Annotated in this window: 48 protein-coding genes (1 of these 48 only partly in view); 32 read left to right on the plus strand and 16 right to left on the minus strand. The window is 62.6% G+C overall.

Annotated elements, in window-relative coordinates:
* Together ACT7DK_RS19625 and ACT7DK_RS19630 are read right to left on the minus strand one after the other, a co-directional pair.
* A protein-coding gene (locus ACT7DK_RS19625) for a TrkH family potassium uptake protein (RefSeq protein ID WP_445402136.1) crosses the window boundary here: on the minus strand, positions 1–1,142 show its 5' portion. 316 nt of this gene lie to the left of the window's left edge; only the first 1,142 of its 1,458 coding nucleotides appear in the window; it begins with the start codon at positions 1,140–1,142; its stop codon lies beyond the left edge, outside the window.
* Positions 1,143–1,165: 23 nt separating this feature from the next.
* Positions 1,166–1,789, minus strand: a complete 624-nt coding sequence (locus ACT7DK_RS19630; RefSeq protein ID WP_445402417.1) for a YigZ family protein — start codon at positions 1,787–1,789, stop codon at positions 1,166–1,168.
* A 281-nt stretch (positions 1,790–2,070) separates the two neighbouring features.
* On the opposite strand from ACT7DK_RS19630, the gene fadB reads away from it, so the two are divergent.
* The 4 genes from fadB to ACT7DK_RS19650 all read left to right on the plus strand — a co-directional run bounded on the left by fadB (position 2,071) and on the right by ACT7DK_RS19650 (position 6,781).
* Complete coding sequence (fadB, locus tag ACT7DK_RS19635) at positions 2,071–4,215, plus strand: fatty acid oxidation complex subunit alpha FadB (RefSeq protein ID WP_445402138.1); 2,145 nt, start codon at positions 2,071–2,073, stop codon at positions 4,213–4,215.
* A 22-nt stretch (positions 4,216–4,237) separates the two neighbouring features.
* The gene (gene fadA, locus ACT7DK_RS19640) at positions 4,238–5,401 is read left to right on the plus strand and encodes an acetyl-CoA C-acyltransferase FadA (RefSeq protein ID WP_445402140.1); all 1,164 of its coding nucleotides are present in this window, start codon (positions 4,238–4,240) and stop codon (positions 5,399–5,401) included.
* A gap of 130 nt (positions 5,402–5,531) precedes the next feature.
* Positions 5,532–5,777, plus strand: a complete 246-nt coding sequence (gene tusA / locus ACT7DK_RS19645; protein ID WP_445402142.1) for a sulfurtransferase TusA — start codon at positions 5,532–5,534, stop codon at positions 5,775–5,777.
* 77 nt (positions 5,778–5,854) lie between these two features.
* On the plus strand, positions 5,855–6,781 hold the full coding sequence (locus ACT7DK_RS19650; protein WP_445402144.1) for an AEC family transporter: 927 nt from the start codon (positions 5,855–5,857) through the stop codon (positions 6,779–6,781).
* Between the two features lie 80 nt (positions 6,782–6,861).
* On the opposite strand, the gene ACT7DK_RS19655 is transcribed toward ACT7DK_RS19650, so the two are convergent.
* Positions 6,862–7,512, minus strand: a complete 651-nt coding sequence (locus tag ACT7DK_RS19655) for an OmpA family lipoprotein (RefSeq protein ID WP_445402146.1) — start codon at positions 7,510–7,512, stop codon at positions 6,862–6,864.
* A gap of 86 nt (positions 7,513–7,598) precedes the next feature.
* Positions 7,599–8,168, minus strand: a complete 570-nt coding sequence (locus ACT7DK_RS19660; RefSeq protein WP_445402148.1) for a DNA-3-methyladenine glycosylase I — start codon at positions 8,166–8,168, stop codon at positions 7,599–7,601.
* Positions 8,169–8,269: 101 nt separating this feature from the next.
* On the opposite strand from ACT7DK_RS19660, the gene glyQ reads away from it, so the two are divergent.
* The 4 genes from glyQ (at position 8,270) to ACT7DK_RS19680 (ending at position 13,153) form a co-directional block, all read left to right on the plus strand.
* Positions 8,270–9,181, plus strand: coding sequence for a glycine--tRNA ligase subunit alpha (glyQ, locus tag ACT7DK_RS19665; RefSeq protein ID WP_445402150.1), 912 nt, complete (start codon positions 8,270–8,272; stop codon positions 9,179–9,181).
* Between the two features lie 4 nt (positions 9,182–9,185).
* Positions 9,186–11,255: a glycine--tRNA ligase subunit beta gene (gene glyS, locus ACT7DK_RS19670; RefSeq protein WP_445402152.1), complete on the plus strand. Its 2,070-nt coding sequence runs from the start codon at positions 9,186–9,188 to the stop codon at positions 11,253–11,255.
* Positions 11,256–11,443: 188 nt separating this feature from the next.
* Complete coding sequence (locus ACT7DK_RS19675; protein WP_445402154.1) at positions 11,444–11,785, plus strand: antibiotic biosynthesis monooxygenase; 342 nt, start codon at positions 11,444–11,446, stop codon at positions 11,783–11,785.
* A gap of 114 nt (positions 11,786–11,899) precedes the next feature.
* Positions 11,900–13,153: a valine--pyruvate transaminase gene (locus ACT7DK_RS19680; RefSeq protein WP_445402156.1), complete on the plus strand. Its 1,254-nt coding sequence runs from the start codon at positions 11,900–11,902 to the stop codon at positions 13,151–13,153.
* A gap of 49 nt (positions 13,154–13,202) precedes the next feature.
* Here ACT7DK_RS19680 and ACT7DK_RS19685 read toward each other — a convergent pair whose 3' ends face one another.
* The 3 genes from ACT7DK_RS19685 to ilvD all read right to left on the minus strand — a co-directional run bounded on the left by ACT7DK_RS19685 (position 13,203) and on the right by ilvD (position 15,951).
* Positions 13,203–13,646, minus strand: coding sequence for an Hsp20 family protein (locus ACT7DK_RS19685; RefSeq protein WP_445402158.1), 444 nt, complete (start codon positions 13,644–13,646; stop codon positions 13,203–13,205).
* 45 nt (positions 13,647–13,691) lie between these two features.
* Positions 13,692–14,117 (minus strand): Hsp20 family protein, encoded by a 426-nt coding sequence (locus tag ACT7DK_RS19690; RefSeq protein WP_094038887.1) that lies wholly within the window; start codon positions 14,115–14,117, stop codon positions 13,692–13,694.
* 148 nt (positions 14,118–14,265) lie between these two features.
* Positions 14,266–15,951 (minus strand): dihydroxy-acid dehydratase, encoded by a 1,686-nt coding sequence (ilvD, locus tag ACT7DK_RS19695; protein WP_445402160.1) that lies wholly within the window; start codon positions 15,949–15,951, stop codon positions 14,266–14,268.
* A gap of 152 nt (positions 15,952–16,103) precedes the next feature.
* Here ilvD and leuA point away from each other — a divergent pair, with 152 nt between their 5' ends.
* A complete protein-coding gene (leuA, locus tag ACT7DK_RS19700; RefSeq protein WP_445402162.1) occupies positions 16,104–17,780 on the plus strand; it encodes a 2-isopropylmalate synthase in 1,677 nt (558 codons plus the stop codon).
* Here leuA and ACT7DK_RS19705 read toward each other — a convergent pair.
* From ACT7DK_RS19705 to dnaA, 5 genes are all read right to left on the minus strand, one after another.
* Positions 17,765–18,520, minus strand: coding sequence for an AraC family transcriptional regulator (locus ACT7DK_RS19705; RefSeq protein WP_445402164.1), 756 nt, complete (start codon positions 18,518–18,520; stop codon positions 17,765–17,767). The two genes, leuA and ACT7DK_RS19705, sit on opposite strands and share 16 nt — an antisense overlap.
* Before the next feature lie 98 nt (positions 18,521–18,618).
* On the minus strand, positions 18,619–21,036 hold the full coding sequence (gene gyrB / locus ACT7DK_RS19710; RefSeq protein WP_445402166.1) for a DNA topoisomerase (ATP-hydrolyzing) subunit B: 2,418 nt from the start codon (positions 21,034–21,036) through the stop codon (positions 18,619–18,621).
* A 4-nt stretch (positions 21,037–21,040) separates the two neighbouring features.
* Positions 21,041–22,132, minus strand: coding sequence for a DNA replication/repair protein RecF (gene recF, locus ACT7DK_RS19715; protein WP_445402168.1), 1,092 nt, complete (start codon positions 22,130–22,132; stop codon positions 21,041–21,043).
* 1 nt (position 22,133) lies between these two features.
* Positions 22,134–23,237, minus strand: a complete 1,104-nt coding sequence (gene dnaN / locus ACT7DK_RS19720) for a DNA polymerase III subunit beta (protein WP_445402170.1) — start codon at positions 23,235–23,237, stop codon at positions 22,134–22,136.
* A gap of 13 nt (positions 23,238–23,250) precedes the next feature.
* On the minus strand, positions 23,251–24,615 hold the full coding sequence (gene dnaA / locus ACT7DK_RS19725; protein WP_445402172.1) for a chromosomal replication initiator protein DnaA: 1,365 nt from the start codon (positions 24,613–24,615) through the stop codon (positions 23,251–23,253).
* Between the two features lie 410 nt (positions 24,616–25,025).
* Here dnaA and ACT7DK_RS19730 point away from each other — a divergent pair, with 410 nt between their 5' ends.
* From ACT7DK_RS19730 to ACT7DK_RS19815, 18 genes are all read left to right on the plus strand, one after another.
* Positions 25,026–25,784: an amino acid ABC transporter substrate-binding protein gene (locus ACT7DK_RS19730; RefSeq protein ID WP_445402174.1), complete on the plus strand. Its 759-nt coding sequence runs from the start codon at positions 25,026–25,028 to the stop codon at positions 25,782–25,784.
* 2 nt (positions 25,785–25,786) lie between these two features.
* Positions 25,787–26,452, plus strand: a complete 666-nt coding sequence (locus ACT7DK_RS19735; RefSeq protein WP_445402176.1) for an amino acid ABC transporter permease — start codon at positions 25,787–25,789, stop codon at positions 26,450–26,452.
* A gap of 9 nt (positions 26,453–26,461) precedes the next feature.
* Positions 26,462–27,202, plus strand: coding sequence for an amino acid ABC transporter ATP-binding protein (locus tag ACT7DK_RS19740; RefSeq protein ID WP_445402178.1), 741 nt, complete (start codon positions 26,462–26,464; stop codon positions 27,200–27,202).
* A 252-nt stretch (positions 27,203–27,454) separates the two neighbouring features.
* A complete protein-coding gene (gene rpmH, locus ACT7DK_RS19745; protein WP_082633349.1) occupies positions 27,455–27,589 on the plus strand; it encodes a 50S ribosomal protein L34 in 135 nt (44 codons plus the stop codon).
* A complete protein-coding gene (gene rnpA / locus ACT7DK_RS19750; protein ID WP_094038860.1) occupies positions 27,589–27,951 on the plus strand; it encodes a ribonuclease P protein component in 363 nt (120 codons plus the stop codon). Before rpmH ends, rnpA begins: the two co-directional genes overlap by 1 nt.
* A complete protein-coding gene (gene yidD, locus ACT7DK_RS19755; RefSeq protein ID WP_445402181.1) occupies positions 27,912–28,160 on the plus strand; it encodes a membrane protein insertion efficiency factor YidD in 249 nt (82 codons plus the stop codon). The genes rnpA and yidD overlap by 40 nt, the downstream gene beginning before the upstream one ends.
* 3 nt (positions 28,161–28,163) lie before the next feature.
* On the plus strand, positions 28,164–29,825 hold the full coding sequence (gene yidC, locus ACT7DK_RS19760) for a membrane protein insertase YidC (protein WP_445402183.1): 1,662 nt from the start codon (positions 28,164–28,166) through the stop codon (positions 29,823–29,825).
* A gap of 114 nt (positions 29,826–29,939) precedes the next feature.
* Positions 29,940–31,301, plus strand: a complete 1,362-nt coding sequence (mnmE, locus tag ACT7DK_RS19765) for a tRNA uridine-5-carboxymethylaminomethyl(34) synthesis GTPase MnmE (RefSeq protein ID WP_445402185.1) — start codon at positions 29,940–29,942, stop codon at positions 31,299–31,301.
* A gap of 176 nt (positions 31,302–31,477) precedes the next feature.
* Positions 31,478–32,005, plus strand: a complete 528-nt coding sequence (locus ACT7DK_RS19770; RefSeq protein ID WP_445402187.1) for a helix-turn-helix domain-containing protein — start codon at positions 31,478–31,480, stop codon at positions 32,003–32,005.
* On the plus strand, positions 32,002–33,246 hold the full coding sequence (locus tag ACT7DK_RS19775; RefSeq protein WP_445402189.1) for a type II toxin-antitoxin system HipA family toxin: 1,245 nt from the start codon (positions 32,002–32,004) through the stop codon (positions 33,244–33,246). The genes ACT7DK_RS19770 and ACT7DK_RS19775 overlap by 4 nt, the downstream gene beginning before the upstream one ends.
* A 241-nt stretch (positions 33,247–33,487) precedes the next feature.
* Positions 33,488–34,408, plus strand: coding sequence for a restriction endonuclease (locus tag ACT7DK_RS19780; RefSeq protein WP_445402191.1), 921 nt, complete (start codon positions 33,488–33,490; stop codon positions 34,406–34,408).
* 233 nt (positions 34,409–34,641) lie between these two features.
* Positions 34,642–37,143: an N-6 DNA methylase gene (locus ACT7DK_RS19785; protein WP_445402193.1), complete on the plus strand. Its 2,502-nt coding sequence runs from the start codon at positions 34,642–34,644 to the stop codon at positions 37,141–37,143.
* Positions 37,136–38,464, plus strand: coding sequence for a restriction endonuclease subunit S (locus ACT7DK_RS19790; protein ID WP_445402195.1), 1,329 nt, complete (start codon positions 37,136–37,138; stop codon positions 38,462–38,464). The genes ACT7DK_RS19785 and ACT7DK_RS19790 overlap by 8 nt, the downstream gene beginning before the upstream one ends.
* Positions 38,465–38,538: 74 nt before the next feature.
* Positions 38,539–41,610 (plus strand): AAA domain-containing protein, encoded by a 3,072-nt coding sequence (locus ACT7DK_RS19795; RefSeq protein ID WP_445402197.1) that lies wholly within the window; start codon positions 38,539–38,541, stop codon positions 41,608–41,610.
* Positions 41,610–44,912 carry a type I restriction endonuclease subunit R gene (locus tag ACT7DK_RS19800; protein ID WP_445402199.1) on the plus strand — a complete coding sequence of 1,101 codons (3,303 nt, stop codon included), beginning with the start codon at positions 41,610–41,612 and terminating at the stop codon, positions 44,910–44,912. Before ACT7DK_RS19795 ends, ACT7DK_RS19800 begins: the two co-directional genes overlap by 1 nt.
* A complete protein-coding gene (locus ACT7DK_RS19805) occupies positions 44,909–45,601 on the plus strand; it encodes a M48 family metallopeptidase (RefSeq protein ID WP_445402201.1) in 693 nt (230 codons plus the stop codon). The genes ACT7DK_RS19800 and ACT7DK_RS19805 overlap by 4 nt, the downstream gene beginning before the upstream one ends.
* A gap of 304 nt (positions 45,602–45,905) precedes the next feature.
* Entirely contained in the window at positions 45,906–46,160 is a 255-nt protein-coding gene (locus ACT7DK_RS19810) for a helix-turn-helix domain-containing protein (protein ID WP_445402203.1), read from the plus strand.
* A gap of 195 nt (positions 46,161–46,355) precedes the next feature.
* Positions 46,356–47,297 (plus strand): PDC sensor domain-containing protein, encoded by a 942-nt coding sequence (locus ACT7DK_RS19815; protein WP_445402205.1) that lies wholly within the window; start codon positions 46,356–46,358, stop codon positions 47,295–47,297.
* A 31-nt stretch (positions 47,298–47,328) separates the two neighbouring features.
* On the opposite strand, the gene ACT7DK_RS19820 is transcribed toward ACT7DK_RS19815, so the two are convergent.
* Entirely contained in the window at positions 47,329–48,267 is a 939-nt protein-coding gene (locus ACT7DK_RS19820) for a DMT family transporter (protein ID WP_445402207.1), read from the minus strand.
* Positions 48,268–48,405: 138 nt separating this feature from the next.
* Here ACT7DK_RS19820 and ACT7DK_RS19825 point away from each other — a divergent pair, with 138 nt between their 5' ends.
* Positions 48,406–48,870, plus strand: a complete 465-nt coding sequence (locus ACT7DK_RS19825; RefSeq protein ID WP_445402209.1) for an Lrp/AsnC family transcriptional regulator — start codon at positions 48,406–48,408, stop codon at positions 48,868–48,870.
* A gap of 207 nt (positions 48,871–49,077) precedes the next feature.
* Here ACT7DK_RS19825 and sstT read toward each other — a convergent pair whose 3' ends face one another.
* Positions 49,078–50,298 (minus strand): serine/threonine transporter SstT, encoded by a 1,221-nt coding sequence (gene sstT, locus ACT7DK_RS19830; protein ID WP_445402211.1) that lies wholly within the window; start codon positions 50,296–50,298, stop codon positions 49,078–49,080.
* Between the two features lie 411 nt (positions 50,299–50,709).
* Between sstT and ACT7DK_RS19835 the strand changes: the two genes are divergently transcribed.
* Both ACT7DK_RS19835 and ACT7DK_RS19840 read left to right on the plus strand, forming a co-directional pair.
* Complete coding sequence (locus ACT7DK_RS19835) at positions 50,710–51,432, plus strand: polyphosphate kinase 2 family protein (protein WP_445402213.1); 723 nt, start codon at positions 50,710–50,712, stop codon at positions 51,430–51,432.
* A gap of 139 nt (positions 51,433–51,571) precedes the next feature.
* A complete protein-coding gene (locus ACT7DK_RS19840) occupies positions 51,572–53,200 on the plus strand; it encodes a methyl-accepting chemotaxis protein (protein ID WP_445402215.1) in 1,629 nt (542 codons plus the stop codon).
* Positions 53,201–53,234: 34 nt separating this feature from the next.
* Here ACT7DK_RS19840 and ACT7DK_RS19845 read toward each other — a convergent pair whose 3' ends face one another.
* A complete protein-coding gene (locus tag ACT7DK_RS19845) occupies positions 53,235–54,281 on the minus strand; it encodes an alkene reductase (RefSeq protein WP_445402217.1) in 1,047 nt (348 codons plus the stop codon).
* A 141-nt stretch (positions 54,282–54,422) separates the two neighbouring features.
* Between ACT7DK_RS19845 and ACT7DK_RS19850 the strand changes: the two genes are divergently transcribed.
* Entirely contained in the window at positions 54,423–54,998 is a 576-nt protein-coding gene (locus ACT7DK_RS19850) for a TetR/AcrR family transcriptional regulator (protein WP_445402219.1), read from the plus strand.
* Here ACT7DK_RS19850 and ACT7DK_RS19855 read toward each other — a convergent pair.
* Positions 54,995–55,891, minus strand: coding sequence for a LysR family transcriptional regulator (locus ACT7DK_RS19855; RefSeq protein WP_445402221.1), 897 nt, complete (start codon positions 55,889–55,891; stop codon positions 54,995–54,997). The genes ACT7DK_RS19850 and ACT7DK_RS19855 overlap by 4 nt on opposite strands.
* Positions 55,892–56,038: 147 nt before the next feature.
* Here ACT7DK_RS19855 and ACT7DK_RS19860 point away from each other — a divergent pair, with 147 nt between their 5' ends.
* Entirely contained in the window at positions 56,039–57,079 is a 1,041-nt protein-coding gene (locus tag ACT7DK_RS19860) for a YeiH family protein (protein ID WP_445402223.1), read from the plus strand.
* Positions 57,080–57,217: the final 138 nt, after the last annotated feature.

A 57,217-nucleotide genomic window follows, 5' to 3' on the forward strand; every position in this document is an offset into this window, starting at 1 on the left:
ACGGCGCGGGGATGAATGAGGCGCTTGAGCTCCCGCATCCCTTGCAAATTCAAAAGCATAATCCGGACCACTTTTATACCACCACCGGTACTACCGGCACAGCCCCCGATACAGGAAGCGAACATCAACAATACCGGCAGGAACAGTGGCCATTCGGAAAAGCCGGTGGTGCTGAAACCGGCGGTGGTGGAAATGGACACCGCCTGGAACAGGGACTGGTCCAACGCCTGCCAGGGATCGGCATAGACCCGGTGAGCCATCAGCACCGACATGCAGATCAGGGTGAGCACCAGCTGCACTCCGATAAAGGCCTTGACCTCCGGATCCAGGCGATAAACCGACAGCCGTAATCCCCGGTTGGCAAAGGCGGCAAAATGCAGGGTGAAGTTGACCCCGGCAATCATCAGGAACACCACTATGATCAGGTTGATCGTGGGGCTGTTGAAGTGGCCGATGCTGGCGTCATAGGTGGAGAAACCGCCTATGGCCACGGTGGAAAATGAATGGCAGATGGCATCGAACAGGTTCATGCCCGCCAGCCATAACAACAGGGCACAGACAATGGTCAGCACCAGATAGATATACCAAAGGGCCTTGGCGGTTTCGGCGATGCGTGGCGCTACCTTGTTATCCTTGACCGGCCCCGGGATCTCAGCCCGAAACAGCTGCATGCCACCGATGCCGAGGATGGGCAGTATGGCCACCGCCAGCACTATGATGCCCATGCCCCCCAACCATTGCAGCATCTGCCGGTAGAACAATATGGCCTTGGGCAGCTCGTCCAGTCCGCTGATCACGGTGGCCCCTGTGGTCGTCAGGCCTGAAAAGGACTCGAAAAAGGCCTCCGCCACCGACATGTCCAGTTCGGTGCTGAGCATAAAGGGGATGGCCCCCACGCTACCCAGCACCGTCCAGAACAGCACCACGATCAGAAACCCTTCCTTGGCGCGCAATTCCTTGTTGTGGGTTCGGTTGGGAAACCAGAGTGCCAGCCCCAGGATCAGACAGATGACGAAGGCACTGAAGAAATCGAGCCCCGCCCCGTCACGGTAGATATAGGCGACCAGGGCCGGCGCCAGCATGGTGACACTGAACAGGGCCACCAGTATGCCTACGATACGGATAATTGTGCGTATATGCATGATGCTTCCGATACACAGATAACTTAGCCAGGCGCCTGTTCACTCGGTCTGGCGACGACCCTGCCCTGGCTGCGATCCCGCAGTTGGCGGCAGAATTCGGGCAGGGCACGCGCCTCGACCGACAATATCCCCTCCACCCCGGCGCCATACTCGACTTCCAGCCAGTGCCCCTGGAATTCGCCCAGCAGGAATTCCAGCAGCGCCATGTCGCCGTAGTCGGCGCTGACGGCCACCTGTCCCATGATGCGCCGCTCCCGGGTGTCCAATTGCGCCAGAGCCGATGCCACTGTGCCGCCGTAGGCCCGCACCAGGCCGCCGGTGCCCAGTTTGATGCCACCGAAGTAGCGACTGACCACGGCGGTGATCTCGCCGATGCCGGCCCCCTGCAACTGGGCCAGTATCGGCTTGCCGGCGGTGCCCGAAGGTTCGCCGTCGTCGCTGAAGCCAAGCACCCGGGAGTCCGTCGGTGCCCCGGCCACGAAAGCCCAGCAGTGGTGCCCGGCCGCCGGCTCCCGGGCACGCACCGCCTCGATGAAGGCTTTCGCCGCCGAAGGGTCCGGCGTATGGGCCAGGTAGGCGATGAAACGGCTTTTCTTGATGTCCTGCTCCCACACCAGTGGGCCGGCAGGCACCGGATAAGGAGACATATTCACGGCACGGATCCCGGTCATGGCACAGCCCGCCTGCTATTGTTTATTCGCCCCTGCCGGCCTGCCTGCGAAAAAAGAGCGCAACATTGTTGCCGAATCGGGCGGGGAAGTCATCTTTTGCTCATTCCGATACCCCGGTTAGTGCCGGTAACAAGAGCCACATAAAATTAAAACAATTGTTTAAAATAGGTGTTGAAATCCGCTTTTTTTCTGTTCATAGTGAACCCATCCCTGCCCGGGAGAGCCGGAGCAGCACAAGGGAACAAGGAGATATGAGGATGATCTACCAAGGCGAAGCCCTCTCTGTACAACTGTTGCAAGACGGTATTGCTGAACTGCGATTCGATGGCGCAGGTGCCATCAACAAGCTCGACCGTGCCACCTTGCTGTCGCTGGAGCAGGCGGTGACGGCACTGGAGCAGGCCGGCAGCATCCGCGGTCTGATGCTGACCAGCAACAAAGACGCTTTCATCGTCGGTGCCGACATCACCGAGTTTCTGGGACTGTTCGAGTTGCCGGAAGCCGAACTCGGCGACTGGCTGGCCAAGGCCAACCGGATTTTCAACCGCATCGAAGACCTGCCCTTCCCCACCCTCAGCGTGGTCAGGGGCTATGCCCTGGGCGGCGGCTGCGAGTGCATCCTGGCCACCGACTACCGTATCGGTGACGCCAGCGCCCGCATCGGCCTGCCGGAAACCAAGCTCGGCATCATGCCCGGCTTCGGCGGCACCGTGCGCCTGCCGCGCCTTATCGGTGCGGACAACGCCATGGAATGGATCACCACGGGGCAGGAGAACAAGGCCGAGGCCTGCCTGGCCGTGGGCGTGCTGGACGCCGTGGTCGACAGTGACCGGCTGCAGGCCGCCGCCATTCGCCTGCTGCAGGACGCTGCCGCCGGCAAGCAGGACTGGCAGGGCAGGCGCGCCCGTAAATGCGCGCCCCTGACCCTGGACAAGCTGGAAGCCATGATGAGCTTCAGCACCGCCAAGGGCATGGTGGCCGCCAAGGCCGGCCCCCACTACCCGGCGCCGATCACCGCGGTGAAAACCATAGAGGCCGCCGCCGCCCTGGACCGCGACGCCGCGCTCCGGGTAGAGCAGGACAACTTCGTCAAGCTGGCCAAGACCCCGGTGGCCCGCGCCCTGGTGGGCATTTTCCTGAACGATCAGTTTATCAAGGGCAAGGCCAAGAAGGCGGCCAAATCGGCCCCGGCCACCCGCAAGGCCGCCGTACTCGGCGCCGGCATCATGGGCGGCGGCATCGCCTACCAGTCGGCGGTGAAAGGCGTACCGGTGGTGATGAAGGACATCAACGACCAGGCCCTGGCGCTTGGCATGAATGAGGCCGGCAAGCTGCTCAACAAGCAGCTGGAGCGGGGCAAGATCGATGGCTTCAAGCTGGCCCAGGTGCTGTCCAGCATCACCCCCACCCTGAGCTACGACGGCCTGCAGGGCGTGGACATGGTGGTGGAAGCCGTGGTCGAAAACCCCAAGATCAAGTGCCAGGTGCTGGCCGAGGTGGAAACCAGAGTGAGTGAGGACGCCGTCATCGCCTCCAACACCTCCACCATTCCCATCTCGACCCTGGCCAGCAGCCTCAAGCGCCCGGAACGGTTCTGCGGCATGCACTTCTTCAACCCGGTGCACCGCATGCCCCTGGTGGAGATTATCCGCGGCGAGCAGACCAGCGACGACACCATCAACAAGGTGGTGGCCTACGCCGCCGCCATGGGCAAATCGCCGGTGGTGGTGAACGACTGCCCCGGCTTCTTCGTCAACCGGGTGCTGTTCCCCTACTTCTTCGGCTTTGGCAAGCTAGTCGCCGACGGCGCCGACTTTGTGCAGGTCGACAAGGTGATGGAGAAGGTGTTCGGCTGGCCCATGGGCCCCGCCTACCTGCTCGATGTGGTCGGTATCGACACCGGCCACCATGCCGCCGCCGTCATGGCCGAAGGCTTCCCGGCGCGCATGAGCAAGGCCGGCAAGGACGCCATCGACGTCATGTACGAGCAACAACGCTTCGGCCAGAAGAACGGCAAGGGCTTCTATGCCTACAGCCAGGACAAGAAAGGCAAGCCGAAGAAGGAAGCCGACCCGCAGAGCTACCAGTTGCTGCAGGAAGTGGTGACCGGCAAGGCGGAGCTTGCCCAGGACGACATCATCGCCCGCATGATGATCCCCATGATCAACGAAGTGGTGCTCTGTCTGGAAGAAGGCATTATCGGCTCCCCCGCCGAGGCGGATCTGGCGCTGGTGTACGGCCTCGGCTTCCCGCCGTTCCGGGGCGGCGTGTTCCGCTATCTGGACACCCTGGGCCTGGCCAATTACGTGGCCCTGGCCGACAAGTTCGCCCACCTGGGCCCCCTCTATCAAGTGAGCCCCGGACTGCGCCAGATGGCCGCCGACGGCAAGACCTTTTACTAATTTGGCGGAAGGAGACGACAACATGAAAGACGTGGTCATTGTCGATTGTATTCGCACCCCCATGGGGCGCTCCAAAGGCGGCGCATTCCGCAACGTCAGGGCCGAGGATCTGTCCGCCCACCTGATGCAGGGGCTGCTGGCCCGCAACCCCGCCCTGGCCGCCACCGATATCGAGGACATCTACTGGGGCTGCGTGCAGCAGACCCTGGAGCAGGGTTTCAACGTGGCCCGCAACGCCGCCCTGCTGGCCGGCCTGCCCAAGGAAGTGGGCGCCGTCACCGTCAACCGGCTGTGCGGCAGCTCGATGCAGGCGCTGCATGACGCCGCCCGCGCCATCATGGTGGGCGACGGCGACGTCTTCATCATCGGCGGGGTAGAGCACATGGGGCATGTGCCCATGAACCACGGCGTGGACTTCCATCCCGGCCTGGCATTGAACGTGGCCAAGGCCGCCGGCATGATGGGCCTGACCGCCGAGCTGCTGGGGCGGCTGCACGGCATCGGCCGGGAGCAGCAGGACGCCTTCGCGGTGCGCTCCCACCAGCGGGCCCACCAGGCCACGGTGGAAGGCCGCTTCGCCAACGAGATACTGGCCACCAACGGCCATGCCGCCGACGGTAGCCTGACCTTGTTCGAGACCGACGAGGTGATCCGCCCGGAAACCAGCCTGGAGTCCCTGGCCCAGCTGCGCCCGGCCTTCGATCCGGTCAACGGCACCGTCACCGCCGGCACCTCTTCCGCCCTCTCCGACGGCGCCGCCGCCATGCTGGTGATGTCCGCCGACAAGGCCGCCGCCCTGGGGCTGACGCCCCGCGCCCGCATCCGGGCCATGGCGGTGGCCGGCTGCGATCCCTCCATCATGGGCTACGGCCCGGTGCCGGCGGTGCACAAGGCGCTCAAGCGGGCTGGCCTCTCGGTGCAGGACATCGATCTGTTCGAGCTGAACGAAGCCTTCGCCGCCCAGTCGCTGCCGGTGCTCAAGGATTTGGGGCTGCAGGAGGTGATGGACGACAAGGTCAACCTCAATGGTGGCGCCATCGCCCTGGGTCACCCCCTGGGTTGCTCCGGCGCCCGCATCTCCACCACCTTGATCAACCTGATGGAGAGCAAGGACGCCACCCTGGGCGTGGCCACCATGTGCATCGGCCTGGGCCAGGGTATCGCCACCGTGTTTGAACGAGTCTAGGGGAACAATAACAACTGCTATGGTCGATTTTGGGCAGGGGCTTCCCCTGCCCTTTTTTGATCGCGGTCACGGTTGACCATTTATTCAGCAAGGGTAATATAGGCGGGGTTAACGACCAGGTAGTAGAACCATGAACTTTTCCTTTTCCGATGCCCAGCACAGTCTGGATGCCACCGGTCTGCGTTGCCCCGAACCGGTGATGATGGTACGCAAGCAGGTGCGCAACATGACCAGCGGCGAGACCCTGCTGGTCACCGCCGATGATCCCTCCACCACCCGGGACATCCCCAGCTTCTGCCGCTTTATGGACCATGTGCTGCTGTCCAGCCAGGTCGAGCAGCTGCCCTATCAGTTCCTGATCCAAAAAGGCACCTGATCCCCCAAAGGGCGGATAGGGCCGCCCAGCGCAAGCTGATAAGCTAGAGGGTCAAACAACACTGACAAGGACACCCCATGCTGGCCGTCAGCCATGCCCTTGGCCCCCTCTTCCTGCTGATCCTCACCGGCACCCTGCTCCGCCGACTGCGTTTTCCAGACGAGCAATTCTGGCACGGTGCCGAGCGCTTCATCTACTTCCTGCTGTTTCCGGCCATGCTGATCAGCACCCTGGCTACCGCCGATTTCGGCCAGGTCGCCTTCACCGGCATGGTCGGCCTGCTCGCCGGCCTGTTGCTGGTGCTGGCCGCCGTGCTGTGGCTGGCCAGGAGCAGGCTGGGGCTGGACATGCCCTCCTTCACCTCGGTCTTCCAGGGTGCCCTGCGCTTCAATACCTATGTAGGCCTGGCCGGTGCCGCCGCCCTCTACGGCGATGCCGGCATCACCGCCGCCGCCGTGGCCATCGCCGTCATGGTGCCGCTGGTCAATATCCTCTGTGTGCTGATGTTCGTGGGCGCCGACGGCGGCGGTCAGTCCGGGCTCTGGAGTGCCATCAAGGCCCTGGCCAAAAACCCCCTGCTGCTGGGCTGCGTGGTCGGCATCGCCCTCAATGTCACCGGCATCGGCCTGCCGGGCTGGAGCCGGGATACCCTGAGCCTGGCCGGCCAGGCGGCCCTGCCATTGGGGCTGATCGCGGTGGGGGTGGCCCTGCAACCGAAGGCGTTACGCGGCACCGGCCGGGCCTTCTGGCAGTCCTGCGCCATCAAGTTCGCCGTTCTGCCCATGCTGGCCCTGCTGGTCGGCTGGCTGGCCGGGCTGGGCGAGATCGAGCTGGGGGTGGTGGTGCTCTTCACCGCCCTGCCCACCGCTACGTCGTCCTATATCCTGGCCCGGCAGATGGGCGGCAACGCGCCCCTGATGGCCGCCATCATCACCGGCCAGACCCTGCTGGCCATGGCGGTGTTGCCGGTATGGATGTCGCTGCTGGCCTGGCTGCAGCCATAAAAAATGCCCGCGACGCGGGCATCTCTCTATTCCGGCCTTTCGCAGGCATGCCGGAACACGGCAGGCGCCCGCGACCCGGCTCAGGACATCGGGCTCAGGGTGATCTCCACCCGACGGTTCTGCGCCCGGCCCTGCTCGGTATCATTGCTGGCCACCGGCTGGTTGAAGCCCACGCCACGGATATTGAACCGGTTGGCCGCCGCACCCTGGCTGATCAGGAACTGGCCCACGGAAGCGGCACGACGCTCGGACAGGCCCTGGTTGTGGCTGGCGGAGCCGGTGTTGTCGGTATGGCCGACCACGTGTACCCAGGTCTTGTCGTACTCTTTCAGCACCATGGCCACCCCGCTCAGGGTGTTGTAGAAGTTGGGCGACAGGTCGGCGCTGTCCACCGCGAAGGTGATGGCGCTCGGCATGTTGAGGATGATGTCGTCGCCGTTGCGGGTCACGCTGACGCCGGTGCCGCGCATCTGGTCCCGCAGCTTGGCTTCCTGCACGTCCATATAGTAGCCCACGCCGCCCCCCAGGGCCGCGCCGCTGGCGGCGCCGATCAGTATGCCTTTCTTGCGGTCGCTGGAACTGGCGGAAGCCCCGCCGATCACCGCCCCGGCCAGGGCGCCGATGCCACTGCCAATGGCCGCCTTGGAGGCCTGGGATTCACCGGTATAGGGGTTGGTAGTACAGGCAGAAAGGGCCATCGCCGCAGCCACGGCCAAGCAGATTTTTTTCATATCAGGGTTCCGTTTATAACGCGCACAAGTACCCGACAATATAACGCCGCCCAAGGCGTTCGACAAAGACTCCTTGCGGCCAGATGTCAGCGGCTGACGTTGTCCGGGTGGCAGGGGCAGCTCAGCAGGTGATCGTTCACCATGCCGGTCGCCTGCATGAAGGCATAGCAGATGGTGCTGCCCACGAAGGAGAAGCCCCGCTGCTTCAGCGCCTTCGCCATGGCATCCGAAGCCGGGGTGGTGGCCGGTACCGCACCCAGGCTGGACCAGCGGTTCACCACGGGCGCACCGCCCACGAAATCCCACAACCAGCGCCCGAAGTCGAGGCCCTGCTCCTCCATCGCCAGGTAGGCCCGGGCATTTTTGATGACCGATCGAATCTTGAGCCGGTTGCGCACTATGCCGCTGTCCTGCATCAGTCGTTCGACATCATCCTCGTCAAAGCGGGCGACCAGCTCGGGCTCGAAACCGGCGAAGGCGGCCCGGTAGGCGGGGATTTTGCACAAGATGGTGAACCAGCTCAGGCCGGCCTGTTGGCCATCCAGACACAGCTTTTCGAACAGGGCCCGGCCGTCGTATTCGGGCACGCCCCATTCATGATCGTGGTAATGGATATAACGCGGGTCCTCATTGACCCAACCGCAACGTACCAGCATGGTCTCTCCTCGAATTCAGCCTATATTCACACCGGGTCAGCAGGTATACTCTTTGACCTAGTTTCACACTGCGAATGCACCTATATCAAGGCGCGAACATCATGCAAAAATTCGATATCAATACCTTTCAGGGTCTGATCCTGACATTGCAGGATTACTGGGCCCGGCAAGGTTGCACCATAGTGCAACCGCTGGACATGGAAGTGGGTGCCGGCACTTCCCATCCCATGACCTGCCTGCGGGCCATAGGTCCGGAGCCGATCGCCACCGCCTATGTGCAGCCTTCCCGCCGTCCCACCGACGGCCGCTACGGCGAAAACCCCAACCGGCTGCAGCACTATTACCAGTTCCAGGTGATCATCAAGCCGTCACCGGACAATCTGCAGGAGCTGTACCTGGGATCGCTGAAGGAACTGGGCCTGGACCCGCAGGTGCATGATATCCGCTTCGTGGAAGACAACTGGGAAAACCCCACCCTGGGCGCCTGGGGCCTGGGTTGGGAGGTCTGGCTCAACGGCATGGAGGTGACCCAGTTCACCTATTTCCAGCAGGTGGGCGGCCTGGAGTGCAAGCCGGTGACCGGCGAGATCACCTATGGCCTGGAACGGCTGGCCATGTATATCCAGGGAGTGGATTCGGTCTACGATCTGGTATGGTGCGACGGCCCCCTCGGCAAGACCACCTACGGCGACATCTTCCACCAGAACGAGGTGGAGCAGTCCACCTACAACTTCGAACATGCCGACGTGGACTTCCTGTTCGGCTTCTTCGAGCAGTGTGAAAAGGAATGCCAGCAGTTGCTGGCCCTGGAAAAGCCGCTGCCCCTGCCCGCCTACGAGCGGATCCTGAAAGCGGGCCACGCCTTCAACCTGCTGGATGCCCGCAAGGCGATTTCGGTGACCGAACGCCAGCGCTACATACTGCGCATCCGCACCCTGACCAAGGCCGTCGCCGAGGCCTACTACGCCTCCCGCGAAGCCCTGGGCTTCCCCATGTGCAAGAAAGAAGGATAAGGGCATGGCCGAACAGAATTTCCTGGTAGAAATTGGTACCGAAGAGCTGCCGCCGAAGGCGCTGCGCAGCCTGGGCGAAGCCTTCGCCGACAACCTCAAGCATGAACTCACCGCCGCCGAGCTGCCCTTCGCCGCCGTGCGCTGGTACGCAGCTCCCCGCCGGCTGGCGGTGCAGATCACCGGGCTGGCCCAGGGCCAGGCCGACAAACAGATCGAGAAACGTGGCCCGGCGGTGCAGGCCGCTTTCGACGCCGCCGGCAATCCGACCAAGGCAGCCCTGGGCTGGGCCGCCGGCAACGGCATCGGCATCGAGCAGGCCGGTAGGCTGAAGACCGACAAGGGCGAGTGGCTGGTGCACCTGGCCGATGTCAAGGGCAAGACCGCCGCCGAGCTGCTGCCGGCCATGGTCGAGCAGGCCCTGGCCCGGCTGCCGATCCCCAAGGCCATGCGCTGGGGCGACAAGCCCACCCAGTTCATCCGTCCGGTGCACACCGTCACCCTGCTGCTGGGCGACCGGCTGCTGCCCGCCACCATACTGGGCATCGACTCCGCCCGCACCCTGCGCGGCCACCGCTTTATGGGTGAGCAGGAGTTCCAGCTGGAGCACGCCGATCATTACCTGCAACAGCTGGAAGAGCGCGGCAAGGTGCTGGCCGACTTCGAACGCCGCAAGGCGATGATCAGGGCCGGGGTCGAGCAGGCCGCCGCCGCCGTGGGCGGCACCGCCGATCTGGACGACGACCTGCTGGAAGAAGTCACTTCCCTGGTGGAATGGCCGGTAGTGCTCACCGCCTCCTTCGAGGAAAAATTCCTGGCGGTGCCGGCGGAAGCCCTGGTGTACACCATGAAAGGCGACCAGAAGTACTTCCCGGTATACGACGCCGACGGCCGCCTGCTGCCGAAGTTCATCTTCGTCACCAACATCGAGTCAAAGGACCCGGCCCAGATCGTCAGCGGCAACGAGAAAGTGGTGCGCCCGCGCCTGGCCGACGCCGAGTTCTTCTTCAATACCGACCGCAAGGCTCCGTTGATCTCCCGCCTGGAGCAGCTGGACCATGTGCTGTTCCAACAACAGTTGGGCACGGTGCGGGAGAAGTCCGAGCGCATCAGCGCCCTGTCCGGCTTCATCGCCGCCGCCATCGGCGCCGACCAGGCCCTGGCCGAACGGGCCGGCCTGCTGTCCAAGTGTGATCTCATGACCAACATGGTGTTCGAGTTCACCGATACCCAGGGCGTGATGGGCATGCACTACGCCCGTCACGACGGTGAACACGAGGCCGTGGCCCTGGCCCTGAAGGAGCAGTACCAGCCCCGTTTTGCCGGCGACGAGCTGCCCGGCCAGGACATTTCCGCCGCCCTGGCCCTGGCCGACAAGCTGGACACCCTGGTGGGCATCTTCGGCATAGGCCAGGCCCCCAAGGGCGACAAGGATCCCTTCGCCCTGCGCCGGGCCGCCCTGGGCGCCCTGCGCATCATCGTCGAGAAGGGCTACGACCTGGATCTGGTGGCGCTGATCGAACAGGCCCGGGCCCTCTACGGCGACAAGTTGAGCAACGCCCAGGTGGCCGACGAGGTGCTGGACTTCATGCTGGGCCGCTTCCGTGCCTGGTATCAGGATCAGGGTCATGAGGTGGACGTTATCCAGGCGGTACTGGCCCGCAAGCCGACCCGTCCCGCCGACTTCGACGCCCGGGTCAGGGCGGTGAGCCGATTCCGCCAGCTGGAGGCCGCCGCCGCCCTGGCCGCCGCCAACAAGCGGGTGGGCAACATCCTGGCCAAGTTCGACGGCGATATCCCCGCCGAGGTGAACCCCGCCCTGCTGCAGGACGAGGCGGAAAAGGTGCTGGCCGGACAGCTGGCGGAGCTTTCCGCGCGGCTGGCACCGCTGTTCGCCACCGCCGCCTACGACAACGCCTTGAGCGAGCTGGCCGCCCTGCGCGAAGGAGTGGACAGCTTTTTCGATCAGGTGATGGTGATGGCCGACGACGAGGCCATCCGCCTCAATCGCCTGGCCCTGCTCAACCAGTTGCGCAACCTCTTCCTGCAGATTGCGGATATCTCCCTGCTGCAGTAACAGCACCTTCAGCCCCGCTTCCAGCGGGGCTTTTTGTTTAAATTCTCTGGTCTTACCAAAATTGGCAAGAATCTGTGTTACATATTAAGTAGCGGCTTCGAATACCGGTACGCCTCGAACAACAGGCCGATGCAGCACGGTCAGCACTGCTAACTCAATGATGTCATTCAGCAGCAAGGATACTGCCTATGATCAAAGTCATTATCGAACGTCATGTCGTGGAAGGACTGGAAGAGGTCTATCAGGAAACGGTGCGCAGCCTGTTGCTGCAGATCACCGACCGGCCCGGCTTTATCAAGGGCGATGCCTACCGTGACGTCCACCATCCCAACCACTTCTACGTGATCTCCAACTGGGAGAATATCGGCAGCTGGGAACGCTGGCACGACTCCCACGATCGGCAACACATGCTCAATGAGTTGGCCCCCTTCCTCGAGAGCGATGAAAAATGTACCGTGCTGGCGCTCAAGGTCAGCTACGAAGCCCAGCCTTCCAAATACGCCAAACCGACCCAGACCTACACCTACTGATACCAGCCCCTGTTTCACGTGAAACAGGGGCTGTTTCCCTGATAGGTCGACACCGGCGCCGAGATGGGCTAACGTGGGCTTTTGGTCAACCCATTCCTTCCGGTAACAATCTCCATGGAATTTTCAACCTTCGGTCAGAAGTTCAGCCGCCATGCCGGCATCACCCAATTGATGGATGATCTCAACCAGGGCCTGACCGCGCCCAACACCATTATGCTGGGCGGCGGCAACCCGGCCGCCATCCCCGAGGTGCTGGCCTACCTGGACCGCCAGGCCCAGCAATTGCTGAAGACCGGTGAGCTGCTGAAGGCGGTCGCCAACTACGACGGCCCCCAGGGCAAGGACTCCTTTATCCGTGCCCTGGCCTCCCTGCTGTCCCGCGAGCTGGGCTGGCCGGTGGGCCCCGAGCATATCGCCCTCACCAACGGCAGCCAGACCGCCTTCTTCTACCTGTTCAACCTGCTGGCCGGCGAGTTCGCCGATGGCCGCAAGAAGAAAGTGCTATTCCCCCTGGCCCCGGAATACATCGGCTACGGCGACAGCGCCCTGGACGAAGACCACTTCGTCGCCTGCAAGCCGGATATCCGCAAGCTGGACGATGGCCTGTTCAAATACTACGTAGACTTCGAGCAGCTGGAAGTGGGCGACGACATCGGCCTGATCTGTGTGTCCCGTCCCACCAACCCCACCGGTAACGTGCTCACCGACGAAGAGATCATCCACCTGGATCAGATTGCCCGGGACAAGGGCATACCGCTGCTGATCGACAACGCCTATGGCACCCCTTTCCCCAACATTATCTTCACCGATGCCAGGCCGTTCTGGAACGACAACACCATACTGTGTATGAGCCTGTCCAAGCTGGGGCTGCCCGGGGTCCGCTGCGGCATAGTGGTGGCCAACCCCACCATCATCCAGGCCATCACCAATATCAGCGGCATCGTCAACCTGGCCCCGGGCAGCATGGGTCCGGCCCTGACCCTGCCGATGATGGAAAACGGCGATGTCATCGAGCTCAGCAACCGGGTCATCCGCCCTTTCTACCAGGCCAAGGCCCAGCAGGCGGTGACCTGGCTGCAGGAGGCCATTCCCCTGCCCCAGTTCCACATCCACAAGCCGGAAGGCGCCCTCTTCCTGTGGCTGTGGTTCGAAGATCTGCCCGTCCACTGCCAGGAGCTCTATCAGCGCCTGAAGCAGCAAGGCCTGTTGGTGGTGCCCGGGCACTACTTTTTCCCCGGCATCGAGGACAGCGAGTGGCAGCACAGCAAGGAGTGCATCCGCCTCAACTACGCCCAGCCGGAAGCGGACGTGAAGGCGGGCATAGCGATACTGGCGAGGGAAATACTGGCGCTCTACGGCCAGTCGTAAGAACCAACAACGCCGGCCCGACGCCGGCGTTGTAATGCTAGGGCACGGTTTATTCGCTCTTGTGCTCCAGGGTGCGGCCCTCGCCGATGTCGATGCGGCGGGGCTTCAGCTCGTCCGGCACCTCCCGCTGCAGATCGATCACCAGCAGACCGTTGTCCAGGCGGGCGCCAACCACCTGGACATGATCGGCCAGGCGGAATTTCAGCTCGAAGTCCCGAACCGTGATGCCCTGGTACAGGTAGCGGCTGTCGCCGGCGGGCTTTTCCCGGCCGCCTTTCACCAGCAGCATGTTCTGCTCCACGGAAAGGTGCAGCTCGGACTCCCGGAAGCCGGCCACCGCCAGGCTGATGCGGTAGTGATCGTTGTCCTGCTTCTCGATGTTGTAAGGCGGGTATGCTTCCCCCTTGTGCTGCAGCAGGTTTTCCAGATCGCCCATCAGCCGGTCGAAGCCGATGGCGGAGCGATACAGGGGGCTAAAGTCAAAACGGCTCATGTTCCTATCCTCCATTAAAGCAATAGGTTGATGTGCAGCGTTGGTTTACTCGGCCTGGCCGATGGCGATGGTCCTCGGCTTGGCGGCTTCCGGCACTTCGCGCACCAGATCGATGTGCAGCAGTCCGTTTTCCAGATCGGCACCCACCACCCTGATATGATCGGCCAGCTGGAAGCGTCGCTCAAAACCGCGCTCGGCAATGCCCTGATAGAGATAATTCCTGGGATTCTGCTCCTGCTCCTTGTGGCCTTTCACCATCAGGGTGTTTTCATGGCTGGTGATTTCCAGCTCGTTGCGGCCAAAACCGGCCACGGCCATGGAGATGCGGTACTGGTTCTCGCTGAGCAGTTCGATGTTGTACGGCGGGTAGCCGTTGTTGCCGGTGCCGCTGGCGGCGTTTTCCATCAGGGATGCCAGGCGGTCGAAACCGATGGCGGAGCGGTACAGGGGTGAAAAATCGAAGCGTGACATAATCCTATCCTCCAATGAGCGATGATGGCTTGCCCTCCATTCGGACGGGCGGTGCGGGCCCTCAACCGAGCGACCCGCCTTGTTCATTAAAAGATATAGGGATGGTTTTTTACGCTTTCAAGCACGCAATCGATAATTTTTTGCTCGCTCAGTGGCCGTCCTCCTGAGCGTCGGTTACCGCCCCCTGGGATGCCGGGCCTACGGCCCGGGCATACTTGGCCAGCACGCCCCGGTGATAACGGGGCTCGGGCGGCTGCCAGCGGGCCAGGCGCTCGGCGATCACGCTGTCGCTCAGCTGAATCTCCAGCCGGTTGTGCTCGGCGTCGATGGTGATGACGTCGCCGTCTTCCACTATCGCCAGGGGACCGCCCTGACGCGCCTCGGGTGTGATGTGCCCCACCACAAAGCCGTGGCTGCCGCCGGAGAAACGGCCGTCGGTGATCAGCGCAACGCCCTTGCCCAGACCGCGCCCCATGATGGCCGAGGTCGGACTCAGCATTTCCCGCATGCCGGGGCCCCCTTTTGGCCCTTCGTAGCGGATCACTACCACGTCGCCTTTTTGCACGGAGCCGTCGAGAATACGCGCCAGGGTTTCCTCTTCCGAGTCAAACACCCGGGCCGGGCCGGTAAAGCTCAGTCCTTCCTTGCCGGTGATCTTGGCCACGGCGCCGCCCGGCGCCAGGTTGCCATACAGTATGCGCAAATGGCTGTCGGGTTTGATGGGATTGGCGAGCGGGCGAATGATGTTCTGCCCCGGTGGATAGGGATTAACGCCGACCAGGTTATCGGCCAGAGTCTTGCCGGTGACCGTCAGGCAGTCGCCGTGCAGCAGGCCGGCGTCGAGCAGGGTTTTCATCAGCGGCAGTATGCCGCCGATAGCCACCAGCTCCGACATCATGTAATGGCCGCTGGGGCGCAGATCCGCCAGCACCGGCACCCGTTTGCCGAGGCGGGTGAAGTCGTCCAGGCTCAGCTCCACGCCCACGGCATGGGCCATGGCCAGCAGGTGCAGCACGGCATTGGTGGAGCCGCCCAGGGCGATCACCAGGATAATGGCGTTTTCAAAGGCGGGCCGGGTCATGATGTCGGACGGCCGAATGTTGTGTTTCAGCAGTCGCAGCACCGCCTCGCCCGCCTGCCGACAGTCCCTCAGCTTGGTGTCCGAAGTGGCATTCTGGGCCGAGCTGCCCGGCAGGCTCATGCCCATCACCTCGATGGCCGAGGCCATGGTGTTGGCTGTGTACATACCGCCGCAAGAGCCCGGGCCGGGAATGGCGGTCTCTTCGATGCGCTTCACTTCTATGGCCGTCATGTCGCCCTTGGCGTGGGCGCCCACCGCCTCGAACACCGAGATAATGTCGGTATGGTTGTCTCCGGGGGTTATGGTGCCGCCGTAAACGAACACCGCCGGCCGGTTGAGCCGGGCCAGGCCGATCAGGCAGCCGGGCATGTTCTTGTCGCAGCCGCCGATGGCCACCAGGCCGTCAAAGCCCTCGCAACCGGCCACCGCCTCGATGGAATCGGCAATGATTTCCCGGGACACCAGGGAATACTTCATGCCCTCGGTGCCGTTGGCAATGCCGTCGGAGATGGTGATGGTATTGAAGATGACACTCTTGCCGCCGGCGCCGTCGGCGCCCCGCGCCGCTTCCTCCGCCAGGCCGTTGATATGCATGTTGCAGGGAGTGAGGTTGCTCCAGGTGGAGGCGATGCCCACCTGGGGCTTGTGAAAATCGTCATCGGTAAAGCCGGTGGCCCGCAACATGGCCCGGGCCGGCGCCCGGGTAGGCCCGTCCACCACCCGGCTGGAGTATTTTCGGCTGCTGTTACCCATTTTCCCCTTCCTCCTGCTGGTCCACCTCAGATCAGTTTAGTCAGCAATCCCTGTCCATTTCGCGATAAGGGGTGTCGCCAGTGCGGGCGAGCCGGATGGTGCATGACGGCATCATGAAAAGCGCCCCATTCACTTCAGACGGAGACTCACTCATGCTGGCAGACCCTTCCCGCAAATACCCCGCCGCCGACATACTGACCCTGGATGAGCGCCGCTGGCCAGGCCGCACTCTGAGCCGGGCGCCGCGCTGGTGCTCCACCGACCTGCGCGACGGCAACCAGGCCCTGGTCAATCCCATGAACCGGGAGCAGAAAATGCGACTGTTCGAGCGGCTGCTCCAATGTGGCTTCAAGGAAATCGAAGTGGCCTTTCCGGCCGCTTCCCACACCGACTTTGCCTTTGTGCGCGAACTGATAGAGCAGCAGCGAATTCCGGAGGACGTCTGGATTCAGGTGATTACCCAGTCGCGGCCGGATCTGATTGAGCGCACCCTGGCCGCCCTGCGGGATGCGCCAAGGGCCATAGTGCACCTGTACAACGCCACCGCGCCCCTGTTCCGCGAGCTGGTGTTTCGCCAGGACCAGGACGCAACGGTGGCACTGGCGGTACGCGGCGTAGAGCAGATCCGCCGCCATTGCGAGGCCCACCCGCAAACGGCCTGGACGCTTGAATACTCACCGGAGACCTTCTGTTTCACCGAGCCAGAATTTGCCCTGACGATCTGTGCCGAAGTGATCCAGGGCTGGCAGCCGAGCGCCGACCGGCCGCTGATCCTCAACCTGCCGGCCACGGTCGAGGTCAACACCCCCAACGTCTACGCCGACCAGATCGAATGGTTTGTGCGCCACCTGCCGATCACCGAGCATGTCACCATCAGCGTGCATCCCCACAACGACAGGGGCACCGGCGTGGCCTGCGCCGAGCTGGCCATGCTGGCGGGCGCCACCCGGGTGGAGGGCTGCCTGTTCGGCAACGGCGAGCGCACCGGCAACGTGGATTTGGTGACCCTGGCGCTCAACCTCTACACCCAGGGCATCAGCCCGGGCCTGGACTTTTCGAACCTGCGCGAGCTGGTCACCCTGGTGGAGGAATGCAACGGCCTGCCGGTACACCCGCGCCATCCCTATGCCGGTGAGCTGGTGTTCACCGCCTTTTCAGGCTCCCACCAGGACGCCATTCGCAAGGGCTTTACCGATAGGGCCCGCCATCCCGAGGGCCCCTGGCGCATTCCCTATCTGCCGCTGGATCCGGCGGACGTGGGCTGCGACTACCAGGCGGTGATTCGGGTCAACAGTCAATCGGGCAAGAGCGGTGCCGCCTGGCTGCTGGAGCAAAACCACGGCCTGCACCTGCCGCGCCGCCTGCAGCAGCACTTCAGCCAGCGGGTACAGGCGGAAACCGACGGGGCCGGACGGGAGCTGCCGGTGGCGGAGATCTGGGCCTTGTTCCGGCGGGAATACGGACTGACCGAGCCGGCCCGGCTGAGGCTGGCGGAGTACGCCAGCGAAAGCAGCGACGCCGGGCTGCAACTTAGCGTGACGGTCGACGCCGACGGGGAGCACGTCTCGCTGCAGGGCCGCGGCAACGGCCTGCTGTCGGCCATGATGGATGCCATCAACCACCACTTCGGCCTGCCGCTGGAGATCGTCGACTACCACGAGCACACCCTGGGCCAGGCCAGCCGCAGCAAGGCAGTGGCCTACCTGGAATGCCGCCACGACCAGCACAGCCGCCACGGGATCGGCATCGACACGGACGCGGCCCGGGCCGGGTTGCAGGCGGTACTGAGCATTGCCGGTGCCGCCCTGGCCGATCAGCCGCCCAGGTAGCTGGTGGGCGACACTCCCAGCCGGCGCCGGAACATGGCACTGAAGGCGCTCTGGCTGTCGTAGCCCACCGCCAGCGCCACATCCAGCACCGTATGACCGGCCGCCAGCGCTTCCAGCGCCTCCAGCAGGCGCTTGCGCCGCAGCCACTCACCAAAGGTCAGTCCGGTCTCCCGCTGAAACTGGCGGGATACGGTGCGTTCGCTCACGCCCAGCCAGGCCGACGCCCGGGCCAGCGACCAGGGCTGATGCAGCTGACGGTGCACCTCTCGCGCCAGGGCCTGCAGCTCGGGGCTTGCGAGCCCCGGCAGGTTCAGGCCGAGCACCGGCAGCTCCCGCAGCTCATCCAGGATCAGCTCCATCACCCGTTCGGCCCGGCCGCCGTCGGCGTAGTCGGCGGGAATGTCGATGGCGGCCACAATCAGCGCCCTAAGCAGGTCACCAATCTCCACCACGCAGCAGTCGGCGGGCAGATCGGCCCGGGCCAGGGAGTCAATGAACAGGGTGCGCAAGCGCACCGGGCCGTTCATCCGCAGCCGGTGCGGCGTATGCGCCGGCACCCAGACGCCCCGCCCCGGCGGAATAATCCAGGTGCCGGCCCGGGTATCCACCCGCATTATGCCGCTGAGCGCGTGGATCAACTGGGCGCAGGCGTGCTGGTGTTCCGACTCATGGTCACCGTGCCGGTAATCCTTGGCATAGGCCTGCACCGGTCGCACCGGGCTGTGTTCGCTAAACAACATGGGCGTTCCTTCCCCTCGGTCTCAAAACACCGGGATTCATGGTCAATAAAAAAGGAGCCTTGGGCTCCCTTTTCCTTCTGTTTTCCTGCCGGCCCGGATCAGATATCCAGGTTGGCCACCTTGAGGGCGTTGGTCTCGATGAAGTCGCGGCGCGGCTCCACGTGATCGCCCATCAGGGTGGAGAACAGCTGGTCGGCGGCCACGGCATCTTCGATGGTCACCCGCAGCATGCGACGGGTTTCCGGATCCATGGTGGTTTCCCACAGCTGCTCCGGGTTCATCTCACCCAGTCCCTTGTAACGCTGCACATAGAGGCCGCGCTTGCTCTCGCTCATCAGCCATTCCAGGGCCTCGGCGAAGCTGGCCACCGGTTTGGTCTTCTCGCCCCGCTTGACGAAACCGCCTTCCTCGATCAGGTTGGCGATACCCTTGCCCAGGGCGACGATGCTGCGGTATTCGCCGGAGGCGAAGAAGTCGTAGCTGATGGGGAACTCCCGCTCCATGCCGTGCTGGCGCACCTTCACCAGCGGCAGATAGCAGTGACGCTCCTCGGAGTAGCGGCAATCCAACGCATACTGGGTGCCGTTGGTGCTGCTGTCTTCAAGAGACTGGTTGATGGCGACCACCCAAGCCTGCACCTGGGCCTCGTCGGTCAATGCTTCCAGGGTCAGCTCCGGCTGGTAGATCAGCTCGTTGAGCACCACTTCCGGCGCCCGGCGGGACAGCCGCACGATCAGCTCCTGCACCTTGCGGTAGTCGGTGACCAATCTCTCCAGCTGATCGCCGGCGATGGCCGGGGCCGACTCGTTGACGTGCAGGGCGGCGCCGTCCAGCGCCAGGCTGGTCTGGAACTGCAGCATGGCCGGCTCGTCTTTCAGATACTGCTCCTGCTTGCCCTTCTTCACCTTGTACAGGGGCGGCTGGGCGATATAGACGAAGCCGCGCTCGATGATTTCCGGCATCTGCCGGTAGAAGAAGGTCAGCAGCAGGGTGCGGATGTGCGCACCGTCCACGTCGGCGTCGGTCATGATGATGATGTGGTGATAACGCATCTTGTCCGGGTTGTACTCGTCCCGGCCGATACCGCAGCCCAGGGCGGTGATCAGGGTGGCCACCTCCTGGGAGGACAGCATCTTGTCGAAACGTGCCTTCTCCACGTTCAGGATCTTGCCCTTCAGCGGCAGTATCGCCTGATACTTGCGGTTGCGCCCCTGCTTGGCGGAACCGCCCGCCGAGTCACCCTCCACGATGTAGAGTTCGGACAGGGCCGGATCCTTTTCCTGGCAGTCGGCCAGCTTGCCGGGCAGGCCGGCCAGATCCAGGGCGCCCTTGCGCCGGGTCATTTCCCGTGCCTTGCGCGCCGCTTCCCGGGCCCGGGCCGCATCGATGATCTTGTTGACCACTATCTTGGCGTCGTTTGGGTTTTCCAGCAGGAACTCGTTAAGCCGCTCGGCCATCGCCTGCTCCACCGCCGTCTTCACCTCGGACGATACCAGCTTGTCCTTGGTCTGGGAGGAGAACTTGGGATCCGGCACCTTGACCGAAATCACCGCGGTCAGGCCTTCCCGGGCATCGTCGCCGGAGGCGGAAGTCTTGGCCTTCTTGCTGTAGCCTTCCTTGTCCATGTAGTTGTTCAGGGTACGGGTCAGCGCCGCCCGGAAGCCGGCCAGGTGGGTACCGCCGTCCCGCTGGGGAATGTTGTTGGTAAAGCAGAAGATGTTCTCCTGGTAGGAGTCGTTCCACTGCATGGACACCTCCACCGCGATGCCGTCTTCCCGCTCGGTCGCGAAGTGGAACGCCTTGGGATGGATGGGGGTCTTGTTGCGGTTCAGGTACTCCACGAAGGCCTGGATGCCGCCCTCGTACTGGAAGTGGGCTTCCTTGTTGTCGCGCTCGTCCAGCAGGCGGATGGACACGCCCGAGTTGAGGAAGGACAGCTCCCGCAACCGCTTGGCCAGGATGTCGTAATGGAAGTCGGTGTCGGTAAAGGTGTCGTGGCTGGGCCAGAAACGGATCAGGGTACCGGACTTGGTGGTCTCGCCCACTTCCGCCAGGGGCGCCTGGGGCTCGCCATGGCGATAGGTCTGCTCATGCACCTTGCCGCTGCGCCAGATGGTGAGCTGCAGCTTCTCGGACAGGGCGTTCACCACCGAGACCCCCACCCCGTGCAGACCGCCGGATACCTTGTAGGAGTTGTCGTCGAACTTGCCACCGGCATGCAGTACGGTAAGGATCACCTCCGCCGCAGAGCGCCCTTCTTCCTGGTGAATATCGACCGGAATGCCCCGACCGTCGTCGGATACGGAGACGGAGCCATCCGCGTGGATGGTGACGACGATGTCCTTGCAGTGACCCGCCAGGGCTTCATCGATCGAGTTATCCACCACCTCGAATACCATGTGGTGCAGGCCGGTGCCATCATCGGTGTCGCCGATGTACATGCCCGGACGTTTCCGAACCGCATCCAGACCTTTCAATACCTTAATACTCGAAGAGTCGTAAGTGTGTTCACTCATTGGCTTACTCGCACTCCTGGGTTTCGGTGATTTCACCCTGTTTCACGTGAAACAGCTTACTGTTGTCCCGTGTGATCATCTGACCGAGCTGGGCCGCCTCTATGGCAGAAATAAAGACCTGGGCGCCCAGTTCGTTCAACCGGGCGGCCAGCAGGCCGCGCTTTTGCTCGTCCAGCTCGGACGCAAAGTCGTCTATCAAAAAAATGCAGTCCTGGCCCGAGGCCGTTTTCAGGTGAAGGCCCTGGGCCAGGCGCATGGCGCACACCAGCAGCTTCAGCTGGCCGCGCGACAATAAATCCTGTACCGGCATGCCCCTCGCCTTGATGCGGATTTCGGCCTTGTGGGGTCCGGACTGGGTATAACCCAGCCCCAGATCCCGCTCATAGCCCAGCTCCAGCACCCGGGACAGCTCGGCCTGTCGATCCCAGCCCCGGAAGAAATCGAAGGAAAAGTCGTACTCGGGCAGAAAATCTGCCGCTATCTCCTTGATCACCGGGGAGATGGCATCGGCGTAGTGCTGCCGGAAACGGCTCAGCTCCTCGCCCACCGCCACCAGCTGGGGGTCCCAGTAGCTCAGCTCCCGGTAGGGGCGCTGCTGCCGCAGCAGGGCATTGCGCTGCTTGAGCAGCCGGCGGAAACGTCCCCAGGCGGCGAAAAAGTCCCGGCTGGTATAGAACAAGCCCCAGTCCAGGTAGGCCCGCCGCAGTTTGGGCCCACCGGTCAGCAGATTATACCCTTCCGGGTGGATCAACTGAATGGGCAGGATATGGGCCAGATCGGCCAGCCGCTCCGCCACCCGGCCGCCCACCTTAAGCCGAGTGTCGCCACCCCGGGTCTTGCTGAGTCCCACCGCCAGGCCGTCTTCGTCCCGACGCAGCCGGGCGAACAGGGTAAAGGCCTGCTCGCCCTGCTGGATCACCCGGCCGGTGAGGTGGGTACGGAAAGAACGGCCGAAGCCCAGGTAATGGATGGCCTCCAATATGCTGGTCTTGCCACTGCCGTTGGGTCCAACCAGCAGGTTGATGCCGGCGGCGGGCACCAGGCGGGCATGGCGGATATTGCGAAAATCCTTGAGCTGGAGATTGAGCAGGGCCATGTCAGAGCCGCATCGGCATCACCACGTAGAGCGCATCCCCGTTGTCTTCCGCTTCGATAAGGCCGCTGCTGCTGGCATCCTTCAGGCTGATCTTGACCTTGTCCGACTTGAGGGTGCCCAGCACGTCCAGCACGTAGGAAACGTTGAAGCCGATCTCCAGGTCACTGCCCTGGTAGTCCACATCCAGCACCTCTTCCGCCTCTTCCTGCTCGGGGTTGTTGGCGGTGATCTTGAGGATCTGATCCTGCATGTTGAGCCGCACGCCGCGGAATTTTTCGTTGGACAGGATCGCCGCCCGGGAGAAGGCCTGCTTCAGCTCTTCCCGGCCGCAGATCAGGGTCTTGTCGCATTCCCGCGGCAGCACCCGGCGGTAGTCGGGGAAGCGGCCGTCCACCAGCTTGGAGGTGAAGATAAAGCCGGGGGTCACCGCCCGGATATTACTCTTGCCGATCTGCAGGCGTACCTCCTGATCCTCATGCTCCAGCAGTTTGACCAGCTCCAGTACCCCCTTGCGCGGTACTATCACCTGCTGTGTCGGCAGCTCCTGCGCCAGCAGCTGACGCTGGCAGGTGGCCAGGCGGTGGCCGTCGGTGGCCACGGTGCGCAGCCACTGGCCGTCGGTCTCGAACAGCATGCCGTTGAGGTAGTAGCGCACGTCCTGGATGGCCATGGAAAACTGGGTGGATTCGATCAGCTTCTTCAAGGCCAGCTGGTTGATGTCGAACTCCAGCTCCGAGCTCCATTCCTCGATATTGGGGAAGTCTTCCGCCGGCAGGGTGGACAGGTTGAACCGGCTGCGCCCGGAACGCAGCAGCAGCCGCTCCCCTTCCTGGGTGAAGGTCAGCTCGGCGCCGTCGGGCAGGCCCCGGCAGATGTCCAGCATCTTGCGCGCCGGCACAGTGGTGCGGCCGCCGGTGGCGGGAGCGTCCAGGGCCACCAGGGCCACCATTTCCACCTCGGTGTCGGTGCCGGTCATCGACAGGGAGTCATCGCTCACGTTCAACAGTATATTGTTGAGGATAGGCAGGTTGGGACGCCCCCCCAGGGCACTGGATACCAATTGCAGGGGACGCAAAATCGCTTCACGGCTGATGGTAAACTGCATGGGGCTCTCCGGTTCAGGAAGACAGGGTACGGATAAGGTTGGAATAATCTTCCTTTATATCATGACTCTCTTCCCGCAGCTGGCCGATTTTTCGGCAGGCGTGCAGCACGGTGGTGTGATCCCGGCCGCCGAAGGCATCGCCGATCTCCGGCAGCGAATGGTTGGTCAGCTCCTTGGCCAGGGCCATGGCCAGCTGGCGGGGGCGGGCCACCGAGCGGGAGCGGCGCTTGGACAGCAGGTCCGCCACCTTGATCTTGTAGTACTCGGCCACCGTCTTCTGGATGTTGTCGATGGTCACCAGCTTTTCCTGCAATGCCAGCAGGTCGCGCAGCGCCTCGCGCACGAAGTCGATGTTGATGGCACGGCCGGTGAAGTTGGCGTTGGCGATCACCCGGTTGAGGGCGCCTTCCAGCTCGCGCACGTTGGATCTCAGTCGCTTGGCGATGAAGAAAGCCACCTCGTCCGGCAGGTGGATATTGTTCTCGGCGGCCTTGCGCATCAGTATCGCCACCCGGGTTTCCAGTTCGGGGGGTTCAATCGCCACCGTCAGGCCCCAGCCGAAGCGGGACTTGAGCCTGTCCTCCACCCCGTCGATCTCCTTGGGATAGCGATCCGAGGTCAAGATGATCTGCTGGTTGCCTTCGAGCAGGGCGTTGAAGGTATGGAAGAACTCCTCCTGGGACCGCTCCTTGTTGGCGAAGAACTGGATGTCATCGATCAGCAGGGCATCGACGCTGCGGTAGTAGCGCTTGAACTCCTCGATGGCATTGTTCTGCAGCGCCTTGACCATGTCCTGCACGAAGCGCTCGGAGTGCATGTAGATCACCTTGGCGTCCGCCTTGCGGGCGCGGATGCCGTTGCCCACCGCATGCAGCAGGTGGGTCTTGCCCAGGCCGGTGCCGCCGTACAGGAACAGCGGGTTGTAGGCCCCGCCCGGATTGTCCGCCACCTGGCGGGCGGCGGCCCGGGCCAGCTGGTTCGACTTACCCTCGACGAAGTTGTCGAAGGTGTAGTTGGGGTTCATGTTGCTCTTGTGGTTGATCTGGGGCTTGTCTTCGGCCTGCTCGATCCAGGAAGGCGCCGCCTGGGCCTTGGCCTGGGGCTTGTTGTTGGCCATCAGCTTGACCTGGGCCGGCTTGTTGCCCACCTCGAACTTCAGCTGGGGGCACTGGTTGCCGCAAAATTCGCCCAGCAGGCCGTTGATCCTGATCAGGTACTTGTCCCGCACCCAATCCAGCACAAAGCGGTTGGGGGCGAACAGGGTCAGGGTATTGTCGGCGAGCTCCGCCTGCAGCGGCCGGATCCACATACTGAATTCCGCAGAAGGCAATTCATCTTGTAGCCGGTTAAGACACTGCTGCCAAAGCATAGCGCTCATCAGTACTCCTGGAACATAAGGGATCAAGCAAGGGGCAGTCATTCTACTTAGCCGGGGGGAGGATCTCTAGCCGGATCGCCCCGATCCGGGAAAATATGATCCTTGACTTCTGCCGGATCGTCACAACCTCATGCACAGGATCCTCCACCTTATAAACAAGCTACCCACATCCGGATCCTGGCCCGATCACTGAAAAAAGTGGCCCGGATCCGGAGCCGGGGAGCGGGGTGTCCGATGTCGTCATCCCCGCTTATAACCAGAGGAACCTGGTTATCACGCATTGTTCGGTTGGATGGTTGTAAAAAACTGGCATGGCGGGCGTTGCTGGTATAAAAAGACCCCCATCACTTATGCTGTAGTGGTTATGACTGCCTCGAGGCGGCCATGCCCTTTCACCAGGAGACAGATCCATGTTCAAATCCGCCAAGCTGCTGGGCGCCGCCCTGACCCTGTCCGCCACCCTGATCGCCCCGGCCATGGCCGCCGATGCGGTCAAGGTCGGCATGTCCGGCCGCTATTTCCCCTTCACCTTCGTGCAACAGGACAAGCTGCAGGGCTTCGAGGTCGACGTCTGGAACGAAATCGGCAGCCGCATCGGCCGGGACGTGGAGTTTGTGACCACCAACTTCTCCGGTCTGTTCGGCATGCTGGAAACCGGCCGCATCGACACCATCTCCAACCAGATCACCGTGACCGCAGAGCGCAAGGAAAAGTACGACTTCTCCGAGCCCTACGTTTACGACGGCGCCCAGATAGTGGTGCGCAAGGGCAACGACAGCATCCAGGGTCTGGAAGATCTCAAGGGCAAGAAGGTGGCGGTGAACCTGGGCTCCAACTTCGAGCAGTTGATGCGCCAGCACGACACCAACAACGAAATCGACATCATCACCTACGAGACCAACCTGGAGCAGGACGTGGCCCTGGGCCGGATCGACGCCTTCGTGATGGACAGGGTCGGCTCCGCCCAGCTGATCAAGGAGGCGGGACTGCCGCTGCAGCTGGCCGGCCGCCCCTTCGAGACCATGGAAAACGCCTTCCCCTTCGTGAAGAAGCCGGAGCAGCAGGCACTGCTGGCCGAGGTGAACAAGGCCCTGGCCGAGATGCGTGCCGACGGCACCCTGGCCCGGATCTCCGAGCAGTGGCTGGGCGCGGACATCACCAGTAAATAAGCATGCAATTCGATCTCGACTACACCCTGGCGCTGTTTCCCATCCTGCTCAGATACCTGGGCACCACCATGGAAATGGCGCTGCTGGGCTTTGTGCTCGCCCTGGTCATCGCCGTGCTGCTGGCGGTGATCAGAACCTTCCAGCCGCCGGGGCTCAACGCCCTGGCCAAGCTGTTCATCTCCTTCTTCCGCGGCACCCCGCTCTTGGTACAGCTGTTCCTGCTGTACTACGGGCTGCCGCAGATCATGCCGGTGTTCATCGGCATGAACGCCTTTACCGCCGCCGTTATCGGCCTGACCCTGCACTTCGCCGCCTACATGGCCGAGTCGATCCGCGCCGCCATCCTCGGCATCCACAAGAGCCAGATGGAAGCGGCCATGAGCATCGGCATGACCCGCGGCCAGGCCATGCGGCGCATCATACTGCCCCAGGCGGCGCGCATCGCCACGCCCTCGCTGATGAACTACTTCATCGACATGATCAAGAGCACCTCCCTGGCCTTCACCCTGGGGGTGGCCGAGATCATGGCCTCGGCCCAGAAGGAAGCCTCCAGCAGCTTCAAGTTCTTCGAGGCCTTTATCGCCGTGGCCCTGATCTACTGGGCGGTGGTGGTGTTCTTCACCCATCTGCAGGGGCGGCTGGAGCGGCGCCTGAACTCGGCGTACTAGGGGGCCACCATGATCAAACTGCGTAACCTGACCAAGGTGTATAACGGCCAGACGGTGCTGAACGGTATCGATCTGGACATCGGCAAGGGGGAAATCGTGGTGATCCTGGGGCCCTCCGGCACCGGCAAGTCCACCCTGCTGCGCTGCCTCAACCTGCTGGAAACCCCCGAGTCCGGCACCCTGGAGATCGACGGTTTTCATATCGATCTGGCCCGGCACAACGGCAAGCAGGCAATAGCACTGCGCAAGCGCACCTCCTTCGTGTTCCAGAACTACGCCCTGTTCGCCAACAAGACCGCCCGCGACAACATCGCCGAGGGACTGATCACCGTGTGGCAGAAGCCCAGGGCCGAAGCCCATGCCGAAGCCATGCGCATCCTCGGCGACATCGGCCTGGCCGACAAGGCCGACGCCTACCCTTCCTCCCTCTCCGGCGGCCAGCAGCAGCGGGTCGGCATCGGCCGGGCCATGGCCAGCCATGCCAAGGTAATGCTGTTCGACGAGCCTACCTCGGCGCTGGATCCGGAATGGGTGGACGAGGTGCTGGGGCTGATGAAGAAGCTGGCCCTGGCCCACCAGACCATGGTGGTGGTGACCCACGAGATCGGCTTCGCCCGGGACGTGGCGGATCGGGTGATCTTCATGGACGGCGGCCGCATCGTGGAGCAGGGACCACCCGCCACCCTGCTCACCAACCCCCAGGATCCCCGTACCCGGGCCTTTCTGCGCAAGGTGCTGCCGGCTAGCTGAAGGGATCGCGCTTTTGGTTGCCAAGGCCGCGGGGCCCTGTATAATCCAGGCCCCGCGATCCTGTTGGATCCGGAATCGATCCGGTCGGGCCAGCATGCGGCGGGGCCGTGTCGAGATTAATGCTATGCCGATTGACGTCAAGCACTTAACTGTTTAGAATTCGGCCTCTTTTGTGGGACCGTTTCGCGGTGGTGCCGAGCATCGGCGGCAGAGCGGTCAAACTGTACAGTCAACTGACAAACGGTAATAACGATGAAACGCACTTTTCAACCTTCAAATTTGAAGCGCAAGCGCAGCCACGGTTTCCGTGCTCGTATGGCCACCAAAAACGGCCGTAAAGTACTGGCTTCCCGCCGCGCCAAAGGTCGTGCCCGTCTGAGCGCCTAATGGCCAGGCATGCCTTTCCACGGGAGTTACGTCTGCTAACTCCCGCACAATTCAAAAACGTCTTCGACAACCCCGTCAGAGCCGCCTCCCCCCATCTCACCCTGCTCGCCAAACCCAACGAATCGGGTCATCCCCGCCTGGGACTCGCCGTGCCCAAGAAAGCGCTCAAACGGGCCGTCTGGCGCAACCGGGTCAAGCGGGTGGTGCGCGAATCGTTCCGTCTCCGGCAACACCGGCTGCCCGCCGTGGACATAGTGGTGATCGCCAAGCAGGGCATAGGGGATGTGCCGAATGACGAACTGTTCGAGCTGCTGGATAGACTATGGCGCACCCTTTCTCGCCGCTGCAATGGCTCAGCATAGGCCTTATCCGCCTTTATCAACTGGTTATCAGCCCCCTGCTCGGACCCAGGTGCCGTTTCACCCCCAGCTGTTCCCAATACGCCATTGAAGCCATCCGGCTCCACGGTTTTTTAAAAGGCGGTTGGTTAACCGTCAAACGTCTATTAAAATGCCACCCTTTAGGTCCAAGCGGCCACGATCCGGTCCCGCAACCCAAGCGAAGAAACTAACTTATGGAATCTCAACGCAATATACTTCTTATCGCTCTGCTGCTGGTGAGCTTCCTCATCTGGCAACAGTGGCAAACGGATAAAGCGCCCCAGCCAGAAACGGCGCAAAGCACCCAGACCAGCGCCGGCGAGGAGACCTTCATTCCCGAAGCGGATCAGGCCAGCGGCGAAATACCGACCGGCGAGGCACCGGCAGCCGCCAGCCGCCGCCTGGTAACCATCAGCTCCGACTCGCTCAAACTGACCGTGGACACCCAGGGCGGCGATGTGGTGCGGGCCGAGCTGCTGGAGCATGACAAGACCCTGGATTCCACCGACAAGTTCGTGCTGCTGAACAACGGCGCCAACTTCGTGCATGTGGCCCAGAGCGGTCTGATCGGCCGTGACGGCCCGGATGGCCGCGCCGAAGGCCGCCCGGTCTACAGCACCGAACACAGCGACTACCAGCTGGCGGAAGGCGAGGACACCCTGACCGTGCCCATGACCTTCACCGACGAGCAGGGCGTGGTGTTCACCAAGACCTTCACCCTCAAACGCAACCAGCACCTGGTGGAAGTGGCTTACCGGATCAACAACCAGAGTGCCGAGCCGGTGCAGGCCCAGCTCTACGGCCAGCTGAAGCAGAGCGAGACCGATCCGGACGCCAAGGGCGGCAACATGCTGATGGCCGCCGCCTACCGGGGCCCCGCCTACTCCAGCAGCGAAACCCGCTACAGCAAATACGACTTCAAGGCCGTGCGTGAGGCCAACCTGAACCTGACCACCGAGGGCGGCTGGGTCAGCATGCTGCAGCACTACTTCGTGTCGGCCTGGATCGCCCCGGAAGACGAGCAGAATCAGATCTATACCCGCTCATTGAACAACCTGGGCCAGGCCATCATCGGCTTCAAGGCGCCGCTGGTGACCGTGGCCCCGGGCGCCGAGCAGAGCCTCTCCGCCAAGCTGTGGCTGGGACCCAAGCTGCAGGATGAAATGGCCGCCGCCGCCACCAACCTGGACCTGACCGTGGACTACGGCTGGCTGTGGTTCATCGCCCAGCCGCTGTTCAAGCTGCTGCAGTTCCTGCAGAGCTTCGCCGTCAACTGGGGCCTGGCCATCATCCTCACCACCTTCGTGGTGCGCGGCCTGATGTACCCCCTGACCAAGGCCCAGTACACCTCCATGGCCAAGATGCGCATGCTGCAGCCCAAGCTGGTGGCCCTGCGCGAGCGCTACGGCGACGACCGCCAGAAGATGTCCCAGGGCATGATGGAGCTGTACAAGAAGGAGAAGGTCAACCCGCTCGGCGGCTGCCTGCCCATCCTGGTGCAGATGCCGATCTTCATCGCCCTGTACTGGGTACTGATGGAATCGGTGGAACTGCGCCACGCGCCCTTCTTCCTGTGGATTGACGACCTGTCGGTGCGCGACCCCTACTTCGTGCTGCCCATCCTGATGGGTGCCAGCATGTTCGTGATCCAGAAGATGAGCCCGACCACGGTCACCGACCCGATGCAGCAGAAGGTGATGCAGTTCATGCCGATCATCTTCACCTTCTTCTTCCTGTGGTTCCCCGCCGGCCTGACCCTGTACTGGCTGGTGAGCAACGTGGTCACCATAGTCCAGCAGTGGTTCATCTTCCGCCAGCTGGAGAAGAAAGGCCTGCACAGCAAGGCCGCCTCCTGAGGCCACTGGCCCGGAAGACGCTAAACCAATACACTAGGCGGCCTGAAGGCCGCCTTTTTTGTTGCCGGCAGGGCCCGATTCATCGGGCCAGCGCCGGTTGTTGTGGAGTGAACCATGTCTAACGAAACCATCGTCGCCCAGGCCACCGCCCCCGGACGCGGCGGCGTAGGAATCATCCGGGTTTCCGGCCCCCGGGCCGAGGCCGTGGCCCAGGCCGTGCTCGGCAAGGTGCCCAAAGTGCGCCATGCCGACTACCTGCCGTTCCAGGACGAGCAGGGCCGGGTGCTGGACCAGGGCATCGCCCTGCTGTTCAAGGGCCCCCACAGCTTCACCGGCGAAGACGTGCTCGAGCTGCAGGGCCACGGCGGCCCCGTGGTGCTGGACATGCTGGTGCGCCGCATCCTGGCCCTGCCCGGCCTGCGCCCGGCCCGGGCCGGCGAGTTCAGCGAACGCGCCTTCCTCAACGACAAGCTGGACCTGGCCCAGGCCGAGGCCATCGCCGATCTGATCGAAGCCTCCAGCGAGCAGGCCGCCCGCTCGGCGCTGCACTCCCTGCAGGGCGAGTTCTCCGCCCATATCCACGGCCTGGTGGACGCGCTCATCAACCTGCGCATCTACGTGGAGGCGGCCATCGACTTTCCCGACGAGGAGGTGGACTTCCTCTCCGACGGCAAGATCGCCGGCGAGCTGTACGGCATCATGGACCGGCTGGCCGAGGTGCAGCGCCAGGCCCACCAGGGCGCCATCATGCGCGAAGGCATGAAGGTGGTGATCGCCGGCCGGCCCAACGCCGGCAAGTCCAGCCTGCTCAACGCCCTGGCCGGCAAGGAGTCGGCCATCGTCACCGACATCGCCGGCACCACCCGCGACGTGCTGCGGGAATACATCCATATCGACGGCATGCCGCTGCACGTCATCGACACCGCCGGCCTGCGCGAGGCCACCGACGCGGTGGAGCGCATCGGCATCGAACGGGCCTGGAGCGAAATCGAGCAGGCCGACCGCATCCTGTTCATGGTGGACGGCACCACCACCAGCGCCCTGCATCCGCGCGAGATCTGGCCCGACTTCGTCGACCGCCTGCCCGCCCATATCGGGCTGACGGTGGTGCGCAACAAGGCGGATCTGAGCGGCGAGGCGCTTACCGTGGTGAGCGACGGCGAACACCCGGTCTACCCCATTTCCGCCAAGACCGGCCTCGGCATCGACGCCCTCAAGGAGCACCTCAAGGCCTGCATGGGCTACCAGAGCGGCACCGAAGGCGGCTTCAGCGCCCGCCGCCGCCATCTGGACGCCCTGCACCACGCCGACCAGCACCTGATCATGGCCAAGGAGCAGCTCGAGGTGTACATGGCCGGCGAACTGGTGGCGGAAGAACTGCGCCTGGCCCAGGAGCAGCTCAGCCAGATCACCGGCGAATTCAGCTCCGACGACCTGCTGGGACGGATTTTCTCGAGCTTTTGTATCGGGAAGTGAAGAGGATGCCGGGAAGGTGACACGGCATTCCCGGGTTGGCCGAGCCGCACGCCGGACACACTGGCCGCGACCCGTCAACGAAGCGGTGTACCGAACTCGTCTTTCCGGTGGCCTTGTTCATCTTAGTTTGTAAAACTATAATTTCATAAAATCCTGTTTTATGAATCTGTAGTGTTATGCAGACCAAACAAAAACGACAGGCCGTCGTCTTCCCCAAAGAGCAGAAAATCCTGCAACAGCTCGGGGAGAATATCCGTCTGGCGATGAAACGCCGAAAAATCACCCAGACGATGATTGCAGAGCGCACAGGCTTGTCCAAGCCAACGTTGCGCAATATCGAGCGTGGCGAGTCCACCGTATCTATCGGGCACTATCTGCGTGTGCTGGCGGTCCTGGGACTGGCGGAGGATCTGGCCAAGGTGGCGCTGGATGATGCCCTGGGGCGCAAGCTGCAGGACATTGAACTGCTGAAAACCACTCAGCCGGGAACCAGGCCCGCATCGGGCCGGCCCTCTTCCACCTCGGGTGGTATGCCACACCGTCCCACGCCAAAAGCATCGGCACCGGCGTCGCAACCAGCCAGCTCCCAGCGTATACAATCGCTGCTGGAGTTGGCCAGGTCTCGGGCAAACCAGGATGACGGGCAAGGGCAGAACGCGCACGACGGTCAGCCTGATACCTCCTCAAGCGGAGAGGACGCATGAGCCGTGATATCCATGTCTTTGCCGACTGGATCGAAGACGAACCTGCCCTGATCGGCACCCTGACGGCGGATCAGGTACGCGGCAAAGAGCACTTCAGCTTCGCCTATGCGCTCGACTGGCTTCGGCGGGGCGATGCCCCCTATTTGAAGATCGATCCTGATCTTCACCTGTTTGAAGGCAACCAGCACAAGGGGGATGATCGCAACTTCAGGACCTTTCTGGACTCCTGTCCTGATCGTTGGGGCCGTTTGCTGATGCAGCGACGCGAAGCAGCACTGGCTCGCCGGGAGGGCCGGCGAGTGAACCCCCTGCAAGAGAGCGATTACCTTCTGGGTGTGTATGATGAATACCGTATGGGCGCCCTGCGCTTCAAGACAGATCTGAAGGGCCCCTTTCTCGACGATGACAAGCGCCTCTCGGCGCCCCCGATGACATCGCTGCGAGAACTCGAACATGCCGCCCGAAAGGTCGAGCAGAACCTGGACCATGATGATCCCGACTACATGAAGTGGCTGTCCATGCTGATCTCGCCAGGCTCTTCCCTGGGCGGCGCCCGCCCGAAAGCCTCGGTAGCGGATGAACAGGGCCATCTCTGGATCGCCAAGTTTCCCAGCCAGCATGACGACCATGATATCGGCGCCTGGGAATACCTGACCTACCTCCTAGCACAGGCCGCCGGCATTGAGATGGCCGAATGCCGCATCGCGCGCTACAACTCAAGTCATCACACCTTTCTGACCAAACGCTTTGATCGCGATGGCGACCAACGCCTTCATTTTTCGTCGGCCATGACTCAGCTCGAATACTACGACGGCGAGGACGGCGCCAGCTATCTGGAGCTCGCCGAGTTTCTGACCAACCACGGCAGCCACACCCAGGACGACCTGGCCCAACTGTGGCGTCGTATCGTCTTTAACATTGCGGTTTCCAATGTCGATGACCACCTGCGCAACCATGGCTTTCTGTTTGACGGTGAAGGCTGGCGCCTGTCCCCCGCGTACGACATCAACCCGACGGCGATGGCCAATGGCCTGCACCTCAACATCGATGAAAAGGACAACAGTTTGAGCTATGAGCTGGCCTTCGAGGTCATCGAGTTCTTCCAGCTCACCCAGGAGAAGGCCGAGGATATCTTCGTTAACGTCCTGGCATCGGTAGGCCAATGGCGTGAACTTGCCAACCGGCTCGGCATTTCGCGCGCCGAGCAAGAAGCCATGAAGCCGGCGTTCAATATCGATTAACAGTGAATCTATAACTTTATTTTTCACACAAAAATGAAACTATAGTTTCATTTTTATTGCTCACTCATGGCTCATCCACCATTATGGCGCGTCCTGCCATAACGGACAGTCCAACAACCGATATGGGTGATGAGGCAAAAATCATGGTCATGTCCCTCCGCGTACCCTGGTGTCAAGCGCATGGTCTCACACGGGGCGCTGTGGCAAGATAAAGTCTTGTTTCTCCCATGCTCGTCTTGCCATGAACCTGCCCAGCTATGAAGCCCTGATGCCCGCCGTGCTGCAAACCCTTGTCGACGGCAGAGAGCGTCCCCTGCGCGAAGTGTTTGAACTCGTCTGCCAGCGCTACGCCTTTACCCCTGAGCAGTTGGCTCACACCCTGCCAAGCGGCCGTCAGACGACGGTGCGCTCCCGGGTTGGCTGGGCCAAGACCTATCTGGTCAAGGCGGGGTTAATAGCACAGCCCAGGCGGGGTGTCTGTCTGATCACCGAACGGGGCCGAGCGGCCCTGGCCTCGGGCCAGACCATCGACAACCGCTACCTGGCCCAATTTGGCGAATTCGTGGCCTTTACCCTGGCATCCGGCGAAAATAGCGAAGCCATCACACCAGCCCCCATCACCGCCGAAACCGGCCCGATACATACTCCCCAGGAGCAGATCGAGCAGGCAATGACGACGCTCAACGCCTCACTCGCCGACGAGCTCTTGTCCGAAATCCTGGCCATGTCGCCCCGCTTCTTCGAACGTCTGGTGGTCGATCTGATGGTAGCCATGGGCTATGGAGGCAGCCAACATGATGCCGCCCAGACCACCCGCTACAGCAGCGATGGAGGCATAGACGGTATCCTCAAGGAAGACCGGCTGGGGCTCGACTCCATCTATCTGCAGGCCAAGCGCTACACCGACAAGACCGTCGGCCGCCCCGAGATCCAGGCTTTTGCCGGTGCCCTGGATCTGCACCGGGCCCGCAAGGGGGTTTTTATCACCACATCGGGCTTCAGCCGTGACGCTCAGGAGTATGTGGGGCGGATTGAAAAACGCATAGTGCTGATCGACGGTGCCCACCTCGCCGCCCTAATGATCGAGCACGGTGTCGGGGTCGCCACCCGCCAAACCCTTGCCATCAAGGCGCTGGACTCGGATTACTTTGCGGAAGAGTAACTATGGAAGAACAAAGACCGCCTCTTTCAACGGCCCCCGCTCGCTCCCGCCCACCACCGGGCCTGGGCCGATCAGGCTCCCCCGAAGACAGTTGCGCTTTGTCTTCCCGGGGTTATAGTTGGCGCCCAGCATTGCCTGGCCGCCATAGGCCGCCATCCGATACACCCGAGCCCGGGCCGATGTGTTCTGTCACACCAGGCGCCCGCTCAAACACCAGTTAACCGGGAAATTTCATGCCACTGACCCTGTCACAACTTGAACGCCATCTGTTCAGCGCCGCCGATATCCTGCGCGGCAAGATGGACGCCTCCGAATTCAAGGAGTACATCTTCGGAATGCTGTTTCTCAAGCGTTGCTCCGATGTGTTCGAGGAACGACGCGAACAGGTGATCGCCGAGCAAAAGGCCAAAGGCAAGTCCGACAAAGAAGCAGAAGATATCGCCGAAACCCGCCTCTGGTACAAAACCAGCTTCTATGTGCCCAAATTTTCCCGCTGGGACTATCTGGTCAAGAATGCCCATAAAAACGTGGGGAACTACCTCAACGAGGCCCTGGGCGGTCTGGAACAGGGCAACACCAGCCTGCAGGACGTGCTGGAGCATATCGACTTCAACCGCAAGCTGGGCCAGAGCGTGCTGCCGGACATCAAACTGCGGGCGCTGATCAGCCACTTCAACAAGTACCGGCTGCGCGACAAGGACTTCGAGTTTCCCGATCTGCTGGGAGCGGCCTATGAATACCTGATCGGCGACTTCGCCGATTCCGCGGGCAAGAAAGGCGGTGAATTCTACACCCCCCGCTCAGTGGTGCGGATGATGGTGCGGCTGCTCAAGCCCGAGCAACACCACAAGGTGTACGATCCCTGCTGCGGCTCCGGCGGCATGCTGATCGCCGCCAAGGAGTGGATCGACGAGCACGGCGGCGAGGGCTACCGCCTCGACTGCTACGGCCAGGAGGCGGCCGGCACCGTCTGGTCCATTGCCAAGATGAACATGCTGTTGCACGGCATTACCACCGCCAACCTGCAAAACGACGACACCCTGGAAAGGCCCCGCCATGTGCAGGATGGCAAGCTGATCCACTTCGACCGCATCCTGACCAACCCGCCTTTCTCCATCAATTTCGGCAGCAAGGACAAGGACGAAACCGGCGAACCCGTCTATCGGCCCCTGTTTCGCGATCGGTTTAAATACGGAGAGGTGCCGCTGGGTGCCAAGAAGGCGGACCTGATGTTTCTGCAACATATGATTTCGGTCTGTGCGCCGGGCGGCATGATCGCCACCGTGCTCCCCCACGGGGTGCTGTTCCGGGGGGGCGACGAGCAGAAAATACGCAAGGGCATTATCGAGGATGACCTGCTGGAGGCGGTGATCGGCCTGCCGCAGAACCTCTTCTACGGCACCGGCATCCCCGCCTGCATCCTGGTGCTGCGCCAACGGGTCAGCGAAGGCGCCCATGCCGTGAGCGGCAAGCTGCCACAGAACCGCGGCAAGGTGCTCTTTATCAACGCCGACCGGGAATACTTCGAGGGGCGGGCGCAAAACTACCTGATGCCCGAGCATATCGAGAAGATTGCCGCCATCTACGAAGCCTTTGCCCGGGGCGCGGGGCGCGATATTCCGGGGTTTGCCCGCATCGTCGGCATCGAGACCCTGCGCGACAACGGCTACAACCTCAATATTCGCCGCTATGCCGACAACGCGCCACCGCCCGAGCCCCACGATGTGCGCGCCCACCTGCTGGGGGGCATCCCCCAGGCGGAGATCGACGCCAAGGCGCCGCTCTTTCGTGCCCAGGGACTCAACCCGGCGGAGCTCTTGGTGCCCAAGCCGGATGATGCCGGCTACCGGCTCTTTGCCGAAACCATCGCCGGCAAGGCCGCCATCCAGCCCGCCATCGAGCACAATGCCGGGGTGCAGGCCAAGGAGCAGGCCCTGCGCGACGCCTTCGAGCGCTGGTGGCAAGCCCACGGCCAGCGCATTATCGCACTGGCCGAACACCGGGAATACGCGGCCCTACGCAAGGAGCTGCTGAACAGCTTTGGCGAAACCCTGGGCCCCGTCGGCATGCTGGATGATTTTCAAATCAGCGGCATGATCGCCGGCTTCTGGTTCCAGCAGAAATACGACTTCCTCACCCTGATGGCCCGCGATGCCCGGGGCGTGGTGGACGCCTGGCGCACCAGCATCATCACCGCCATGGAGGACACCAACAGCAAGGAGGATCCGCTCGAGCACAAGCTGGTGAGGTTCCTGCTGGGCGGCTTTCTGGAGCAGATGCAGTCCCTGGAGAGCACCAAGGCCGAGCTGGAAAGTCAGATCAAGGCGACCGAGGAGCTGTTGCCCAAAGCAGAGGACGAAGAGGAAGAGAGCGACGATGAACCGCTCAGCGAGGCCGAGCTGGCCAAGCTGGAAAGAGAACTCAAAAGCCTCAAGGCCAAACGCAGCGCCACCGCCAAACAGCTCAAGGCCAAGCTGGCTCAGCTGCCGGACGAGCTCAATGCCGGGGTCGATGCGCTCAGCAATAACCAGGCCGCCGAGCTGTTGCTCGCCATACTGCATCACGAGATGCGGGCCATAGTGGAGCGCTATATCGCCGCCCAGCGCCAGCAGCTGATCGCCACCATGGAAAACTGGTGGGATAAATATCGGGTAACGCTCACCCAAATCGAGCAGGCAAGGGATAAGGCAGCCCGAGATCTGGCTGGTTATCTGAAGGGGTTGGGATATGTCTGAAATATCTGTTGCTATTCCCAATTACGCAAATTGGCCCCTGGTTCCATTGAGTAAAATATGCTCAATCATCAGCCGAGGAACGGCCCCTGTCTACGTTGAGTCGAGTGATATAAAGGCGATTGGACAACGGTGTATCACACACGCTGACTTTGATGCCAGTGTAGCTAGGCCTCACTCTGAAAATGCTATGAGTGGGAATGGAGTACTACGAGCTAAAAAAGGAGATGTACTTCTAAACTCCACCGGAACCGGGACAATTGGAAGGTCCTGTATTTTTGACGAAGAGGGTGAGTTTATTGTCGATGGGCACGTAACACTGTTACGTCCACTTAACCATTTGATTGACAGCCGTTGGCTAAACATTCTAATTCGCTCCTCGTGGTTCCAAACTCATATGGAACGATATTGCTACACAGGCTCAACAAACCAGCTTGAGCTGAGTCGTAGTCAACTGTCGCTCTCCGCCGTCGCGATACCTCCATTTCCTGAACAAAACAAAATAGGCGATATTCTCGACACCCTCGATGACAAAATACGCCAGACCGAGGCCATTATCGCCAAGCTGCAGCAGGTCAAGCAGGGGCTGCTGCACGATCTGCTGACCCGGGGTATTGGTGCCGATGGCCAACTGCGCCCAGCCTTCGAACAAGCACCGGAGTTATATAAGGCATCACCGCTAGGCTGGATTCCGAAGGAGTGGGAAGTAAGCGCTTTATCCGATATAGCCACCATTCGGAGTGGTGCTACACCATTGAGAACACGATTTAATCGATATTTCGACAATGGCAGACACCTGTGGGTCAAAACCCTGGATCTAAATGAAGATATATTAGTGACTACTGACGAAAAAATTACAGATTTAGCTCTATCTGAAACATCTTGCTTTTTACTCTCGCCGAACACCATATTGGTCGCCATGTATGGAGGATGGGAGCAAATAGGAAGAACAGCAATACTTGGCGCTACAGCAGCCACAAATCAGGCAATTAGTGCACTATCTCTGTCAGATTCCATTTATCCTGAGTATGCCCTTCGGGCCATCCAACATGGCCGCCACCGTTGGAAAAAAATTGCAGCAAGCACTCGCAAGGACCCTAATATCACAAAAAGCGACATTGAGCAGTTTATTATTTCGCTACCTCAGTGTTGTGACGAACAACGGTATATATGTGAAAGATATACTTCGATGATAACTCGAATTCACGAAGAGTCATCAATATTGATGAAGTTAAAGAACCAAAAATCCGGATTAATGGACGATCTGCTTACCGGCCGGGTACGGGTAACCGCACTGCTTGCCCCTCAACCACCAGCTCAATAACAAGAGAAAAAGGGACTGTTCGAGCGCAGTCCATTTAAAAATCACGAGCACAACAACAAGGAAGGTGGGATCTTATGTCCTTTTTGCACAAGATTACCGGCTATTTTCGCCAGTCACTGATCGATGCCGAACGGCTCAGCCCGGATGATCGCAATCTGCTGCCCGCCCTGGGCATCGAAAAGGTCGAAGATCCCTCCTCCGACTACCTGGCGCTCGACCACCAGGTATGGCTGACCGGGCGCATCTCCCCCGCGCTGGCGCGGCAGATCCTCGATGCCAAGCAGCCTGCCGGCCAGCCCCCGCTGGAGGCGGCCGAAGTGGTGCTGTTTCCCCGGGTCGATCTGCAGTCATCTCGGTATGGGGAGATCAACAACCTGAAGCGGCGGGTGCTGCTGCCGGTCGGGGTCTTTGTCAGGGTATTGGCCGACGGAACCTTGTTTCCTTCCAACAAACGCCCCTGGATTCCGCGGGAGTGGCTGGCCCCGAACCAGAGTGCAACCGACCCCATCGGGGATTATGTCAATCTGGACACCTTTCTGACCCGGAATCCCTATGAGGGCATAGTGGAGTGGGGACAACTGGTGGCTTACTGCTGCCATATGCTCGCCACCGTGGTGGGCCATCCGCTCTCGTCAAACGATGGGGGCGGCGCACCCGGGGTCCTTCCCTTGCATGCCCTGCCCATTCACCCCGACTTTGAGATAAGCGGACAAAGCCTGCTGCAGCTGGAGCCCAACGTGGTGGGGGCAAAGGCAAACATATTGAAGGTGCTCAACAACCTGCGCGATAGTGGCCAGTATCCCCCGCTTTATCAGCGGTTCTGCGCCGAGCAATCGCCCGAGCTCTCTCCCCATCAGGATCTGCAGCATCAACCCATTGGAGCCAAGGGACACCTTGGGCAGATGACCGGGGAGTTCCCCTTATCCCCCAAGCAGCGCAATGCCCTGCACCATTTCCTGGCGCAGAGATACGGGGAAATCCTGGCCGTCAACGGCCCTCCCGGAACCGGCAAGACCACGCTACTGCGCTCCGTGGTGGCCAACCTGTGGAGTGAGGCGGCGCTGGCCCAGGGAGAGCCTCCGCTGATTGTGGCGGCATCGAACAACAACCAGGCGGTCACCAATATTCTGGAGAGCTTTGCCAAGATCGACGAAGAGGGGCTGGAAGAGCCCCTGAAGGGCCGCTGGCTGCCCGAGGTCGACAGCTATGGTCTCTACTGCTGCTCCAGCGCCAAGGTGAATGTCCATAACCCCTATATGTACCTAGGGCCAAAGGGCGAGGGGTGCATGGAAAGCTGGCATACCCGGGAATATCTGGATCGGGCCAAGGTGCATTTTCTAATATGCGCCAGCCAGTGGCTCAATGATCAGGCGGTCGCGGTCAGCAAGGTGCAGGAGCAGTTGCACCGGGCACTCCAGCAGACCAAGCAGGCGATTGAACACGGCGTCACCCTGCTGGGACACTTTCAGGAGAAAGAGCGCGAGCTAAACAACCGCTACGGCGGCATCGCCTCCCTGCATGAACAGCTAGCGGAAGCCATCCGTTTGCATGAGCACGCCGGCACGGACTATCGCCGGGCCAAGGCTCAGTTGGATGAGATGTATGGCCTGTGGGAGCAACGCTCGGTGTGGGCACGCTGGCTGATGTGGCTATCTCCGGTGAAACAGCATGAACAGCGCAAGACCGCAAGATTGCTCAACAGCTGGGAGCTGTTTCTCGACGATCATTCTGACAACACCGTCGAACGGGCCCTGAACCAACGGATACAGCAGGCCCACAGAGCACGCCAGCACAGCGAAGGCCGGCTCAGCGAGCTGCAGCAGGTGGTGGCGCTCTACCAGCAGGCAGAGCAGGAGCTGAAGAACTGGATCGCGGCCTATCAACCTACCCGGTTGTTCTCGCATTCACCGGAAGATCAGGTGCATGAGGTCAACGACCGCTCGCTGCGTTTCACGCTGTTCAAGCTGGCCACCCACTACTGGGAAGCCCGCTGGCTGCAGGAGTACGAAGGCTTCCTCAGCAGAGGGGAAGAGGATAAAAAGTCCCCCCGGAAGCTGCGGCGCAAGCTGCGCCGCCTGGCCAAGCTGACCCCCTGCTTTGTCTCGACCTTCTACATGATACCTTCCACCTTTATGGCCTATGAGATGCGCGATAACTGTTGGCGAGATATTCCGCTGTTCGACGAGATCGATCTGCTGATCGTCGATGAAGCGGGTCAGGCCGTCCCCGATGTTGCCGCCGCCAGTTTTGCCCTGGCCAAGCGGGCGCTGATAGTGGGAGACACGGACCAGATCGAACCGGTATGGAGCATTCCCGCCTATGTGGATCGCGCCAACCTGGAGCTCTACGGATTACTCAACGAACAGTACGACTACGATGATTTCTGGCAGCAAAGCGGTCTGCTGGCCAGCGGTGGTTCGGTCATGGGGGTGGCGCAGCGACAGTGCCTTTATCACCAGTTTGCTCCCCTGCAGCGGGGTCTCTATCTCACCGAGCACAGACGCTGCTACGACCAGATTGTGGATTACTGCAACACCATGGTCTATGAAGGTATTCTCGAGCCGTTGCGCGGCTCGCCCAGGCAACCCGTCCCTTGGGGCACCTTCGCCATGGTGGCCACTGCATCGCCGTCACGCTCTTACGGCGGCAGCAGGGGCAACCCCGGAGAGGCAGAGCATATTGCAAAGTGGCTCCAGGCAGAGCGGGACCAGATCCTCGCCTACGCGCGGCAACACAATCCCAAGTGGGCCGAAAAAGATGATCAGGAAGTGCTGAAGCTGGCGGTCGGCATCATTACCCCCTTTAGCAAACAAGCCCGCCTTATCCGGCAAGCCCTCGATCAAGTGGGCGTCCACGGGCTGACTGTCGGTACGGTGCACAGTTTACAGGGGGATGAGCGAACCCTGGTGCTGTTTTCCAGCGTATATGGGGAAAACGACATCAGTGCCGGCAAGTTTTACGACATGAACCACAACATGCTGAACGTTGCCGTCTCCCGCGCCAAGGACAGTTTCATCGTCTTTGGCCATCCGCATGTGTTTGGAGCAACGGCCCCCGGCTCTCCCTCCGGTCTGCTCAGAAAGCAAATCGACGCACTCCATCGCCAGGATGACCTGGCCATCAGCGCAGCAGAAGAGGTGTACTAATGGGTCCTGAATACGCCTTAAGCGAAAAACCGTTGATCGACCAGCTGCTGGCCATGGGCTGGGACTATCTGGCGGGCGACCTGGATAATCCCGCCGCCACCGGCCGCCGCAGCTTTGCCGAGGTGTTGCAAACCGGCGTGCTGCGCGCGCAGCTAAGGCGTATCAATACCCGTCCGCTGGCCGATGGCAATGCCGTGGAATGGCTGGATGAGGCGCGCATCGACGGTGCGGTATCGGCCCTGACGCGGCTCGGGACGCCACGCCCGATGGAAGCCAACCAGGCCGCCACCGCCCTGCTGACCGACGGGGTGGTGGTGGAGGGAATGCCGGACTGGGACGGCGGGCGATCACGCACCATCCGCTATATCGACTGGGATCATCCGGCCAACAACCGCTTTACCGTGATCAACCAGTTCAAGGTGCAGTGTCCGCCGGGGCACGACAGCGCCAAGAAGCACATCATTCCCGATCTGGTGCTGCTGGTGAACGGCATCCCGCTGGTGGTGATCGAGTGCAAGAGCCCCGATGCCGCCACGCCCATGGCCGAGGCCATCGACCAGCTGCGTCGCTATTCCAACCAGCGCTTTGCCGCCGGCGAGGTGGGGGACAACGAAGGGGCCCCGCCGCTCTTTCACACCAACCAGTTCCTGCTGGCCACCAGCTTTGATGAATGCCTGGTCGGCACCCTGGGGGCCGGCTCCAGCCATTATCTGCCCTGGAAGACGGTCGCCGGTTGCTCGGCGCCGGGGAACACCGAGCAGCAGGTGGCCAAACGGCTTGGGGTGACCACCCTCTCGCCCCAGCAGCGCACCGTGGCCGGCATGCTGGACAAGGCCAACCTGCTCGATATCGTGCGCCACTTCACCCTGTTTATGAACACGGGGGGCCAGACCATCAAGCTGGTGTGCCGCTATCAGCAGTATCGCGGGGTGGTGAAGGCGCTGGAGCGCTTGCGCCGTGGCAAGACCCGCTGTGAAGATGGCGAATACGATCGCCGGGGCGGCATCGTCTGGCATACCCAGGGCTCGGGCAAATCCCTGACCATGGTGTTTATGCTGCGCTGCCTGCGCTCCGACCCGAGGCTGCGCCGCTTCAAGGTGGTGGTGGTGACCGATCGTACCGATCTGCAGAGCCAGCTGTCCGGCACCGCCACCCTGTCGGGCGAGATGGTGCAGGTGGCCACCAGCGGCAAGGCACTGAAAGCCGTACTGCGCCAGGACGGGCCCGGACTGGTGTTTGCCATGATCCAGAAATACCGCGACACCTCCGCCCCGGGACAGGTCAGCAAGCTGGACTATGAGCTGCTCAACCCCAGCGAGGACATTCTGGTGATGGTGGACGAGGCCCACCGTACCCAGGCGGGCGATCTGCACGCCAACCTGCTCGCCGGTTTGCCCAACTGCGTCCGCATCGGCTTTACCGGCACCCCCATCATCATGGGCGAGAAGAAGCGTACCCACGAAATTTTCGGCGATTTTATCGACAAATACACCATCCGCGAGGCCGAAGCCGACGGCGCCACCGTGCCCGTGCTCTATGAAGGGCGTACCGCCAAGGGAGCGGTGAAGGACGGCAGCAGCCTCGACGAGCTGTTTGAAGACTTCTTTGCCGACAAGAGCGAAGAAGAGCTGGAAGCGATCAAGAAAAAATACGCCACCAAGGGCAATGTGCTGGAAGCACCACTGCTGATCGAAGAAAAGGCGCGCGACATGCTGCGCCACTATGTCACCCATATCCTGCCCAACGGCTTCAAGGCCCAGGTGGTGGCCTACAGCCGCCTCGCCGCCGTGCGCTACCAGGGGGCCTTCGTCAAGGCCCGTGATACGCTGCTGGATGAGGCAAACCAGCTTAGTCCCGAGTTGAAGGGGCTGGATAACGAGCAATTGTGCCGCCGTTCGCCCAAGGTACAGGCGCTGGTGCAGGCGTGGCGCCACCGCGAGCTGCTGGCCCGGCTGGAATTTGCCGCCGTGATCTCCGGCAACAACAACGACGGGGCCGAGTGGCTGCAGCATACCGACCGGGCCAAGCAGGACCTGGCCATCGCCCGCTTTAAGCGGCCCCTGCTGGGCGAGGCCACAAGAACCGATCCGCTGGCGTTCTTGATCGTCAAATCCATGCTGCTGACCGGCTTCGATGCCCCCATCGAAGGAGTAATGTACCTCGACCGTTCCATCCGCGAGGCGGAGCTGCTGCAGACCATCGCCCGGGTCAACCGCACCGGCTTTGGCAAACAGGCGGGCATAGTGGTGGATTACTTCGGGGTCGCCAACCATCTCAAGGCGGCGCTGGCCGCCTACAGCGACGAAGATGTGGATGGCGCCCTGCGCAGCCTCAAGGATGAAATCCCGGCCCTGAAAGATCGCCACCTGCGGGCGGTGGATGTGCTTCGCTCCCGGGGCATAGAGGAGCTTGCCGACCTGGAAGCCTGCGTACAGGCACTGGACAGCGAGCGTATCCGCCAGGAGTTCGGGGTTAAGCTCAAGGCTTTTATGCAAAGCCTGGATCTGGTGTTGCCCCGCCCCGAAGCCCTGCCCTTTACCCAGGATGCCAAACAGCTGGCGCTGATCTACGCCGTGGCCCGCCGCCGCTATCGCGATGGCACCGTGCTGGGCAAGGATATCGGCGCCAAGGTGCGCAAGCTCATCGACGACCATGTGATTTCGCTCGGGATAGATCCCAAAATCGCCCCCATCAACCTGACCGATGCCGCTTTTTCCGGGCAACTGAGCCAGGTGCGGGAGCAGGCCGCCCGCTATGGTGTTGACCCGGACAAGGCCAAAAAGGCGGTGGCCTCCGAGATGGAGCACGCTATCCGTAGCCATGTGAAGCAGAAGCTGGATGAAGACCCGATTTACTACGGCAAGCTGAGCGAGCGGCTCAAGGCCATCCTGGATGGTCTGGTGGGGCAGTGGGACGCCCTGATAGCCGCGTTGCAGTCGATCATCGACGAGGTCAACAGCGGCAGCACCAGCCACGAGGAAGGTCTGCCGGACGTGCCGGATCACTACCTGCCCTTCTACCGCATGCTGCGCGCCGCCAGGTGCGGAGAAGAAAAGCCCGACCTTGCCCTGGAAGCCGACTTGATCCGGCTGACCGAGCATCTGGTGGAGCACATCAGCCGTGAAGTCAAAACCCAGAGTTTCTGGGAGCCGCACCGCCGACCAATGCAGGGAGCGCTGGAGCAGGAGCTGTTCGAGCGCATTTATGAGAGCGAGCTGCTGGATTTCTCCCAAATTGAGCCTCTGGTCGACAAGTTGCGGGAGCTGGCCAAGGCCAACAGCTACAAGCTGGAGCAGACATGATACTGAGGGTTGATGACCTGGTGATCCCGGTACGCGAGAGCGGCCGGCGCAAGACCCTGGAGCTGACCGTAGAGCGGGACGGCTCGCTGCTGATCGCCACCCCACCCGGCGTCATGGTCGAGGTGCTTGAAGCCTTCGTTCGCAGCAAACAACCCTGGATCTACAAGAAACTCGCCGAAAAGGTGCTGATGACCAAGCAGGTGCGCCACAAGACCTTCGTGCAGGGTGAAGGGCACCTGTATCTGGGTCGCCATCACCGGCTTAATCTGGTCAACGAGCAGGAAGCTCCGCTGAAATGGGTCAACGGCCGCTTTCATTTGCACCAGGATGCACGGCCCGATGCACGCAGGCATTTTATTCGCTGGTACAGCGAGCGCGGCAAGAGCTGGCTCTGGCAACGCGTTCTGGATTTTGCCCCACGCATCGATGTGCAGCCGGCGGGGCTCAAGGTGCAGGATCTCGGTTTTCGCTGGGGCTCTTGCGGCAAGGGCAACATGCTCTATTTCCATTGGAAAACCATCATGCTCCCGGCCCGCATCGCCGAGTATGTGGTCGCCCATGAGCTGGTCCATCTTCACGAGCCAAACCACTCCACCGAGTTTTGGTTGCGGCTGGAACGCGCCATGCCCGACTACGAAGAACGCAAACAGTGGCTGGCGGAGCATGGCATGGATGTGGAGGGGCTCTGAGTACCTAGCAGCACGCGGTGCTCTCTCAAAGGTGCGTATTCGATATAAATAACTGATCCTAATAGTGCTACATCGACCGGGCCCCGCACGCAGACACGCAGTGAACCCGTCCCTGGGGGCTCAGCCGCGCCATCCCTGGCGCGGAGGGTCTGCTTAGCGAAACCCAGTCGCTGCCGATAGTGATCTACCATTCGGAACAGTTATTTATTGCCCATAGCAATGAGATTACCTGCTATAGCAGGTAGCCCCAAAATACACGCTGTAGCGTGTAAATTGAAAGGGCGGGTTTGCAGAAAGTCACAGCATGAAAATCACCAGCGCCAAGCAGCTCGGCACCCACCTAAGGGATGCCAGGCTCTCGGAAAACCTTTCTCAAGGGAAGGTGGCCGGTAAGGTGGGGATCCGGCAGGATACGGTATCCAACTTCGAACTCAACACCACTAAGCTGGATACCTTTTTCAAGATCCTGTCGGCACTGAACCTGGAGCTGGAAGTAAAACCAAGAGGCGCCAAAAACGTCGACCTTGACAGTTCCCAAGACTGGAAGGAAGAGTGGTGATGTGATGGCGGCTCTTTGTTCTCGTGCTGCCGCGCGGGCGTCTTGCTCTCTGCAACAACCCGCCACCGCGCCCTCACTCCTGGCTAGATCACAACTTTCGGCAGTTTTTTGTTCAGTGCTCGAATAATGTCATCTTGCTGCGTTACAGTCGTGCTCCCAGCCACTCAATTTCAGACCCCAGAGAATTTCTCCGCCGTGAGCACACACAACCATTTCCGCCTGCTGGAGCAGTACCAGCAATACGAGTCCGTTATTCACAGCCTGATGGAGTCGATCATGACCAGCCTGAACGGGCTGGAGCTGCTGCAGAGCGAACAGGCCCAGCAGCAGACCATCAACTACCTCAGCCGTTCCTACCCCTTCGTCGAGCTGCTCTACAGCCTGGACAGCAACGGCATCCAACTGACGGACTCCGCCTACAGCCCCACCATGAGCGAGCGCAAGCGACGCTCGCTGGGCAAGGGCAGCGACCGCAGCCAGCGGCCCTATGTCCAGGCCGCCAGGCAGAGCAGCAACGCCGTGGTGGTCACCAGCCCCTATCTGTCCAACGCCACCCACCAGCTGGCGATTTCGGTGGTGCAGCACCTGGTGGACGAGCAGGGCCGGGATCGCGGCTACCTGGTGATCAACTTCAACCTGCGCCGGCTGATCTCCTACCTCAACGGCGACGAGATGCGCTTTCGCTGCCACCACTACTTCCAGTGGATCTACGGCCTGATCGGCGGCCTGCTGATCGTGGTGGCGGCCCTGTTGCTGTATTCGGCGCTGGAATCCCTGTTCTCGCTGTTCGACGAAGACAACCATGTGGCCACCGGGGCCTTCGGCATCGTCATCCTGATCACCCTGGGCATGTCGATTTTCGATCTGGGCAAGACCATCCTCGAGGAGGAGGTGCTGGTGAACAAGGACATCCACCACCACGACTCGACCCGGCGCACCATCTCCCGCTTTATGGCGGCCATCATTATCGCGGTATCCATCGAAGCCTTGCTGCTGATGTTCAAGTCGCTGCTCGACGGCGGCGACGTCGGCAACCAGCTGATCAACGCGGTCTGGATGCTGATGGCGGCGGTGGCCATGCTGGCCGGCCTGGGCGTCTACCTCAAGCTGAGCCGGGACAGCCAGACCGCGGACTAGCGCAGTTCCACAGCCCGCCTGTCCCGGCGGGCTAGCCGTTTTCCTGCCGCTCCCGGCTCACCAGGCCGCTGGCGCCGATCACCCCCAGGGTCACCAGCCCCAGGCCCAGGCCGGTGAGCGGCGTTATCTGCTCGCCCAGCCAGCACCAGGCCAGCAGGGTGGCGCACACCGGGGTCAGGGAGCCGATGGCGGCGCTGATCTCGGCGCCCAGCCGGCCGATGGCATAGCCGAACAGAAAACCCGCGCCCAGGCCCACCACCAGCCCCTGCACCAGCAGCTGGGCCAGCCATTCCTGCACCGGCACCAGCTCCAGGCTGAGCGGGGCCGCGCCGAGCAGCAGCCAGGCCACCACCAGGGCGCCGTTGGGTACCGTCACCACCGCCGCCACCTCCAGCGGCCTGAGCCCGCTCTGGCGCACGCAAATGGTGAACAGGGCCCACAGCAGGCTGCACAGCAAAAACAGCCCCTGCCCCAGGCCCAGCGCGGCGCCCTCGCCCAGCCCCTGCCACAGCAGGCAGAGCACCCCCGCCAGCACCGTGGCCAGGCCGAGCCGGCGCCAGGGCGGCACCCGCTGGCCGAACACCCAGGCCGCCAGCAGGGACACGAACAGGGGCGCGGTGCCGGGGATCAGGGTGCTGCCCTGCACCACCGGCGCCAGCCCCATGCCGAGCACGCTGAGCAGGAAAAACGGCAGTCCGGCGCCCAGCACCATGCCCAGCAGCCACAGCGGGTTCACCGCCCGGATCCGCGCCCGCCGGGCCAGCAGCAGCGGCAGCAGAACCAGCCCGGGCACGGCGTAGCGGAACAGGGTGATGTCCAGCGGCCCCAGGGGCGACAGGGCCCCCAGCCGCAGCGACAGAAAATAGACCGACCAGATCAGCACGGTGCCGGCGGCGGCCAGATAACCGAGCCCGCGCTGGGCGGCATTGGCGTGCAGGGGAATCACTTGGGTCAGGGTGGCGTGGGACATGGCACAGACTCCGCTGGATAAGAGCCTAGATTGTGCGCCGGTCGGCCTGGCTGATGTTGGCAAAGTGGAGCACAATAACCACAGTTATTGGCTCGCTGAGCCAATAAATCCCATACAAAAAGCAAAAAGAGCCAAGATATGACCGCCGCCAAACTGGACCGCATCGATCGCCTGCTGCTGGATGCCCTGCAGCAGGACGCCCGCCTCACCACCGCCGAGCTGTCGGAGCGGGTCAGCCTGTCGCCCTCCCCCTGCGCCCGGCGGGTGCGCCGCTTCGAGCAGGAAGGGCTGATCGAGGGCTACCGGGCCTGCCTGCACAAGGGCAAGCTGGGCCTGGGGATCACCATCTTCGTGCAGGTCAGGCTCAGCCAGCACCGGGATGCCCTGGTGGATCAGTTCGAGCAGGCGGTGCGGGACATGCCCGAGGTGATCAACTGCCACACCGTGTCCGGCGCCTTCGACTACCTGCTGCAGGTGGTCAGCGCCGATCTCCAGGGCTTCGAGCAATGGGTGCGCCGGCTGCAGAAGCTGCCGATGATCCAAACCGTGGACAGCAGCTTCGCCATCCGCACCGTCAAGGAGAACGGCCCCCTGCCGCTGTAGCCGACCCTGAACCACCCTGAACAAGGCAACCGGCGGGAGAGACCCCATGTGGCTTATCGATCACCTGGCCGAGCAGGTCAGCAACCGGGCGCAACGCGAGGGCCGGTTCGACCAGTTGCCCGGCTGACTCGCTTGCTCCGGAGACAATGAAAAAGGCCGGTTGGCATTCGCCAACCGGCCTTGTCACCAAAACGGCGGGGATCCTGTTCAGCGCTTGTCTTCCGCGGCCTGGCAGGCGGCGGCGGTGAACAGCACGTCGGTGGAGCTGTTCAGGGCGGTTTCTGCCGAATCCTGCAGCACGCCGATGATAAAGCCCACGGCCACCACCTGCATGGCCACCTCGTTGGAGATACCGAACAGGCTGCAGGCGAGGGGGATCAGCAGCAGCGAACCGCCGGCCACACCGGAAGCCCCGCAGGCGGACACGGCCGCCACCACGCTCAGCAGCAGGGCGGTCGCCAGATCCACCTGGATGCCCATGGTATGCACCGCCGCCAAGGTCAGCACGGTAATGGTGATGGCGGCACCGGCCATGTTGATGGTCGCGCCCAGGGGGATGGAAACCGAATAGGTATCCTCATGCAGGTCCAGGCGTTTGCACAGATCCATGTTCACCGGAATATTGGCGGCGGAGCTGCGGGTAAAAAAGGCGGTCACGCCGCTTTCGCGCAGGCATTTGAATACCAGCGGATAAGGATTGCGCTTGGTCTTGAAGTAAACGATCAAGGGGTTCATCACCAGGGCGATAATCAGCATGGAGCCGAGCAGCACGGCCAGCAGTTGGCCGTAGCCCCACAGGGCCTCGAAGCCGGTTTCGGCAATGGTGCTGGCCACCAGGCCGAAGATGCCGATGGGCGCCAGGCGGATCACGCACTTCACTATGCTGGATACCCCGGTGGCAATATCGTTGAACACCGTCTTGGTGGTGTCGGAGGCATGGTGCAAGGCCACGCCCAGGCCGATGGCCCAGGCCAGCACGCCGATGAAATTGCCGGTCAGCAGGGCATTGATGGGATTATCGACCACTTTGAACAACAGGGTTTGCAGTACCTCGCCGATCCCCTCGGGAGCCGAGGCCTCGGCGCCGTTGGTTACCAGCACCAGTTCGGTCGGGAAGACAAAACTCATCACCACGGCGGTCAGCGCCGCGGCAAAGGTGCCCAGCAGATACAACGACAATATGGGGCGGATATTGGTCTGATTGCCTTTCTTGTGGCTGGCGATGGATGCCGCCACCAGCACAAACACCAGCACCGGTGCCACGGCCTTGAGGGCCCCGACGAACAGGCTGCCCAACAGGCCGACGGAGCCGGCGGCAGAGGGCGACAGCACCGCCAGCAAGGCACCGGCGATGATCCCGATCAGAATTTGAGACACCAGGCTGCCGTTGTTGACCGCGCGCAGCAAAAGAGGTTGTGTTTGGTTCATAGTCATCCTTTATTGGTCACAGACCATTTCATACTCTAGAGACGCCGCGACTTTATAGCAGAACTGTCTACAAAAAAACCAGATTAATGGTTTTTTGTAACAACGTGCACATTTATCCCTGTATTCAGCTATTTTTTCGACATATAGGAATGTATATAAACGTACTTTTAGGAATAAAAACTGGAGTAACCGCATTCCACCCTCGCCGGCCACATCACGGCTCGAGTTGCCAGCATCCGATACGCACTTCCGTTTTCCCTCCTTCCAGCGCCCCCCTGCTGCACCTGCTGCACCTGATGATTCTGGCCGTGAGATCCCGACAGATGGGCTCAAAGGTATCGGCTTACCAGGGCATATCCTTGATCCGACTGGTATAATTCAGGCCAACCCAGTCACTCTCAGAGAGACGAGATGAATAAGCAAAAGCACAAGGAAGAGCTCAAGCCCCTGCAGAAGCGGCTGGCACTGATCCACCAGGCCATGGGCCGCCAGGGGCGGAGCGCGGTGATCGTGCTGGAAGGGCCCGACGCCGCCGGCAAGGGCGGCATCATCCGCCGCTTGGCCTGGTGCCTGGATCCGCGCTGGCTCAGCGTCTGGCCCATCGCCGCCCCCGACGCCCGGGAGCGGGAGCAGCACTGGCTGCAACGGTTCTGGCAGCGGCTGCCGTCCCAGGGCCGCTGGGCGGTGTTCGACCGCTCCTGGTACGGCCGGGTGCTGGTGGAGCGGGTGGAGGGTTTCGCCGAGCCGGACGCCTGGCGGCGGGCCTACCGGGAGATCAACGAGTTCGAGCGGGCCATCACCGCCGAACACATCCGGCTGGTGAAGATCTGGCTGGACATCAGCGCCGACACCCAGCTCGACCGCTTCCAGGCCCGCTACCGGGATCCGGCCAGGCAGTGGAAGCTCACCCCCGAGGACCTGCGCAATCGCGCCAAATGGCAGGACTACCAGCTGGCCCGGGATGAAATGCTGGAACGCACCCACAGCGACGTGGCGCCCTGGCACCGCATCGACGCCAACAGCAAGCACCAGGCGCGGATGAGCTGCTTCCGGCTGCTGATCGAGGAGCTGGGCCAGGAGCTGGATCTGTCCATCCCGGCTCCCGCCGACGAGATCAAGGCGTTCTTCGAATAGCCCTGCCGTCCTCCCCTCCGGCAGGGCCGGCCCAAGGCCCTGATATCGATAAATACGATTAATCCAACAGATTTTATACGTTTAATCTTTCGAAGAGCCTTCCCTATACTGCCGACAGTATCAACACGGAGTCAGGGAAATGCTTAATCGTTTGTCCATCAAGGCGTTACTTACCGCGTCCTTCGCCGCCATGCTGCTGGCGGTGCTGGCGTTCAGCCTGTACGTCTACCTCTCGGTGCAGGGCATAAAGCGGCAGATGGAAGGCATCGTCGAGCGCAATATCAGCCTGCTGCAGACCATCTCCAACCTGCGCTACAGCACCGTCACCTACCGCCGCTTCGCCCTCGACTACGGCCTGACCCTGGACCCTCGGGAGCACGCGGAGATACTGGGCAAGATCACCCACAACGACGAACAGGTGGAGCATTACCTCTCGGCCATGCAGCAACAGGCCGACAGTGCCGACGTTCGCCACTTTATCGACGATTTTCGCCGCCGGATCACCGACTACAAGCGGATGCAGAACGACTATATCGGCTTGATCGACAACGGCAGCATCGACGCCGCCCGGGTCAAGATGCTCACCGAGATGCTGGCTCCCTTCGACGCCATCGTCACCCTGCTCGGCGATACCCAGCGCCTGATCGCCGCCGAGGCGGAAGCCATCAAGGATCATGAATCGGCGGTGATCGACACCCTCAGCCTGGTGGTGGTGGCGCTGTGCCTGCTGCTGGCCGCCTTCATGCTGGCCACGGGCATCGTCATCAGCCGCAGGATACGCCGGCCTCTGGGCTACCTGCTGGCCCAGATGGACAGGGTAAGGAACGGCCGGCTCGGGCAGGAGCTGGAGCTGGATCGCTTCGCCCGGGATGAGCTGGGCCAGGCCGCCGGCGACTTCGTCGCCATGCAGCATGGTATCCGCGAGCTGGTGCGGGAAATCGCCGTCAGCCTGGACGGCCTGGGCGGCGCCACCCGCCAGTTGCGCCAGCTGTCCGCCCACGCCTCGAACGCGCTGAGCGGCCAGCAGCAGGAAATCGCCCAGATCGCCACCGCCATGCACCAGATGGAAGCCACTTTCCAGGAGATCGCCCTCAATACCAGCGACGCCGCCGGTGCCGCCCGCGATGCCGCCGGCCAGACCGAGCAGAGCGGCCGGGTGGTGCAGCACTCCACCCGCCGGGTGGAAGCGGCCGCCGAGGAAATCGAACAGGCCGGGGCACTGGCCCAGGCCCTGCGCGAGGACAGCGCCCGCATCGGGGTGGTATCGCAGGTGATCCGCGACATCGCCGAGCAGACCAACCTGCTGGCGCTCAACGCCGCCATCGAGGCCGCCCGCGCCGGGGAGTCCGGCCGGGGCTTCGCGGTGGTGGCCGACGAGGTACGCAACCTGGCCCGGCGCACCCAAGACTCCATCGACGAGATCAACCGGACCATCGGCAGCCTGCAGCAGCGGGCGGAGGCCGTGACCCAGGCCATGGACAACAGCCGGGACATGATCCAGGGCGGGGTGAAGGAAGCGCGCCAGGCGGTGGATTCGCTCCACCAGATCAGCGCCGCGGTGGAGCGGATGACGGCCATGAACATGCAGATCGCCGCCGCCACCGAGCAACAGAACGCGGTGGCCATGGAGCTGAGCCGCAGCGTGGGCCAGATCAACGAGATGTCGGACCGGGTGGCCGGCGGCGCCCGCCAGACCTCGAGCGCCTCGGAAGATCTCGGCCGGCTGGCGGACGGCCTCGGCCGACTGGTGCAGAAATTCAGCCTCTGAAGTGAGGGCCGGTCCGCCGGCCCTCTGCTTTTCCCTACACCAGCTCGGCCAGCATGTCCTGGTGGTATTCCACCAGGGGCTCGGCCTGCTGCACCCGGCGCACGTAGTCCGGGTTGGCGATAAAGGGCCGGCCGATGGCGGCCAGCTCGAAGCGGCCCTGGGCCAGCCCTTCGCTGGCGCTTTGCGGGGTCAGGCCGCCCACGCCGATCAAGGTGCCGCCGTAGTGGCGGCGCAGGTACTCGCTGGCACGGCCGCCGAGGAAATCGAAGCTCAGGCTGTCGTCGAAGATGCCCAGGTGCAGGTAGGCCAGCCTGCGCCCCTCCAGCTCGCCCAGCAGGTGGTCGAACACCGCCCGGTCCCGGGCATCCGCCTGCATATGGACGTAGGCGCCCGGGGTCAGGCGGATGGCGGTTCTGTCGGCGCCCACCCGGGCCGCCACCGCGTCCACCACCTCGAGGGCGAAGCGGCTCATGTTCTCCGGGGTCCGGCCGTAGTCGTCGGCCCTGTGGTTGGTGTCATGGTGCAGGAACTGATCGATCAGGTAGCCGTTGGCGCCGTGGATCTCCACTCCGTCGAAGCCGGCGGCGATGGCATTCTCCGCCGCCCGGGCGTAGTCGGCCACCAGCCGCGCTATCTCCTCCCGGCTCAGTTCCCGGGGCAGCTCGTAGCTCAGCTCCCGCATCCGCGGCAGGGTACCCTCGAAGGCGACGGCGCTGGGCGCCACCGGCTGCTCGCCGGTGAAATGGGAGTGCGCCAGCCGGCCCACGTGCCACAGCTGCAGGAAGATCTTGCCGCCATTGCGGTGCACCGCCGCCGTCACCTGCTTCCAGCCGTCGATCTGCGCCTGGCTGTAGATGCCGGGGGTGTCCGGGTAGCCCTGGCCGTCGGGACGGATGATGGTGGCCTCGCTGACGATCAGACCCGCGTCGGCCCGTCGGCCGTAGTAATCGGCCATGGCCCGGGTGGGCACCAGGCCGGGACCGGCCATGCTGCGGGTGAGCGGCGCCATCACGATGCGGTTGGCCAGGGTCAGGCGGTCGTTCAGGCGATAGGGTTCGAACAGGGATGGATAGGCGGTCACGGGGGCGTCCTCTTATTTGAATGTGCATTCAAGATAGGGACGTCTCCCGTCGTTTTCAAGCCTTTTTTGAACAAACATTCAAGATACTTTGGCATCACCGGCGGGCGGGGGGTACACTAGGGCGGAACGGGGAGAATCAAGATGCGTACAGCAAGTTTCGATCGGGACCAGGTATTGAGGTCCGCCATGCAGGCCTTTCGCCACAAGGGCTTTGCCGCCACCACCATGCAGGATCTGGTGGCCGCCACCGGGCTGCATCCGGGCAGCATCTACTGCGCCTTCGGCAACAAGAAGGGGCTGCTATTGGCGGCGGTGGATCACTATGTGGCCGACCGCCAGGCGGCGCTGGCCGCCTGCTTCGAGGGGGTCTCCCCCTTGGCCGGGCTGCGCCGCTACCTGGATCAGGTGGTGGCCGAGATACAGAGCTGCGACTCCATGGCCTGCCTGCTGACCAAGACGCTGCAGGAACTGAGCGAACAGGACGAGGAAGTGTCCGCCCGCCTGGGGACCTTGCTGAAGGATCTGGAGCGCCGCCTGGCGCAGGCCCTGGCGGCGGCGCAGCAGGCCGGCGAGGCCCGCGCCGACGCCACCCCGGAGCAGCTGGCCCGGCTGCTGCTGGTGGGCATCTACGGTCTGCGCACCTATGCCCATGTGCACCCCGCCCCGGACTGCCTGCAGGAAACCGCCGACCGGCTGCTGGCGGCGCTACGGGCCTAGCCCTCGGCCAGCGCCCGGATCCGTTGCCAGCACAACTCCGCCTGCTCGGAGCGGGGCGGAACCAGCCGGCACAGCTCGATATCCAGCCGCACCCGTACCGGCAACGGCAACTCGACCAGTTGCCCCCGGGCCAGCTCTTCCCCGACCAGCCCGGCCGGCAGGAAGCTGGCGCCATCCCCCTGCAGGGCCAGTGCCTTCAGCCCCTCGCCCAGGGCGTTTTCACACACCGGGCGGCAGGGCTGTTCGCTCAGCGCCGGCAGGCACTCCCGCTGGATCAGTGCCCCCAGGAAGGAATCCCGGGGATAGAGCAGCAGCCGCAGCGGCACGTCCGGCGACAAGGGATGCAGCGGCGCGCCGGCGGCATCCACCGCCGACACCAGCACCAGCCGGTCCCGGCCCACCACCAGCCGCTCCACCTCGGGGCGATGCAGCGCCGGACTGACGGCCCCGCCGGCAAAGCACAGCAGAAAGTCGACCGAGCCGGCCATGAACTGCTCGATGGCATCGTGGTAATGGCCGGTATTGAGACGGATCAGGCTGTCGCCCAGCAGGGGACGCAGCCGATGGATCCAGCCGGGAAAGAAGGTCACCGCCAGCGAAGGCTGGGCCATGAAACTCAGGCTCTGGTGTTCGTGCAGGCTCTGGCGCAGCTGGCCGCGCAGCCCGTAGATCTGGGCCAGCCACTGCCGGGCCTGCTCGAGAAAAATCTCGCCGGCCTCGGTCAGCACCAGCGGATGGCGATCCCGGTGCACCAGCGGCACCCCCAGCCAGTTTTCCAGGGAGCGGATGCGCCGGCTGAAGGCCGGCTGGGTCACGAAACGCGCCTCCGCCGCCTTGGAAAAGTTGCCCTGCTCGGCCAGGGCGACGAAATCGTGCAGCCATTTGCTCTCCATGCTCCCTCCGTTGCCGCCATCGACCGGGCATTCTATGCAGAAAAGTAACCGCCCTGCTAGAAATAAGGCATTAGATCCCGCCGGGCCGGCTTCCTACCATGATGGCATCGGCGCCACAGGGCGCGCGCCGCTTGCAGAAGGACGACAATGATGGCCGTGGAAACCCGCAACCAGGTGATGGAAATGATGCATCGAATCGAAGAGGTCAGAAAACGCTACTTTCCCGGCGTCTGCGTGGCGGTCACCATCGGCATCGCCGCCAGCTTCCTGTCCCAGCAGTACGGCGCCCCCGCCATGCTGATGGCGCTGCTGCTGGGGCTGGCGTTCAACTTTTTAAGCCAGGAGCAGCACTGCCTGGCGGGGCTGGAGTTTTCCGCCAAGACCCTGCTGCGCCTGGGGGTGGCCATGCTGGGCCTGCGCATCACCTTCGGCGACGTGCTCACCCTGGGCTGGTCGCCGCTGTTGATGGTGTGCTCGGCGGTGCTGCTGACCATCGGCTTCGGCATCCTGATGGCGCGGCTGCTGGGCTTTTCTTCCGCCTTCGGCACCCTCACCGGCGGCTCGGTGGCCATCTGCGGCGCCTCGGCGGCCATGGCCATCAGCAGCGTGCTGAAGCAGGACGATCAGGCCAAGCGCGACACCCTGTTCACGGTGATCAGCGTCACCACCCTCAGCACCCTGGCGATGATCTTCTATCCCATGATCAGCACCGGCCTGGGGCTCAGCCCCCAGGAATCCGGGCTCTTTATCGGCGCCACCATCCACGACGTGGCCCAGGTGGTGGGCGCCGGCTACAGCATGTCGAGCGAGGTGGGCGATCTCAGCACCTTCGTCAAGCTGCTGCGGGTGGCCATGCTGGTGCCCATCGTGATGGCCATCGGCATCGTGATCCGTCGCGCGGCCCGCCACCGCGGCGACGCCGAGGGCGGCAAGGGCGTGGCCATTCCCGGCTTCCTGCTCGGCTTCGTGGCGCTGTTCGTGCTCAACAGCCTGGGCTGGATCCCCTCCGCCGTCAGCCAGCCCCTGGCCGGCAGCTCTTCCTGGCTGCTGCTCACCGCCATCGCCGCCCTCGGCGTGCGCACCCAGCTCAAGGACATCCTCTCGGTGGGCTGGAAGCCGGTGCTGCTGGTGGTGCTGGAAACCCTCTTTATCGCCGCCCTGATCATCGGCTATATCCTGCTCGGCTGAGCCCATAAAAACGGCGACCGCAGGGGTCGCCGTGGCAGCTTGAGGCAAGGCCCATCGCCTGCTTTATTTCCCTTTGGCACTGCGGTGCCACCCTGATCATCTCCGCGAAGGCGGAAATCCACGACGGTTTGCACTGGA

Source organism: Zobellella sp. An-6, assembly GCF_052487945.1.

What these genes read in the sequence shown, in the direction of transcription:
- ACT7DK_RS19630 (WP_445402417.1), bottom strand. Translation starts at nt 1,789, where the DNA reads ATGTCTCCTTATCCGGTGCCTGCCGGCCCACTGGTGTGGGAGCAGGAC.
- fadB (WP_445402138.1), top strand. Translation starts at nt 2,071, where the DNA reads ATGATCTACCAAGGCGAAGCCCTCTCTGTACAACTGTTGCAAGACGGT.
- fadA (WP_445402140.1), top strand. Translation starts at nt 4,238, where the DNA reads ATGAAAGACGTGGTCATTGTCGATTGTATTCGCACCCCCATGGGGCGC.
- tusA (WP_445402142.1), top strand. Translation starts at nt 5,532, where the DNA reads ATGAACTTTTCCTTTTCCGATGCCCAGCACAGTCTGGATGCCACCGGT.
- ACT7DK_RS19650 (WP_445402144.1), top strand. Translation starts at nt 5,855, where the DNA reads ATGCTGGCCGTCAGCCATGCCCTTGGCCCCCTCTTCCTGCTGATCCTC.
- ACT7DK_RS19655 (WP_445402146.1), bottom strand. Translation starts at nt 7,512, where the DNA reads ATGAAAAAAATCTGCTTGGCCGTGGCTGCGGCGATGGCCCTTTCTGCC.
- ACT7DK_RS19660 (WP_445402148.1), bottom strand. Translation starts at nt 8,168, where the DNA reads ATGCTGGTACGTTGCGGTTGGGTCAATGAGGACCCGCGTTATATCCAT.
- glyQ (WP_445402150.1), top strand. Translation starts at nt 8,270, where the DNA reads ATGCAAAAATTCGATATCAATACCTTTCAGGGTCTGATCCTGACATTG.
- glyS (WP_445402152.1), top strand. Translation starts at nt 9,186, where the DNA reads ATGGCCGAACAGAATTTCCTGGTAGAAATTGGTACCGAAGAGCTGCCG.
- ACT7DK_RS19675 (WP_445402154.1), top strand. Translation starts at nt 11,444, where the DNA reads ATGATCAAAGTCATTATCGAACGTCATGTCGTGGAAGGACTGGAAGAG.
- ACT7DK_RS19680 (WP_445402156.1), top strand. Translation starts at nt 11,900, where the DNA reads ATGGAATTTTCAACCTTCGGTCAGAAGTTCAGCCGCCATGCCGGCATC.
- ACT7DK_RS19685 (WP_445402158.1), bottom strand. Translation starts at nt 13,646, where the DNA reads ATGAGCCGTTTTGACTTTAGCCCCCTGTATCGCTCCGCCATCGGCTTC.
- ACT7DK_RS19690 (WP_094038887.1), bottom strand. Translation starts at nt 14,117, where the DNA reads ATGTCACGCTTCGATTTTTCACCCCTGTACCGCTCCGCCATCGGTTTC.
- ilvD (WP_445402160.1), bottom strand. Translation starts at nt 15,951, where the DNA reads ATGGGTAACAGCAGCCGAAAATACTCCAGCCGGGTGGTGGACGGGCCT.
- leuA (WP_445402162.1), top strand. Translation starts at nt 16,104, where the DNA reads ATGCTGGCAGACCCTTCCCGCAAATACCCCGCCGCCGACATACTGACC.
- ACT7DK_RS19705 (WP_445402164.1), bottom strand. Translation starts at nt 18,520, where the DNA reads ATGTTGTTTAGCGAACACAGCCCGGTGCGACCGGTGCAGGCCTATGCC.
- gyrB (WP_445402166.1), bottom strand. Translation starts at nt 21,036, where the DNA reads ATGAGTGAACACACTTACGACTCTTCGAGTATTAAGGTATTGAAAGGT.
- recF (WP_445402168.1), bottom strand. Translation starts at nt 22,132, where the DNA reads ATGGCCCTGCTCAATCTCCAGCTCAAGGATTTTCGCAATATCCGCCAT.
- dnaN (WP_445402170.1), bottom strand. Translation starts at nt 23,237, where the DNA reads ATGCAGTTTACCATCAGCCGTGAAGCGATTTTGCGTCCCCTGCAATTG.
- dnaA (WP_445402172.1), bottom strand. Translation starts at nt 24,615, where the DNA reads ATGAGCGCTATGCTTTGGCAGCAGTGTCTTAACCGGCTACAAGATGAA.
- ACT7DK_RS19730 (WP_445402174.1), top strand. Translation starts at nt 25,026, where the DNA reads ATGTTCAAATCCGCCAAGCTGCTGGGCGCCGCCCTGACCCTGTCCGCC.
- ACT7DK_RS19735 (WP_445402176.1), top strand. Translation starts at nt 25,787, where the DNA reads ATGCAATTCGATCTCGACTACACCCTGGCGCTGTTTCCCATCCTGCTC.
- ACT7DK_RS19740 (WP_445402178.1), top strand. Translation starts at nt 26,462, where the DNA reads ATGATCAAACTGCGTAACCTGACCAAGGTGTATAACGGCCAGACGGTG.
- rpmH (WP_082633349.1), top strand. Translation starts at nt 27,455, where the DNA reads ATGAAACGCACTTTTCAACCTTCAAATTTGAAGCGCAAGCGCAGCCAC.
- rnpA (WP_094038860.1), top strand. Translation starts at nt 27,589, where the DNA reads ATGGCCAGGCATGCCTTTCCACGGGAGTTACGTCTGCTAACTCCCGCA.
- yidD (WP_445402181.1), top strand. Translation starts at nt 27,912, where the DNA reads ATGGCGCACCCTTTCTCGCCGCTGCAATGGCTCAGCATAGGCCTTATC.
- yidC (WP_445402183.1), top strand. Translation starts at nt 28,164, where the DNA reads ATGGAATCTCAACGCAATATACTTCTTATCGCTCTGCTGCTGGTGAGC.
- mnmE (WP_445402185.1), top strand. Translation starts at nt 29,940, where the DNA reads ATGTCTAACGAAACCATCGTCGCCCAGGCCACCGCCCCCGGACGCGGC.
- ACT7DK_RS19770 (WP_445402187.1), top strand. Translation starts at nt 31,478, where the DNA reads ATGCAGACCAAACAAAAACGACAGGCCGTCGTCTTCCCCAAAGAGCAG.
- ACT7DK_RS19775 (WP_445402189.1), top strand. Translation starts at nt 32,002, where the DNA reads ATGAGCCGTGATATCCATGTCTTTGCCGACTGGATCGAAGACGAACCT.
- ACT7DK_RS19780 (WP_445402191.1), top strand. Translation starts at nt 33,488, where the DNA reads ATGAACCTGCCCAGCTATGAAGCCCTGATGCCCGCCGTGCTGCAAACC.
- ACT7DK_RS19785 (WP_445402193.1), top strand. Translation starts at nt 34,642, where the DNA reads ATGCCACTGACCCTGTCACAACTTGAACGCCATCTGTTCAGCGCCGCC.
- ACT7DK_RS19790 (WP_445402195.1), top strand. Translation starts at nt 37,136, where the DNA reads ATGTCTGAAATATCTGTTGCTATTCCCAATTACGCAAATTGGCCCCTG.
- ACT7DK_RS19795 (WP_445402197.1), top strand. Translation starts at nt 38,539, where the DNA reads ATGTCCTTTTTGCACAAGATTACCGGCTATTTTCGCCAGTCACTGATC.
- ACT7DK_RS19800 (WP_445402199.1), top strand. Translation starts at nt 41,610, where the DNA reads ATGGGTCCTGAATACGCCTTAAGCGAAAAACCGTTGATCGACCAGCTG.
- ACT7DK_RS19805 (WP_445402201.1), top strand. Translation starts at nt 44,909, where the DNA reads ATGATACTGAGGGTTGATGACCTGGTGATCCCGGTACGCGAGAGCGGC.
- ACT7DK_RS19810 (WP_445402203.1), top strand. Translation starts at nt 45,906, where the DNA reads ATGAAAATCACCAGCGCCAAGCAGCTCGGCACCCACCTAAGGGATGCC.
- ACT7DK_RS19820 (WP_445402207.1), bottom strand. Translation starts at nt 48,267, where the DNA reads ATGTCCCACGCCACCCTGACCCAAGTGATTCCCCTGCACGCCAATGCC.
- ACT7DK_RS19825 (WP_445402209.1), top strand. Translation starts at nt 48,406, where the DNA reads ATGACCGCCGCCAAACTGGACCGCATCGATCGCCTGCTGCTGGATGCC.
- sstT (WP_445402211.1), bottom strand. Translation starts at nt 50,298, where the DNA reads ATGAACCAAACACAACCTCTTTTGCTGCGCGCGGTCAACAACGGCAGC.
- ACT7DK_RS19835 (WP_445402213.1), top strand. Translation starts at nt 50,710, where the DNA reads ATGAATAAGCAAAAGCACAAGGAAGAGCTCAAGCCCCTGCAGAAGCGG.
- ACT7DK_RS19840 (WP_445402215.1), top strand. Translation starts at nt 51,572, where the DNA reads ATGCTTAATCGTTTGTCCATCAAGGCGTTACTTACCGCGTCCTTCGCC.
- ACT7DK_RS19850 (WP_445402219.1), top strand. Translation starts at nt 54,423, where the DNA reads ATGCGTACAGCAAGTTTCGATCGGGACCAGGTATTGAGGTCCGCCATG.
- ACT7DK_RS19855 (WP_445402221.1), bottom strand. Translation starts at nt 55,891, where the DNA reads ATGGAGAGCAAATGGCTGCACGATTTCGTCGCCCTGGCCGAGCAGGGC.
- ACT7DK_RS19860 (WP_445402223.1), top strand. Translation starts at nt 56,039, where the DNA reads ATGATGGCCGTGGAAACCCGCAACCAGGTGATGGAAATGATGCATCGA.